Raw genomic sequence first — 57671 nt, 5'->3', positions numbered from 1 at the left:
CATCTAGACCAATAAAAATCGATCCTGGAATATGGCCTTGTGCAAAATCAGTGGCCGATCTTACATCTAAAATTAGCGCATCTGAATCGGCGGCTAATGTTTCAAATTCACTAGGAGATAAGGCTTGATTCTTACTAATAATATTTTCAACATTATCATAGCCTTCTTTGTTTAATTTTACGTTCAAAGGAAAATAGGCTGGGGGCGGTAAAAGTCCATCGGTTACTTCTTTTACAAATTCCGCTTCCGTCATATCTGCGCGTAAGGCGTAGTTGTTTTGTTTTTGATCACCTAAGGTACCTACTGTTTCTTTACTTAAATTTTTTCCACAAGCCGATCCTGCTCCGTGTGCCGGATAAACAATTACGTCATCTGCTAATGGCATAATTTTATCGCGCAAACTGTGATATAAAGTTGCCGCTAATTGTTCTTGAGTTAGGCTAGCTGCTTTTTGAGCTAAATCGGGACGACCCACATCACCCAAAAACAAAGTATCTCCAGTAAAAATAGCGTAATCTTTGCCGTTTTCATCTTTTAATAAATACGTTGTGCTTTCCATGGTATGCCCAGGTGTATGAAGGGCTGTAATCGTAATATTTCCCAAGTGAAATACCTCTCCATCTTGCGCAATATGTGCTGGAAAAGAAGGATTCGCATTAGGTCCAAATACGATTGGAGCACCTGATTTCTCAGCTAAAGTAACGTGTCCACTTACAAAGTCCGCATGAAAATGCGTTTCAAAAATATATTTTACTGTCGCTTGATCTTTGACCGTTTTGTCAACGTATTGTTGTACTTCTCTCAATGGATCAATGATGGCAACTTCTCCATTGCTCTCTATATAATAGGCACCTTGCGCTAGACATCCTGTGTAAATTTGTTCTATCTTCATGCGTGTTGTTTATTTTTAATTGATATAGTAAAAGTAAGAAGATGTTTTGAATTGAACGGTAACCTTGGTTACAAACTCAAAAAAACGTCTCTTTTGATTCCTTATAAAGGATATACGCGTTGTCTTTTTGCACCTATTTTTTAGCTAAAATAGACGAAGGGCTTGCGAGAATAATTGATAGCAACTAATATAATAGTAGGACAATAGCAGGAGGATATTTGGAGAATAAGAGGACATTCCTTCGACAAAACATGTCTTTTTCCAAGTATTCTCCACGTATTCTTGAAGTATTGTCGAAGAATCCCTTAACTAAGCCGGTCTATGTAATACATGAATTCCCAAGTAAAGTAGTTGATTTGAAAACAGGTGCATGTACTATTTTGCAGCCGTTTTTTCTTTCAAATAAGGGCGAAAGGACCTTTAGAATGACGCTGTCGCGATCAACTAGAAGTAGTGAAATACCTTTTCAAATAGCTAAATTACAACCGATAAATAAGGGTTGCGTTTGAGGTTTAGGGTTTTTGGAGTAATTCAATGTGTTTTCTATTTAGGCGAATGATTCCTTGGTTCTCTAGGTTTTTTAAAATCCTAGATATAACAACTCTTGATGTATTCAGCTCATCGGCTAATTCTTGGTGCGTATTGCGGATGAAGGTACTGTTGTACATTTTAGCTTTGTCTTGTAGTAGTTTACACAGGCGTTCTTCCATATTCAGGAATGCCAAACTATCAATAGCGGAAAGCATTTCATTCATTCGGTTGTTGTAGCTAGTTAAGACAAAATTTCGCCAGCTTTTATAGCGAACCAACCAATCATCCATTTTACTTACGGGAACTAAAACCACAGATCCATTGGTTTCAGCGATGGAGCGTATCTGACTTTTTGTTTCCCCCATACAACAAGTTAAGGTCATCGCACAGGTATCCCCTGCTTCTATATAGTAGAGTACCAGTTCTCCTTCTTTTTGATCTTCGCGAATAATCTTAATAACACCAGACAATACAAGAGGGATTTTGTTGATGTATGCGCCGATTTCCATTAAACGATCCCCTTCTTCAAACTCTTTAATAGTCGCTATTTCAATGATCTCATCTATTAGTTTTTCTTCAAAAAGATTGCGATATTTCTCTCTAATTAAGTGTCCCATACGAATCATTAGGTTGTTGGATTTAAAGATACGACAATTGGTTTACTGTATAAAAAATAGAAAAAAGCAACCTCTATTTTTCTAATGAGGCAACCATTTTCTAATCATGCCATAAAACCAGGTACCTGATAAAGCGCCTATAATAACAAATAGAATAGGATAAAAACCAGCACCTAATAAGGTAAACATAGGGCCAGGACAAGCACCGCCTAGTGCCCAACCCAATCCAAAGCATATTCCTCCAATTAAATAACGCGGAATGCTTTTTGCTTTGGGCGTAAAAACAATAGGATTCCCTGAAAAATCTTTGATGTTTTTTTGTTTTATAATAAGTGTTGCGATTACAGCAAGTGTAAGTGCAGTTCCCATAATTCCATACATGTGAAAACTGTCAAATTGGAACATTTCGTAAATTCTAAACCAAGAAGAGGCTCCTGATTTGAACATACCAATGCCAAAAAGTATACCGACAAATAAATAAGCTAATTTTTTCATTTTAGTTGGTTTAAAATAAGAATGGGAAAATAAGATGTACCATAAGTAGTCCACCAATAAAGAAACCAAGTACAGCAAGGAGGGAGGGAAGTTGGAAATTACTCAAGCCGGTTATGGCATGACCAGAAGTACAACCACCTGCATATCGCGATCCAAATCCAACAAAGAATCCTGCTACAACCAAGATTCCGATAGTTTTTTGGGAAGAAAAAGCTTCTGTACCGAAAAGTTCCGTAGGAGCATACGTCTTGCCAGCGCTTTGGAATCCTAAATGGGTTAGTTTTTCGATAGTTGCTTCACTAATTGGAACTGCAGCGGCGTCTACACTTAAAAAATGATACGCAATAAATCCACCGAGAATCGTTCCTACTAAGAATAAGAGATTCCACGTTTGGGACTTCCAATTGAAACAGAAAAAATCACACGTTTTTCCTGCTCCTAAGATTGAACATAAGGTTCTTAAATTAGAAGAAAACCCAAATGTTTTTCCCAGGAGTAGAAGTGAAACTAAGGTGAAAGCGATAAAAATTCCACCGATATACCAAGGCCAAGGTTCGTAAATCCAATGCATAAAAGAAATAGTATTTAAGTTATTCTGGTACAAAGTTCTGTATTATTTTATGGAAGGACAGTAACTTTTGATACATTCAATAGTAAAGAGTGAATAAAAAAAATAAAACAGAGAAAAACAATAGAAAATATCGGTTAATGAAAAAGGATTTAGTAGCTTTATAATGAATCAAGTCAAACACAAAAATAAAACGATACTATTATGAATACGGAAAAAAAGCACAGAGTTGTTTTTCAAATGAATACAGAAAATATTAACGAACAAAATGCCTTAATGACGTATGTAACCAATGTGATGAACCATTGGAAAAACAACGTAGAAATTCATGTAGTTGTTCATGGACCAGCCATTGGTATGGTTAGAAAAACAAAAACCATGGTTGGCGACGGATTACAACAAGCAATCCAAAAAGGCGTTCAATTTTTTGCCTGTGAGAATACGATGCGCGTTCGTCAAATTGATAAATCTGATATTTTTGAAAGTGTCGCTTATGTACCCTCGGGTTTGATTTCAATTATTGAAAAACAAGAAGAAGGCTGGGCGTATATAAAATGTAATTTATAGATTCAAAAAGATAGACTCTGACTTACCTTTGTACCTAAATAAATAAAGACGAATTAATGAATATTGTTACTGCAAATTTCTGTGCGTATCTAAATGCAGAAGTAGTTGGGAATCAAATAGAAGAATACTTTGAAATTAATCGGGTTTCGGTTGATAGTAGGTCGGTATTGAATGACGAAACAACTTTGTTTTTCGCTTTGGTGGGACACAATCACAATGGCCATGTCTATATTCAAGAATTAATTCAATTGGGGGTAAAGTATTTCGTTGTATCTCAGGTTGATAAAATGGTACAACAAGAAGGCGTATTCTATTTTGTTGTTCAAGATACATTAAAAGCACTACAGCAGGCGGCAACTTGGCATCGACAAAAATTCGATATTCCCGTTTTTGGGATAACAGGAAGTAGAGGGAAAACAGTAGTTAAAGAGTGGTTGAACTATTTGTTAAGTGCGGAATTTTCAATTAGTAAAAGTCCAAAGAGCTATAACTCACAGACAGGGGTTCCTTTGTCTGTTTTTGGGATGGCCGAACAACATACGATTGGCCTCTTTGAGGTTGGAATTTCAACGATTAATGAAATGAGAAACTTAGAGCCGATTGTTCGTCCAACGTTAGGTATACTTACCGCTATAACGGGAGAACATCAGGAGGGTTTTGAGAATGAAGCGCAAAAAATTCACGAAAAAATGCAACTCTTTGCGCATACACCTACCCTCATAGGAAAAAAAGAGAATAGGATTATAGCTGAATTACCTCCAGAGGCTGTGTATATCAATTGGAGTTTAACGGATCCAGACGCCAATTTATATGGACAGGTAAAAGACAACGTAGTAGTACTACACTATAATAAGGTAGAAATATTTGAGGTTGAACTTCCTTTTACCGATGAATTTGCTATTGAAAATATAATGACGTGTATTTTGACTATGTTGTACATGTCTTATGATACGCAAACAATACAAGCACGTATTCCAAAGTTATATGCTGTTGAACTTCGTTTAGAGGTAAAAAAAGGAATTAATAACTGCTCGATTATTGATGATGCATACAGTTCTGATTATCAATCCTTGAGTATTGCTTTAGATTTCTTAGAAAAACACCGAAGTAATACGAAAAAAACGGTAATTCTATCCGATGTTTTTCACAGTGGATTGCCATCTGAAGCTTTGTACCAACAAGTTAATAAACTGTTGAAGAGCTATGAAATAGGAAGAGTAATTTGTATTGGTGAAGAAATTAGTAAATACGCAAAGGATTCAGCCGTCATGCGTTTTTTTCAATCCACAGAGGAGTTTTTACAAAAGATGACAATGGATGATTTTGTAGATGAAACGATTTTGGTTAAAGGTGCACGTGGCTTTCGTTTTGATAAAATTGTCAGTCTACTAGAAGAAAAAACACATGAAACGGTTTTAGAAGTTAATCTTACCGCGATTCGACACAATTTGAATTTCTATCGTTCTAAGTTGAAACCAGAAACGAAAGTCATGGTTATGGTTAAAGCGTTTGGTTATGGACATGGGAGTGTTGAAATCGCTAAATTGTTAGAACATGAAAAAGTCAGTTATTTAGGTGTGGCTTTTGCGGATGAAGGAATTGCTTTGCGAAAAGCAGGAATCAAAACAAATATCATTGTGATGAATCCTGAAATAAGTGCGTTTTCTACGATGATAGCGTATGATTTAGAACCCGAGATTTATTCTATGCGGGAGCTTCATGCTTTTCTGCAAATTGTAAGAGGAAAAAACGGATATCAGTATCCTATACATATTAAGGTAGAAACAGGCATGCACCGCCATGGATTTTTAACCCAGGAGTTGGATGATTTAATTGAAGTTTTAAAGCATACGAATGTTGTTGAGGTAAAATCTATTTTTTCTCATCTTTCGTCAAGTGATATTTCTGCATATGATGCTTTCACTTTGAATCAAATTGCCCTATTCCAAAAAAACAGCCTATATATTAAGGAGCAATTGCAAATAGAACCTATTTTACACATTTTAAATACATCGGGTATTTATCAGTATGCGATGCATCAAATGGATATGGTGCGTTTGGGAATCGGTTTATATGGAATCGGTAATGACAAAGAGGAGATGAAAGAATTGCGCAATGTAGGAACACTCAAAACGCGGATCATGCAAGTAAAGGAAATTGAAGCAGAAGAAAGTGTGGGATATGGACGTCGATTTAGAGCTTTACGTCCAACAAAGATTGCGACCGTTCCCATTGGGTATGCCGATGGAATACACCGAGTATGGGGAAGCAGTGGGGGGTATGTATTAATCAAGGCTAAAAAAGCACCAATTACCGGGTCGATTTGTATGGATATGTTGATGGTAGATGTAACAGAGATTACTTGTAAAGAAGGGGATGAGGTGATTATTTTCGGAGAGGATCTTCCTACTACTGTAATAGCAGAGGCAATTCATACCATAGCTTATGAAATTATAACAAGTGTATCTCAAAGAGTTAAAAGAATTTTTTTTGAGGAATAAAAAAAGTTTTTATTTAGAATAAAATAACTATTTTTGTTAAAAGCAATCAGTAAAAATTTAACTATGGGATTTTTAAAAGAGTTTAGAGAATTTGCGGTAAAAGGCAATGTAATGGACCTAGCAGTAGGGGTTATCATTGGTGGTGCATTTGGGAAAATTGTAGCAAGTATTGTTAATGATGTTATTATGCCGTTAGTGTCTGCTATTATTGGTACCCCAGATTTTACCAATATGTATGTTGTGTTAAAAGGAGAGGCTGCTTCAGGATCACCTTTAGCTGCTGCCAGAGGTATCGATGGTAATGTTATTTTTGCTTATGGTAGTTTTATTACTGAAGTGATTAATTTTACCCTATTAGCATTCTGTGTTTTCCTTATGGTAAAAGGAATTAACCAGTTGAGAAAGAAAGAGGCTGCAGTAGCTGAGCCAGAGCCAGCAGGACCACCAGCACCAACACAAGAAGATTTATTAGCTGAAATTAGAGATTTATTAAAAAATCAATCCAAGTAATTTAGTTTAGCATACCTTATAGTAGATCGGCCATTGGCCGATCTTTTTTTTGCTCAAAAAATGGATTTTTTAAAAGAAATATAGCGTGGAGTTTCGAAGTTTATTTTTAAGTGTTAAAAAAACATTTAAGAAAAATTTCCAACTGAATTGTTTTTGGCTATTATTTTTAATTTAATTTCTATTAACGTTTGTTTTTTTTGATTTTTTTGGTTTTGTTAACTAGTTTTATTTGTGTATTGTGCAATCTTTTAAGAGTTTGTTTTTGCCTTTGATTAGCTGTACATTGCGTGCTATGATTGGGTTTTGAAGACTATTTGTATAATTGCTTGCAAAACAGTACAGTACGTTTTTTAACTTTTTCAGCTTGTAAAAAAATAACATAAAATTAGCATATGTCGATTTTTTGTTATTTGTTTGTTAAACAATTTAAAATTAATAAAAACATGAGGAAAATTGTACTTCATTTCTTCTTTGTAATAGCAGCCTTACTAATGGTAAATGAAGGGTTTGCGCAAAGTAGAAAGGTTACAGGACAAGTTACTGGTGAAGATGGGTTAGGTCTACCAGGAGCTAGTGTGTTAGTTAAAGGAACCCAAGAAGGTGTTGGTACCGACTTTGACGGTAAGTTCTCTATTAATGTAAAAGATGAGAATGCTGTTTTAGTATTCCAATTTGTAGGGACAGTTACGGTTGAGAAAAAAGTTGGGAAAGCAAGTGTTGTGAATGTTGTTTTAAAAGATGACAGTGCCATGATGCAAGAGGTAGTTATTAATACGGGGTATCAGACTTTATCTAAGCGTAAAGAAGCTGGTGCGGTTAGCCGTATTGAAGCTAAAGATTTAAAAGTGGATGGGGTTACGGACGTAAGTAGAATGATTGAAGGTAAAGCGGCTGGGGTAACGGTACAAAACGTTACAGGTACATTTGGAGCTGCTCCTAAAATTACGGTTCGTGGTGCTTCGTCAATTATGGGAGATACTAAACCACTTTGGGTAATCGATGGCGTTGTTCAAGAAGACATCGTAAATGTATCATTCCAAGATTTAGCATCGGGTAACTCAGAAACTTTATTAAGTTCTGCGATTTCTGGTTTAAATGCAGATGACGTATTGAGTATCGATATCTTAAAAGATGCTTCTGCTACGGCTATTTATGGTTCTCGTGCAATGAATGGTGTTGTGGTTATTACAACTAAATCAGGTAGAAGAGAAACGCCATTAGCAATTAGCTACTCTATGGAAAGTACAGTGCGTACAGTTCCTAACTATGGACAATATGATATCATGAACTCACAACAATCTATGGATGTGTTTAATGAGTTAGTAGATAAAGGACATGTTACTTATCCAAATTCATTGAATGGAAGATATGGAGGGGTATATAATATGTATTTCAGAGGAGTTAATAATTATGATACAGAAGAACAAAAATTTCAGTATATTAATGACGAAGTTGGAAAAAATACGTTCTTGAGAAAACACGAAATGGCTAATACAAACTGGTTTAAAACCTTGTTTAGACCTGCAATTTCTCAAAGTCACTCGTTGAGTTTTTCTGGAGGTGGAGCTAATAATGCCTATTTTGCATCTATTGGTTATTATGCAGATCCAGGATGGACAGTGGCGGATAAAGTACACCGTTTGACAATGAATTTGAAAAATACGTTCTTTGTTAATGATAAGTTGACAATTGCTTTGGCATTGAATGGATCGGTGCGTGATCAAAAAGCACCTGGTACATATGATGGAGAAGTTGATGTTGTAAATGGGGCTGTATCTCGTGATTTTGATATCAATCCATTTAGCTATGCATTAAATACAAGTAGAACTTTACGTCCATATACGGATAGTGGAGACTATGAGTACCACAGAAGTAACTGGGCGGATTTTAATATCTTAAACGAATTAGAATCAAACTATATGGACATCGATGTGAAAGATATTCGTTTCCAACTTGACTTAGATTATAAGATTTCTTCAAAAGTTACATATAATTTAAATGGTGCAGCGCGCTATGCAGATACAAAACGTGTACACAGTTTGACTGAAACATCAAACGTTGTTAAAGCGTTTAATGCATCAGGCAATACAGTAGAAAGAGATCAAAATATTTATTTGTATAAAGATCCAACAGATCCAAATATCCCAGGTGTTCCAGTTATGCCAAATGGAGGTATGCGTAGAAACTTTACCAATGATTTAACTTCATTCTATTTGAGAAACAGCGTGTCTTATAATGATGTATTCAATGATAAACATGAGTTAGATGTGTTTGCAGGAACTGAAATGAGAGTTGTAAATCGTAATAGAGATTACTTTTTATCTCATGGGGTTCAATACGACAAAGGATTGACATCATATCCTAATATGTTGGCCTTAGAAAAATTAATTGACAACGGTGGAGAGTATTTTACTTTTGCTGAAGAGAGAGAACGTACATTAGCTTTCTTTACTCGTATTGGATATACATTTGATAATAAATATACAATTGCTGCAACAGGTCGTTATGATGGTTCTAACAGACAAGGAGATTCTTCTTCTTCAAGATGGTTACCAACTTGGACTGTTTCAGGAAAATGGAATGCAAAACAAGAAAAATTCTTAATTGACAACGAAACAATTAGCAACTTAGCATTAAGAGCTTCTTATGGTTTAACAGCTACGTCTGGACCAGCAACAAACTCATTGGCAATTTACAGAAGTAAAATTCCTTTCCGTAGCCTTAAAGAAAATCGCGAAAATGCATTAGAAATTGAAGCTTTGCAAAATGCTGATTTAACTTGGGAAAAACAATATGAGTTAAACTTAGGTTTTGATTTGGGATTGTTCAATAATAGAGTTCAAGTTGCTTTTGATGCTTACCAAAGGAATGCATTCGATTTAATCGATATCGTACGTACAACGGGTGTTGGAGGTGAGTCACAAAAATATGGTAACAATGCAGATATGAAGTTAAAAGGTTTAGAGTTTGGTATTACAACTACTAACATTAAAACAAAAGATTTTAACTGGACATCGACAATCAATGCTTCTGTATTTAAACAAGAAATCACTAGTTTACAAAATAGAGCAAGAGTTATTGATTTAATCCAAGGTATTGGAGGAAACGTTATAGGACAACCACGTAATAGTTTATATTCATATCAGTTTACAGGATTAAACGGTGAAGGTTTACCAACGTTTATTATGGCTAATGGTGAAACAGATAACGTTACTGGAGCTAATTTCCAAGATTCACAAAATATTACAGATTACTTAAAATATGAAGGGTCAACTGAACCAAACAAAACGTTAGGTTTCTCTAATACATTTACATACCAAAACTGGAGTTTGAATTTATTCTTTGTTGCTTCAGGTGGAAACAAAGTTAGATTAAACCCAATGTTCTCTTCAACATATTCTGATTTAGATGTATTTTCTAGAGATATGAATGATCGTTGGATGATTGCTGGTGATGAAAATAGAACAGATATACCGGTTATTGCCGATTTAACTCAGCAAGGAAACTATGGTATTTCTCAATTAGGTCTTGCTTATAATGCTTATAATTATTCAACAGCTAGAGTAGCAAATGGTGATTTCGTTCGATTGAAGAATATTTCTTTATCTTATGAATTCCCTGAATATTTTAAAAAGAGAATTGGATTTAGTAATTTCTCTTTACGTGCAATGGCTACAAATCCTTGGTTGATTTATTCAGACAAGAAATTAAATGGACAAGATCCTGAGTTTTTCCAAAGTGGAGGTGTTGCTATGCCAGTTAGTAGCCAATATACTTTGACATTAAATGTTGGATTTTAAATTTGTTTAGGATATGAAAAAAATAAATATTGGAATAGGATTATTAATGGGTTTGTTTTTTGTGAATTGTAGTGGGTTTTTAGATGAAACTCCTGACAATCGTACAAAAATTGATTCTGTTGATAAGATAGGAGAGGTTGTGACATTAGCATATCCTCGTACGACACATTTTCAGTTTACCGATATCATGAGTGATAATGCTGTAGATAATGGTAATATAACGTTAGAGAATGTTACAAATACAGAAAGCTTCTTTTGGGAAGATATTCGTTCTGAATCACAAGATTCTCCAACTAATTATTGGTTTGCAGCGTATGCTGCAATCGCTCAAGCGAATACTGCGTACGATGCAGCGCTAAAATTAGAAGGAGAATTTACCGAAAAAGGAAGAACAAAAGAATTAAGAAGATTAAAAGAGTTTAAAGGGGAAGCTTTAATAGCTAGAGCCTATGCGCACTTTATGTTAGTAAATTTGTTTGGAAAAACATATAATCCTCTAACGGCTTCTTCGGATTTGGGAGTTCCCTATTCAAAAGAAGTTGAAACAGAACTTTTGCCTAAATATTCAAGAAATACAGTACAAGAAGTATATGATTTTATTGAAGCGGATTTAATCGAAGGTTTAGAAATGATAAAAACTTTAGATCGTTCTTCTGAAACAAAATGGTTCCATTTTTCATTGGCTTCAGCAAGAGCTTTTGCTGCAAAGTTTTATATTTTTAAAGGGGAATTCGAGAAATCATTAGAATATAGTAATGATCTTGCTTTAAATGGTAGTACTTTAAGAGATTTAGAATATTATTCTACATTAGGTGATAAAACGACAGTTGAATATCCAAGAGCTGGTGCTATACCAAATTTATTAGTTGGAAGTGTAATGTCTAATATTGCTTATAATTCAGGTAATCGTTATATGTACACAAGTACAGTAGCTAATGACTATTTGTATTCAAGAGATTCTAATCCTTTTGGAAAAGAATGGAATTATGGTGGATGGGGAGTACCTTCAACAAAACTTTATTTTGGAATAATTAAATTCCCTCGTACTTTTGAAGTGACTGACCCTACCAATCAAACAGGATTCCGTTATACAAATGTTGTTTTATTTTCAAATGATATGTTGTACTTAGATCGTATTGAGGCATTAATCTCTGCTAATTATTTATCAGATGCTTTAGCAATGATGAATACGTGGGTAGCTTCACGTACAAAAGCACCAAGTCCAGCGAATAAGTTGACTGAAACGATGATTTTAAATTATAGACCAACTGCAAAAGTAGATCCTTTCTATATGGATAAATTATCTACTAATCAAGTAGCCTATTTAGAGTATTTAGCAGACTTGCGTAGAAGAGATTCTTATTTAGAAGGACAACGTTGGTTTGATATTAAACGTTTTAATATTGAATTAACACACCGTAATATTGATGGAAGTGCTAGAGTAGAAGTATTGACTAAAAACGATTTCCGTAGAGAGATTCAATTACCTCAGATGGCAATCGCGAATGGATTACAAGCGAACCCAAGATAGTCTAATTTAAAAAAGTAAGAAATGAAATTATATAATTTTTTAAAGGCAGCTGGTTTGTTTTCCATGTTTGGAATGGCCTTGATTAGCTGTGATAACGATACTGATTTAGGACCAAGTATTTTCGAAATTGATGAAAATGTACAAAGAAATGAATTAGATCAGTGGATTTACGATAATTATACAAAACCGTATAATATTGCCGCTACTTATAAGTGGAATCAAGCATTTGGTTACTATGACAAGACCTTATTCCCTCCTAGAGTAGAAAATGTTGAACCTGCACTTAGAATGGTTAAAAAGATTTGGATTGATAGTTATACACAAGCTGCAGGTCCAAACTTGGTTAAGGAAATTGCTCCAAGACAGTTCCATTTAATAGGAAGTTATAACGTAAATGACAATAATACTATTACGTTAGGTGAAGCTGGAGGTGGTGCGCGTATCACTTTGTTTAATACAGATTATGTTAAACATGATGATTTAGAGAGTATTCGTCAATTTGTACACACTGTACAGCACGAGTATGTGCACATTTTAAATCAGACGAAAGATTTTGATCGTGTGTCTTGGGCTACAATCTCTCAAGCAGGATTGTATACTAGTTCATGGAACTCTTACGATGATGTAGAATCAAATGAAATTGGTTTTGTTACTAGCTATGCTAGATCAAATTACGATGAAGATTTTGCTGAAACGGCTTCATTCATTTTGATGAAAACGAAAGTAGAATGGACTGCGTTTTTAGCAGGTATAAAATCGGCTAATGCTAAAGCAGACATCTTGAAAAAAGTTGATTTAGTAGTTTCTTATTATAAAGAAAAATTAAAGATTGATTTTTGGGCGTTAAGAGATTTAGCTGAACAGAACACAAATGATGTGGTTGATGGCAATTTTTAACTTGAAAAATTAGAAAGATGATTAAAAGAATTTTTAGTATAGGAGTATTAACTTTTGCCCTTTCAGCATCAGTTGTTTCATGTAAAAGTGATGATAATGTGTTTGCTGAAAGCCCATTCGAAAGAGAAAAGGCTCAGAAAGAGGAACTGACAAAAGCGTTAAATAGTTCAGATAAAGGATGGAAATTTACTTATTTCACTGATGATACTGGGCTAGGAGCATTTACGTTTTTAATGGATTTCGATGAAAACGGAAAAGTTACTATGATATCCGATTTCGATGATGAAAGTTATACACCTGACGTAAGTGAATATGAAGTTCAATTGAGAGCTACTACAAGTTTAGTTTTTGCTACAGGTAGTTGGATACATAAATTATCAGATCCTACGAACTCAGCGCTTAGAGCTGCCCGTGGTTTTGAGGGAGAATTTCAGTTTAGATATTATGGTTCTGATGAAAATACCATTTTCTTTAGAGGAACGAAAGATTTTAAACAAGAATTGAAATTCGTTAAAGCTACGCAAGAGGATTGGGATAAATTCGCGGAGAGAAAAGCAACAATAGGGATTATTAGCAATGAAGATATTCCTGTATTTAGAAGTATTGAAGTTGAAAAAGGAGGTACTGTAGAAAAATTTGATGCTACATTTTCACCGATTTTAAGATTTTATAACTTTAATGAAGGGGTTGATCAAACGTTATTGCCAGGTCTTGAGGGCGTTGGTGTTGGATTTACTAACGAAGGGATTGTTCTTAGCCCAGCAATTAAAATTGACGGAGAGGCTTTCGAATCTTTTGTTTTAGAACCAGTAACTAATGAGTTTGTATCAGTAAATTCTGGTAATACTAAAGTGAGAATCAAAAATGTTGCACGTCCTGATAAGTGGTCTAATGTTTACAAGAATTATATGTTTAGTTCTGCTCAAACAGGGATTATATTTTTTAAGGAAGATTTACTGAATACACCTAGTATTTCTCAAAAAGCTAAAAATATATTATCTGCTGCTGATGTTCAAAGAATTGATATTATTTTTCAAAATGGAGTATTTATCGTAGTATATGATGATAATGATTCTCAAATCTATCAAGGAAACATAACTGATACTGGAAAAAGTGGTCAAGTTACTGGTGGGAATTGGAGAGCTCCGTCTTCTGTACCGCAAAATATTAAAGATTTGCATCAAGCCTTATTTGGATACGGTGATATTCTCCTTAAAGAGCAAGAGTATACAATTAAATATATAAATAAAATTGTTACTCTTTACTGTGGGGGTGTTGTATTCGACAATTATAAAGGATAGTAAATTATAACAGCATAAATAAAATAAAAGAGGGACTAAATCCCTCTTTTATTTTTTAAAAGTTTAAGGAAATGAAAAAAATATTAGGAATTCTTGCTGTTTTATTAATTTTTAGCTGTTCAAAAAGCGATGATAATGGTGATAAAACGTTGGATAATCAGTTTTATGGAAAATGGTATCTTGTGAAAGAAGATCATTTTGATAAAAATTCAAAGTTACTTGCTACCATCAGTTTGAAAGCTGGTGAACATTGTGACTATGATCAACTCGATTTCTTACCAACAAATCGCATTAATTATTTAGCCTATTATCTGACAGATGATACAAAAGAATGTTATTCTAGATATATTGAAAATGCATATCAATGGAAGATGATCGATCAGCGCAGACTTACTTTGTACAATGGTGAAGTTCGTCAAGAGTTTATTGTAACTAAAATAGACGATGCAGAAATGAACTTAGAAAGAATGCTTACTGCGATGGAAATAAATTCTGATAATTACGAAAAAGGTGTAGTTAGAATTAGGATTTACTATCAAAAAGTAAAATAATAAAAAGAGTCGCTAAAGCGACTCTTTTTTTATGTATAACTTATTGTATTTTTGTAAGACATATTTGTCAGTATGTAAATACGGACTTTTTTATTTATGGGACTAGTAAAGAAAATAGCATTAGATTCAGGGGAACTCTATATTTGGCATATCACCGAACCTTTTGAAGAATTGATTTCTTCTATTGAGCTGAGTGAATACAGTCAACAGCGTTTGGCTAAGATGAAGGCTGAAAATCATCAGAAAGCTTTTTTAGCCGTTCGACAAGTATTGAGGCAAGTGAATATTCAAGATATCGATTTGGTTTATGATGCAAATGGAAAACCGTTCTTAGCGAACGGGCAATTTATTTCGATCTCTCATTCCTTTGATTATGCAGTTGTAGTCATCAGCAATGAAAATATAGGGGTTGATATCGAATTAAAACGCGAGAAAATAATTCGGTTGAGTACTAAATTCTGCAATGATATAGAGTTGTCTGGTACACCTGAACAATTAGAAGAGCAATTGGATTACTTTACGGAGATTTGGTCTGCAAAAGAAGCGCTCTTTAAGATGTGTAATTCGCGTAGTCTTAGTTTTGCAAAGGACATGGCTGTTGATGTAATAGAAAAAAAAGCGCAAGTTAATCAAGGGGACTTTAAATGTTATTTCAATTACCAAACCTTTCGTTTGGATAATTACGTCCTAGTAGTCAGTTATTAAAAAATAAAGGATAATTGCGCAGTTTTTTGTAAATTGCTTAAAATTTTTAGATATGGAAGATAATCAATCAATTTATGCTGTTGCTCATGAGTCTGAGGCTATAAAAGCACAGTTTTATAAGAGAACCTATGGAAACCTTGCCTTAGGAGTATTTGCGTTTATTGTATTTGAAACAATCTTATTAAATACACCTTTTGTTGTCAATGGGATGTTTCAATTATTGGGAATGGGTAAATTCTCTTGGTTAATCATTTTAGGCGTATTCATGGGAGTGACTTGGTTTGCACAGAATTTAACCTATAAAACAGCAAATAAACCACAACAGTATGCAGGTTTTATGCTATATGTATTGGCTCAGGCCTTTTTGTTTGTTCCTATTTTAGTAGTGGCCTTAAGCATGACAGGTGATTCATCTCTTATTGTTCAGGCAGGTATACTTACGCTTGCTTTGTTTTTAGGACTTACTGGTGTTGTATTTGGATCAAATGCAAACTTTTCCTTCATGCGTTCAATCTTGACGATTGGCTTTTTCCTCGCTTTTGGAACAATCATTGCAGGTATGCTATTTGGCTTTGACTTAGGTCTTTGGTTCTCTTTAGCTATGGTTGCTTTGGCATCAGGGTCGATTTTATATTCAACGTGGCAAATTAAAAATGAATACGCAGCAGATCAATATGTACCTGCAGCGTTGAGTTTGTTCGCTTCGTTAATGTTATTATTCTGGTATATCCTTAGAATATTGATGAGCAGAAACAACTAGTAAAAAATAATATAGAATAAAAAGCCATACTACGCGTATGGCTTTTTTTATAGTATAAAGCGTATGATTGAGTTTTTCTTTGGCGCGTATAAAGAGACCAGTTGGTTAAATATTGGACTTGAAAGTATTGTTTTTGTGTTTGGGATACTAAGTGTTTGGTACGCCGGGAAAGAAAATATTCTCGTGTACCCAACGGGTTTGATAGCTACCATTATCACCGTTTATTTGCTTTATTTAGCGGGTTATTTGGGCGATATGATCCTCAATGGATATTATTCCTGTATGAGTCTGTACGGTTGGTATAATTGGTCTAGAATGAAGGGAAACGATCAAGCAGTTAAAATTAGCCGAACCAATCGCAAAGAAAGGGGAATAGGTGTTGGGGTCTTTATAATTACTATTGCTCTAGTCTATGGGGTTTATCGAATTACTAATACGCCAATTTATCCCGAAAATTATATTGATATCTTTACTTCAGGCATTTTCTTTTTGGGAATGTATTATATGGCTTTAAAGAAAATCGAAAATTGGACGATGTGGTTGATTGGAAATGTTATTTCTGTTCCTCTATATGCGTATCGTGGATTGGGAATTTTAGCCATTCAATTTATTATCTTTACGGGATTGGTACTTATGGCTTATATTGCTTGGTATAAGGTTTTAAAACTAGAAAAAAGAGAAAAGGATGATGTATAAAGTGGAATTGTATAAAGAGTTGTATTTTAAAGCGGTCCGCAGTGGAGGAGCAGGAGGTCAACATGTGAATAAAGTATCCTCTAAGGTCATGTTGTTTTGGAACCTCAACGATTCTAAACTATTTAGAGAAGAAGAAAAAACGCAACTGGAAAATAGATTGGGCAATAACCTATCGAAAGACGGCATATTGATTCTTGTTTGTGAGGAAACCAGAAGTCAGATTAAGAATAAAGAGATTGTTGTTCAAAAGTTTTTTAATCAAATTAAGCGGGCTTTGGTTCAACAGAAGATTCGCAAAGAAACCAAGGTTCCCAAAAGTGTGATTCGAAAGAATCAAGAAAGCAAGAAAAAATCCTCATTAAAGAAAGCCTTGCGCAAACGAATTATATGAGGGCTGTACTAGGAGTTAACGTGGAACAGATCAGTGTTACGTTTTAAGAAAAAAAAGTAAAGATTGAATACTTGGTTTGTTTTGATTCCGACTAATACTGTTTATATTTGCAGCTTAAATCTCAAAGGGGTGCCTTTTCGGCTGAGATCATACCCGTAGAACCTGGGCAGGTAATGCTGCCAAGGGAAACAGTGCAATACAACTACATTGCGTGGGAAAGTGTAATTATTAATCAAACAATAATTGCCCCTTTTATTTGTGAAAGTATTTTTTACGAATGAAAAAAGTAACTGTAAATTCATTATTTATCTTTGGTTTAGGCCTGAGTGCTTCTTTACCTAGTTGGAGTCAAAACAAGGTAGCCCAAGATTCTATTCAGAAAGTAGCCTTAAATGAAATTGTTTTATCTGCCGTTCGCGTAGATGAAAAATCGCCAATTGCCTATGAAAACTTGTCAAAAAAACAATTGGCAAAAAGAAATCTAGGACAAGATATCCCTCTTTTAATGTCGCACATGACTTCTATAGTCACTACCACAGATGCGGGAAATGGCATTGGGTATTCGAGTTTTAGAGTTCGTGGTTCGGATGCAACCCGTGTAAACGTAACCTTAAATGGAATTCCGTATAATGATGGGGAATCTCAAGGTTCTTTTTGGGTGAATATGCCAGATTTTGGCTCCTCGGTTCAAAACTTGCAATTGCAACGTGGCGTAGGAACTTCTACCAATGGTGCTGCCGCTTTTGGCGCAAGTTTAAACTTGAAAACGGATGATTATTCCCAAGTAGCCAATGGCGAAATTGCCAATTCTTTCGGAAGCTATAATACCCGAAAATCAACCGTTAAATTTAGTACTGGATTAATCAACGATACATTTGAAATCGCAGGTCGTTTATCGGATATTCATTCAGATGGCTATATTGATCGTGCTGCCTCAGATTTAAGATCCTACTTCTTACAAGGGGTATATGTAGGAAATACCTCTTTGATTAAAGCACTTGTTTTTGGTGGGAAACAAAAAACGTATCAAGCTTGGAATGGCGTAGAACAAGCCGATATTGATTTATATGGTAGACGCTATAATCCAGCCGGAAAGTACAAAGATGACGCTGGAAATACGCAGTATTACAACAATGAAACGGACAATTACAAACAAGATCACTATCAATTGCATTGGAGCGAAAGATGGTCGGAACACTGGAGTTCTAATGTTTCTTTACACTATACGAAAGGCTTTGGATATTACGAAAACTACAAGAAAAATCAGAAGGTTAAGGAGTATGGATTAAGCCCTGTTTTTGTTGAGGGACAAGAAATCAATAGAACCGATTTAATTCGACGAAAAGCCTTAGATAATCATTTCTATGGAATGGTATTCAATGCTAAGTATACCGAAGATGCACTTCAAATTCTTGTTGGTGGTGGGGCTAATAAATACGAAGGGGATCACTTTGGAACTATTTTATGGACGAAGCAACCCGTATCACATGCTTTTAAACAAGAATACTATAGAGATCATGCAGTCAAAACAGATCTAAATTTCTTTGCTAAAGCAACTTGGCAACTCACAGACCGATGGAGCTTATTTGGCGATATGCAATACAGACGTGTTACGTATGAAGCGAATGGCATTGAGACAGGCTTACTCAATGAGAAGTTTAATTTCTTTAACCCCAAAGCGGGGATAACTTTTCAACTAGATACCCAAAATCAATTGTATTTTTCATATGCAAGAGCCAATAAAGAACCAAATCGAAATGATTATAAAGAACGTCAATTAGATCAAATGCCAAAAGCAGAGAAATTAGATGATTTCGAATTAGGATGGCGATTTAATACGCAAAATACGGCAATCAATGTGAATGCGTATTATATGAAATACAAAGATCAATTAGTCTTAACAGGAGAATTGAATGACGTAGGAGCAGCTGTACGGGAGAATATAAAAGATAGTTATCGCTTTGGAATAGAAATTGACGCCAATGTCAAGATAGTCGAGAAAGTGTATTGGAATCCTAATATGACAATTAGCTCAAATAAAAATAAAAATTTAAGTTATTTATGGGCAGGTGAAATGCAGTATTTCGGAACTAAATCCATTGCTTTTTCTCCGGATTTTATAGCCTCTAATGTTTTGACCTATGTGCCAGTTGAAGGCATGAGCCTTTCTTTGTTAACTAAATTTGTTGGTGAACAGTATATGTCAAATATTGAAGCTACCAATTCAAAATTAGATTCTTACTTCGTGAATGATTTGAGTCTAAATTATGAATTTCCTGTCAAAAAATGGTTTAAGAGTATTGCCGTATCTGTTTTAGCTAATAATATTTTTGATGTAAAATATATTTCCAATGGTTATTACTGGTCCGATTTTGACGGAACAAATGCAATAGATGGGGCAGGCTATTATCCTCAAGCAACCTTCAATATTTTAGCAGGGCTAACGTTGAAGTTTTAATAAAAAGAGAGAGTCATTAACGCATGAGCTAACTCGGAAATGAGGCCTATAATGGAACAGAGCTATACGCTATTTTTACTTTTAAGGACCAGTACATTGGTTTTTAACATAAGGTGTATTTAAAATGTGTATTTTGTTAATAAGCTGAATTAAAGTGTTTTAATAGATATTTTTTGGTAAATTTCAAATACCAATTAAAAATAGTTTAACATGAAAAAATTAGTAGTAGCACTCGGCCTAGTAGTGGCGTTTTGTGCGCCATCATTTGCAAGCACAAATGATGCTGTAGAACAAAGTGTTTATCCAATACCAGGAGCAAAAACATATCCTTATCAATTGGAGGTATGGAGAATGATAAAGGGACAGAATGGAGCTCCTACTCAGATTCAAATTCTCCATAGAGAAGGAGGAACTGCGACTTCGGCTGTTATTAATTCAAGATTGGCTGCTTTAAAGCGTCTGTATCCTAGCCCTGCGTATATGGTAGTAAATACAGTGGCAATACCGTATGAGCCGGAGGCTCCTGTTGTCATAGCTCCTTGGAATCCTGGGGGTAGCATACCGTTTGATCCAAATGTACCTTTTGAAGAATATCAGCCATAATACGCGATCATAGCGTGATGGCTTTTACACCATAAAAAAAGGATGATCGAGCAGATCATCCTTTTTTTATGGTGTAAAAGCTAATAATTAATGCTCAAGGTATTCCCTCTCGCATTCACGGTATACGGTTTTAATTGATATTGTGCCCCAGGCGTCAAGGAAGTACCTGTCATCAAGCTGTATTGAAAGGGAGTTGCATGCTGCTCGCAGGAGCAAGTAAGGAAAATACTCCCCGATTTATCTTGCTTCATTCTAGAACAGTTGTAGTCAACAGCGTGATTCGGACAAGCGATATCATACGCGAGATAGTATGAGCCTGCATTGAATACAATTACACCTAAAACACCTTGATTTTCTATAATAACTGAGTTATTGGGGTATTTTAATTTATCATAAGCGGGTAAATTGAGATCTATAAAAATAGAAACAGGATTGTTGGGTAAGTATGGATTTGAATAGCGGACACTATCTTTGGAACAACCAAAACTAAATACTAGCACAAAGGTTAAGAATAAAATTTTTTTCATCACATAAATTATTTGTAAAACAAATTTAATTAATTAACTTTGACAAGTAGACTATAATGAAATAGATATTTATTTAAATAAATAATAGAATATTTTTATGCACCAGAAAATCCCGTTTCATGGGATTTTTTTCTATTTATATAAACCAGTTGATTATGAGTAAAATTTCGTATTACACTGCTGAGGGGCTGAAAAAGCTGAAGGATGAATTAGAGCAGTTAAAAAGTGTAGAGCGTCCAAAAGCATCACAAGCAATTGCTGATGCCAGAGACAAAGGGGATTTATCGGAGAATGCGGAGTATGATGCAGCAAAAGAAGCACAGGGATTACTGGAACTTAAAATTGCTAAAATGGAAGAAGTCGTATCTACCGCTAGAATTATTGATGAATCACAATTGGATGAGTCAAAAGCGTTGGTACTTTCAACCGTTAAAATTAAAAACCAATCTAATGGTATGATTTTGACCTATACGTTAGTAGCAGAAAGTGAAGCAGACTTGAAAACAGGAAAAATTTCTGTAACTTCTCCTATTGGAAAAGGATTATTAGGGAAATCTGTAGGTGATGTAGCTGAAATTAAAGTACCTAACGGGCAGATGAATTTTGAGGTTCTTGAAATTACTAGAGATTAATTTAAAAATATCGCGATTATGAGTTCTATTTTCACTAAAATTATCAAGGGTGAGCTTCCAGCTTATAAAATTGCTGAAAATGATACATTTTTAGCCTTTTTAGATAGTAATCCCAATGCGAAAGGCCATACACTTTGTATCCCTAAGCAAGAGATTAATAAAATTTTTGATATGGAAGAAGATCAGTATCTAGAATTGATGAAATTTTCTCGAAAGATAGCAAAGGCTTTAGAACAAGCTATTCCATGCCAAAGAATCGGAATGTCTGTGGTTGGATTAGAAGTTCCGCATGTGCATGTGCATTTAATTCCTTTACAAACCATGGATGATATTCGTTTTAGTAAAAAAGAAACATTGAGTCCAGCGGATTTTGAAGAAGTAGTAAAAAAAGTACAACAATACCTATAATCCATATTTATTTGGCAATAGGAATACAAATAAAAACAGCAATAAATTCATTTTATTGCTGTTTTTGTTTTGTATTTATTCGGTTTAAATTTTTTTATAGGTAATAACAAAGGTAGTGCCTTTGCCTAATTCAGAATGGTGGACTTTTATCTTCCCATTTTGATATTCTTCTACAATCCGACGTGAAAGAGATAAACCCAATCCCCAACCTCTTTTTTTAGAAGTATAACCCGGTTCAAATATTTTTTCAAATTTGTTTTTTGCAATACCACTTCCTGTGTCCGAAATAAAGAGATGAACAAATTGATCGGTTTCTGTAATCACAAGGGTAATTTTACCTTTTCCCTTAGTAGCATCAATGGCATTTTTAATCAAATTCTCAATGGTCCAGCTGTGCAGTTCCGGATTGAGTAAGACCTTAATTCCATAATCCGGAGCCAGAAAGTCGAAGATAATCTGTTTGGAAGATCGTTGTTGGAAATAAGTATATGTTTTTTGAGTTTCGGCAATTAAATCCACAGGAGCTAATTGAGGTTTAGATCCGATTTTTGAAAAACGATCTGCGATAGTTTGCAATCGTTTGACATCCTTTTCTATCTCTTCTACAATAGAAGGACTAACTTGTTCTAATCGCATGATTTCAATCCAACCCAATAAAGAAGATAAGGGCGTGCCAATTTGATGCGCGGTTTCTTTGGCCATGCCCGTCCAAAGCCGATTTTGAACAGCAATTTTATTACTGCGATAGAAAATAATAATCAAAACGGTAAAAAAGACAAAAATTAGAATTAAAGCTAAAGGATAATATTTTAGCTTGAGTAATAACGAGGAATTGCCATAATATAAATACTGTTTTTTCTTGCCTACTTCAACCTCAATCGGTGAATTTTGATTTTTGAGCTTGCGTAAAAAAACGTGAGCCTCAGCTTGGTTTTGTTGAACACTAAGCGGAACATTAACCATCGCTAAGATTGTATCTTTTTCATCTGTTTGAATAATGGGAATGGTTGTGTTATTGGTCAAAATTAATAAAGGAAGCTCTAAATCTGTATCATGGGGTTTCGCTTCATTTAAAGTATTGGAGGCAGTTGCCCATATCTCCATCTTGATGCGCTCTTCTTCTTTATACGTTTGAAAAAAAGAATACGTATTCCATAAAATAAGCAATAAAACCACGAATGCGGTTGCAATGAGTATCCAACGAATAATTTCTATTTTAATTTTCAAGATAATGGCCTATTTTTTGTGGTTTAAAGATAAATAAAATAAATGCGATTTGATCTATTCGAATTTTGCTTTTCCAATTGTTTATACAACGCAAAATAAGTTTTTTCTATATAAAGAAAGGTTAGTTTTTTAGTAAACAAGGAAATTAAAGGGTACAATACCGTTTAAATTATTTAAACCTTGTAAACTTTGATTGCGCAGTAACTATAAAAAGAGAGCGATTAAAAAGCGCGTTTGTTTCTTTTGTTTTTTTGTGGTTCAATCTGCTTTTACTACCTTTACTTTTCTACTGAAAAAGTATAAACAAAATGAAAACAATAAACCCAAAAGATATTTCAACTGTTGAATTGCAAGGATTTTTACAAGGATCCGTTGGTCCTAGACCTATAGCATTAGCTAGTACAGTTGATGCGGATGGAAAACCTAATTTATCGCCTTTTAGTTTTTTTAATCTATTTAGTGCGAATCCACCAATCTTAGTTTTTTCACCTTCAAGAAGGGTGCGTGATAATACGTGTAAGCATACCTTGTTTAATGTGCAAGCAACAATGCAAGTAGTGATTAATATTGTTACTTACGATATGGTACAACAGACGTCACTTTCAAGTACTGAATACAAGGATGGCGTGAATGAATTTGTAAAATCGGGATTTACCATGATTGAATCAGAAGAAGTTCGTCCATTCCGCGTGAAAGAAAGTCCGGTTCAGTTTGAATGTGTTGTGAATGAAATCATAGGTTTGGGAACAGAAGGAGGTGCAGGAAACTTAGTGATTTGTGAAGTCGTAAAAATGCATATTGATGAAGCAATTTTAAATGAAAAAGGAGGAATTGATCAACATAAAATTGACTTAGTTTCGCGTATGGGAGGTAATTGGTATAGCCGATCTAATAAAGGAATGTTTGAAGTTGAAAAACCATTGACAACCTTAGGATTAGGTGTAGATGTTATTCCACAGGAAGTAATTGATAGTTTGGTGTTTTCAGGCAATGATTTAGGTATATTAGGTAATGTAGAACACTTGCCAACAGCAGAAGAAATACAAGTATTTTTAACGCATAATTCAGAAGCTCAACAAATCGTAGCCTCCGGTGATGTAGAAAAGAAATTTAAGCAAGCTAAAAAGTATTTAGACGAAAATAATGTACCTTTGGCTTGGAATATGATACTAGCAAAGTAAACAATCAGGAAAAAAAAGATATAATGGAAGTAATAGGAAGAATTAAATTGATTGGGCAACCACAAGATATTAGCTCAAGTTTTAGAAAAAGAGAAGTTGTGGTTACTACAGAAGAACAATATCCACAAGATATTTTAATTGAGTTTACTCAAGATAGAGTTAATTTACTAGATACTTTCCAAGTAGGAGAGCCTGTAAAAGTTTCTATTAATTTGAGAGGTAGAGAATGGACATCTCCTCAAGGAGAGGTTAGATATTTCAATACCATTCAAGGTTGGAGAATTGAAAGAAATATACCAGTACAACAACCTACAGGACAACCTGCACAAAACCAATACATGCAGCAACCTACTATGGGGCAACCTGCACAACAAGCGGGTGGTTTTAATCAAGGTAATCAAGGTGCACCTAACCAATTTGCACAACAGGTACCGCAGACTCCACAAACCCCTCAATTTCCTCCAGCTCCATCTTATACGGAAGAGGATCACGACGATTTACCTTTTTAATTTATATAATCCCTAATCCATTGATTAGGGATTTTTTTCTTTTGTATGATAGCTATTTTAGATCCCAATACTTTAAATTTTCCTGCTGTAGAAACAGCGCATGAATCTGGAATATTAGCCTTAGGAGGAGCGCTCTCTACGGATTGGTTGCTTTTAGCCTATCAACGCGGTGTGTTTCCCTGGTTTGAAGATGGAGAACCTATTACTTGGTGGGCACCTAATCCACGAATGGTTGTTTTTCCTTCGGATTTTAAACCCACCAAAAGTATGCGTAATATTCTAAATAGAGACATGTTTCAAGTTACGTTTAATACCTGTTTCGAAGCCGTTATCCAGCACTGTCAGCGTGTTAAACGACAAGGGCAAAATGGAACTTGGATTACCAACGAAATGTTAGCCGCTTATTGTGACTTACATCAAAAGGGATGGGCTAAATCGGTAGAGGTATGGCAAGAGGGACAGTTAGTAGGAGGGCTATATGGCATAGATTTAGGAACTGTTTTTTGTGGAGAAAGCATGTTCTCTTTAGTATCTAATGCCAGTAAAGTGGCCTTTCATCACTTGATTCAAAAACTTGAAGTAGAAGACTACCAATTGTTAGATTGCCAAGTATATAATCCACACTTAGAATTATTAGGAGCTATCGAAATTCCAAGGGAGATCTATATGCAATATCTTCAGCAAAAAAAATAAGGGAAGGATCCAAGGGCTAAAAAGTTAACGCTTGGATCTTCCAGTTTAAGGTGTCAATTAATAAGAGTTGGTTGTGTAAAGGAGTCAAATCCAAAATGACTTTGAGGGTTTCTTGAGCCATCATTGAGCCAATAATACCTGGAAATGTACCGAGTACCCCATTTAAATTGCAATCTGGAATTTCTTTGGGATCTGGGTGCTCAGGAAATAGGGCACGTAAATTTTTAGACCCCTTGTGGTTGAATACGGCTATTTGCCCTTGAAATCCTAAAATAGTTCCATAAACTAGTGTTTTGTTTAATCGAACACAAGTATCATTGACCAAGTAGCGCGTCGTAAAATTATCCGTTCCATCCACGATATAGTCATACGTTTCAAACATCTCTTCAATGTTTAAAGCCGTTACTCGCGCTTGATGCGCTGTGAAAGAAATATGAGGATTTAATTGAACGATGCGCTGAGCAACAATAGCTACTTTATACTGTCCAATATCGTTTTCTGTGAATAAAATTTGGCGATGTAAATTGTGAATCTCAATACGATCAAAATCTACAATACCTAAGTGACCAATACCCGATGCAGCTAAATACAGAAGAATAGGGGAACCCAAGCCCCCCGCACCAATAACTAAAACGCGAGCCTCTTTTAGTTTGAGTTGACCTCCTGGCCCTACCTCAGTGAGATTCATAGGACGACTATACCGCAAAAAATCATGGACTTCTAACATAAGTGAGAAATTAAAAATTAGAAAAGCTAGCATTCCAATCGGTCCAAATAGGTTCATATCCTTTGGATTGGATGAGGTGATAAATGGCCTCGGTGGAACGGGTATCACAAATTTCAAATTGCGCAAGCGAATCTTGATCCACACTATATCCACCTGGATTTGTTTTAGATCCTGCACTCATAGAGGTAATGCCTAATCCGATACTGTGATCTCGAAAAAGCTCACTTTCTCGGGTTGAGAGCGAGAGCTCTAAATCTTCATTCCAAATGCGATAGGCAAATAGAAGTTGTAGTAAATCAATATCCTCCATTGTAAAATTGGGTTTTACATTGCCTTCCGCGGGACGAAGCCGAGGAAAAGAAACTGAATATTTCGTTTTCCAATACGTTTTTTGTAGATAATCGAGATGAAGCGCCGTAAAAAAACTATCAACACGCCAGTCTTCTAGTCCTAAAAGAACACCAAGACCAATTTTGTGCAGGCCTGCTTGACCTATGCGATCAGGGGTTTCTAAGCGATACCTGAAGTTGGATTTTTTCCCCTTCGGATGGTAGTGTTTATATACTTCTTCATGATAGGTCTCCTGATAAACCAAAACGGCATATACCCCTAATTGAGCCAAAAGGGCGTATTCTTCTTTTTCGAGAGGTTGAACCTCGATAGAAAGGGTCGAAAAATGAGGACGTATTTGTTTAATAGCTTGTTCAAAGTATCTGAGGTTTACTGTGTGGTTTGCTTCACCAGTTACTAGTAAAATATGGTCATACCCTTGTTGTTTAAGTAGGGTAATTTCTTGTTCGATTTCGAGTGAGGTAAGCGTTTTTCTGCGGATTTTATTATCCAAACTAAATCCACAGTAGGTACAAATGTTTTGACATTCATTACTTAAATACATAGGCGTATATAAATGAATGGTTTTACCAAAGCGTTGATGGGTTAGCTGCTGACTTAATTGAGCCATTTGTTCTAAGAAAGGACGGGCAGCAGGCGAAATTAAATGTATAAAATCAGCTAAACTCCGTTTAGATTTGGCTAAACTTGCAGCAACATCTTGGGCTGTTGTCGCATCGATCTGTTGACGAATACTGTCCCAAGAATAGGTTTTATATATATCGTAAAAAGTCATGACTATGAATAAAGAAAGGAGGTTAATGGACTTGAGGCCTGGGCGTGATTTTGAATATTACCGAGTCTGGCTTCATAGGCCATTCTACCTGCTACTACAGCTTTTTGGAAAGCTTTAGCCATTTGTATAGGATCTCCAGCTACAGCAATCGCCGTATTGACTAATACCGCATCTGCCCCAAGCTCCATAGCTTTAGCGGCGTCAGATGGAGCGCCAATTCCTGCATCTACAATAACGGGAACTCGACTATTTTCTATAATAATCTCCAAAAAATCAAGTGTTTTTAATCCTTTGTTCGTGCCAATCGGTGAACCTAGAGGCATAACGGCTGTTGTTCCAACTTCTTCCAATCGCCTGCATAAAATAGGATCTGCGTGAATATAAGGCAAAACAAAAAAACCTTGTTTTGCCAATTCTTCTGTAGCCAGTAAGGTTTCAATCGGATCGGGTAGTAAGTATTTAGGGTCTGGGTGAATTTCTACTTTTACCCAATTGGTATGTAAAGCTTCTCTTGCCAATTGTGCGGCCAAAATCGCTTCTTTGGCATTTCTCGCCCCAGACGTATTGGGTAAGAGGTTTAAATGAGGATGATTTAAATGGGCGAGTAGCTGATTGTTGTCTTGCTGTAGGTCCAAACGCTTTAAGGCAACGGTAATAAATTCCGTCTCACTAGCTAAAGTAGCAGCTTCCATGCTTGCATTAGAACCGTATTTTCCAGTGCCTAAAAATAAACGAGATCGAAAGGTTTTATCACCTAATTGAAGGGGTTTCATATAAAGTACGAATTTAGAAGTTGTATCATGTGTTGGGAATTTTGTTTTTGATGGAGTAAATTAGATACTGCAATACCCTGTAAGCCGAGCTGTTTTAAACGGGGAACATCTTCTAGGGTAATACCACCAATGGCAACAATAGGCGTATTTCTTTCCTCAGAAGTAAGCGAGGATAGAATTTGCCGATACCCTTCGAATCCAAGTAGAGGACTTAGCTTTTTTTTAGTAGAGGTATAGCGCAATGGACCTAATCCTATATAACTACAAGATTCTTGTATGCGTTGTTTAACCTCTTCTAAGGTATTTGCAGTACCCCCAATGATCTTGGTAGGTAAGAGGGCTTGAGCTTGCCGAATAGGGCTGTCTTGTAACCCTAAATGAACGCCATCTGCATCAATGGCTAAGGTTAAATCAATATCATCATTAATAACAAGCGTGGCTTGGTAGCGATCACAAAGTACTTTTACCTTTTCTGCCGTATGCCAACGAATCGAAGGTAAAGTGTCTTTAAAGCGAAATTGAATCCAAGTTTGCCCTGCATTTAAAATAGATTCAATGTGATACAATTGTTCTTGTGGGGTATCTCCCTGACTGATGTATTGAATAGCATTAAACATGATAGGCGAGTAAAATTGAATTAGAAGCCAGTATTTTTTCTAGGTATTGTTTGGCGTTTCGAATGGCTTGAGGAAGGGTGTTTCCTGCCGCTTTATAACTAGCTATAGCGGAAGATAAAATACAGCCTGTGCCGTGCTTGGTTGATGTATAGATGTGTTGAGGTTCAAAAACGACCTCTTCAGATAAGGCAAACAAATAATCTACTGCTTTTGTGGTAGGATGATGACCGCCTTTGAGTAATACAGCACAAGAATTACTTAGGAATTGGGCTTTCTCCACAGGTGTTAAAGGAAGATTTACTAATTGATCGATCTCCCAATAATTCGGTGTGATTAAGTCAATTTGCGTTAGAATAGATTGAAGTGTTTGTATAAAACTAGAAGGCGTGAAATCAAAAGCACTACTTGAACGCAATACAGGATCCCATACAATAAAAGCTTGAGGTGTATACTGCTTGATAACTTCAAGATAAGACAAAAGGTCTTCCCCTGATTCTACAACGCCAATTTTAATAGCCAAGGGCTGATATCTTTTTAGTATGACTTGAAGTTGTTGGATAATATAAGCGCGTTTTTCCCAGCGGATCTTCACAAAAGAATCTTCCGTTTGTATAGTATTCGCTGTCAGCACTCCCATTCCATACACTTGAAGGGATTCAAAAGTTTTAATATCCGCTAATAAACCTGCACCAGCACACGGATCAAATCCCGCTAAGGAAAGAGTAATTGGTCTTTTTTGTAACATAAATTAAAAATTTTAAGAGGGTCTTCTGCTTGCCAAAGTGTGCCTAGTAGGGCAAAATCGCGAAATCCCATTTCGCGTATTTGATCCAGACGATTGGGGGTTATGCCCCCCAATGCGACAGGTTGTATCCAAGGAAAGTTCCATTGTTGAATCTCCGCTTGCCAGTCCACAGTAGGATGATACCCTTTTTTGGATATACTCGAAAAAACGGGACTTAGAAAGGCGCGTTTATGCCTTGTTGATAACTTTGCATATTCGGTTGAGTTATGAACAGAAGTTGATAAATAGGGGAGTCTTTCAGTAAGGTTATTAACAAATGAACATTTTGTTGTTGATAAGTGTGCGTATTGGGCCTTGATGCTGTTGATAAGTTTCAGATATTGTTTTAAAACTTCTTCATAATTGTTAATAACTGAGGGTGGGATGTGAATAACTAGGCGATCTATATGTTGATAACTGATGCTTTCTACCCAATTTTGGAGCTGTTCTACTGAAAAATTAGGTTTTCTTACATGCAAAAAAGGTAAGCCTCTTTCCAACATTTCATTGACGAGGCTTATTTCTTTTGGATGTGTATATGCTGGAGTTAGAACAACCATGTTATACATAGATTTCTTTGCCAACCTTGATAAATTCTTTCGACATATTCTTCATGCCTTGTTCTGCAGAATCTCGAATTTCTTGAGAAATTTTCATCGAACAGAATTTAGGTCCACACATCGAACAGAAATGAGCAACCTTCGCCGCATCAGCAGGAAGTGTCTCATCATGAAATTCTCGGGCTGTATCTGGATCTAAGGCTAAATTGAATTGATCTTCCCAACGAAATTCAAACCGCGCTTTACTCAACGCATTATCCCGGTATTGAGCACCAGGGTGACCTTTGGCTAAATCGGCCGCATGAGCCGCAAGTTTGTAGGTAATCACGCCATCTTTGACGTCTTTTTTGTTTGGTAATCCCAAGTGCTCTTTAGGTGTTACGTAACACAACATAGCGGTGCCATACCACCCAATCATAGCAGCGCCAATAGCGGAGGTGATATGATCATAACCTGGGGCAATATCGGTAGTTAGCGGGCCTAAAGTATAAAAAGGAGCTTCTCCACAATCGCGCAGTTGTTTCTCCATATTTTCTTTAATCAGATGCATGGGTACGTGGCCAGGTCCTTCGATCATCACTTGGACGTCGTGCTTCCAAGCAAGCTTAGTTAATTCACCTAAAGTTTCTAATTCGGCAAATTGAGCGGCATCATTGGCATCTGCAATCGAACCAGGACGAAGCCCATCTCCCAGAGAAAAGGCAATATCATACTGTTTCATAATTTCGCATATCTCTTCAAAATGCGTGTAAAGAAAGTTTTCTTTGTGGTGAAACAAGCACCATTTGGCCATAATCGAGCCCCCACGAGAAACAATACCCGTTACACGATGTGCAGTTAAGTGAATATAACGCAACAAAACACCCGCGTGAATGGTAAAATAAGAAACTCCTTGTTCGGCTTGTTCAATTAACGTGTCTCTGAAAATTTCCCAAGTGAGATTTTCAGCAACACCCTTTACTTTTTCTAACGCTTGGTAGATGGGAACCGTGCCAATAGGAACGGGTGAATTGCGAATAATCCATTCCCTAGTTTCGTGTATGTTTTTGCCCGTAGATAGATCCATGATCGTATCAGCCCCCCAACGACAAGCCCAAACCGCTTTTTCAACTTCTTCTTCAATAGTTGAGGTAACGGCGCTATTGCCTATATTGGCATTGATCTTCACTAAAAAATTGCGCCCAATAAGCATCGGCTCACTTTCGGGATGGTTGATGTTATTGGGAATAATCGCCCTCCCTGCTGCAATTTCATCGCGTACGAATTCAGGGGTGATGTAGTTTTTAGGTGTATTTGCTCCAAAACTATTGCCTTGATGTTGCTGTTTTAAAGTAGAGGATACCGCATGGAGTTGTTCAATGCGTTGATTCTCCCGAAGGGCAACATATTCCATCTCGGCAGTTACAATTCCCTGTTTAGCATAGTGCAGCTGGGTTACATTTTTTCCTTGTTGCGCTACTTTGGGTTTATGTGTGAATTCAAATCGAAGGTGTTCTAAGTTTGGATCTTCAGCTCTTTGCTGACCATAAACCGAGGTAAGGGTATCCAAGACTTGAACATCCTGTCGATCTAAAATCCACTGCTCGCGGAGACGAGGTAGTCCTTTCTTGATGTTGATTTCGATTTGCTCGTCAGTATACGCTCCAGAAGTGTCGTAAACTGTTACAGGCGGATTCTCTTCAATTAATCCCTTACTGAGTTTCGTGTCACTTAAGGTGATTTCGCGCATAGCTACGCGAATCGGATAAAGTTTTCCGTCTACATAGATTTTTTTAGAACCAGGAAAAGGTGTCTGTGAAATTTTTTCGTGTTGTTCCATTTTTGCTTATTTTTTAATTAATTGAAATAAAAGTGAAATGGAATCAACCCCCTTGTGTAGCGGTAATGATTAAAATGTCATCTTCGGGTTTGAGTAAATAATTTCCCCAATTTGCTTTGGAAATAACAGTTGAATTTACGGCAACAGCAAGGCCTTTTTGCTTGTTGGGAGCTTGTAAATCAAGCATCGCTTGAATGCTGATCTCCGTCTGCTCAAAGTGAAATTTCTGATTGTTGATTTGTAGTTCCATTCCTTTATTGATTATAAAATATAACTTTAGGAATGGCTACACGATAGTACAGGATGTACCGAATGAAGTCATCTTACTTTTCCCTACGCTAGTATGAACTAGATCAGGTTCAAAGGGTAAAATCTCAGCCTACGCAATGTAGACACCCCTAAAGTTGAAAACAAATATAAGGATTATTTGAAAAGATGCAAGTTTGGTTTATTGAAATAAAAAATTGTATTTTACCCTTCAAATAGGGAAGTATGAAAAAATCTGAGGTAAGATTTGTAAAAAAGTGGAAAGAAAAGATGGCTATGGGGCGTTTAAAATATGGTTTTATTGAAGGTGGAATCTTTGGACTTGTCTTGGGAATAGTTACTACGTTATTGTCCTTGCTATTCGTGGAGGATTATATATTTAAAAATATTCAATTGGTCTATGATTTAATCATCTGGATTTTGGGTGGGATCTTAGGCTACTTAACGGTTATGTGGGAAATGAAAATGTACTACTACAAAACCTTTTTGAAGAAGTATGGCTTGGATGAATAAAAAAGAGTGTAATAAAGTAAACGGTTTATTGATAATCTATTAGAAATAGTTACGTTTGTTAAACGTTCTAATTCTAACTCAGCTGTTTATGCGATTGATCAGAGAATATGGAAGGTATAAAACTAGGGCGTTATAAAGAGCAGGCAGATGTGAGTACAAAGAAATACAGAAATAAAAAAGTCAGTGAGAGAAATCCCACTGACTTTTTTTATTTTTTACAACTAAAATTTAATCGGTATATCCGGTTGATTTTAAGACGCAGTAGTCGCTAGGTTTTTTGCGCTAATTTTATCTATAATCACTGCAATAGCGCCATCTCCCATTACATTACAAGCGGTTCCGAAACTATCCATGGCAACATATAAGGCAATCATTAAGGTTTGTTGTTCTTGATTGAAGCCTAATATAGACTGTAAAACGCCTAATGCAGCCATAATAGCACCACCTGGAACACCTGGAGCGGCAACCATTGTAACACCTAGCATAAAAATAAAACCAATCATTTGTAAAGGATCAATGGGCGCATTTTGAATGAGCATCAAAGCAATCGCACAGGCCACAATTTTTAAGGTACTTCCCGCAAGGTGAATGGTTGCACATAAGGGAATAACAAATCCAGCAATTTTTGGGTCTATATTGTTTTTTAAAGTTGATTCTAAGGTTACGGGTATCGTAGCTGCCGATGATTGTGTACCTAAAGCTGTAAAATACGCAGGTAGCATATTCTTCATTAAAGCAAAAGGATTTCGCTTGGCAATAGCTCCAGCCACGCTATATTGGAAAACTAAAAATAAAATATGTAGAATAAATATTACACCAATAATCTTCATGAAAGTTTCTAAAATAGTATACACTTGACCCGTATACGTCATATTTAAAAACACACCGAAAATAAACAGCGGTAAGAAAGGAATAATCACCTTCTCTATCGTAGTCATGATAACTTGCTGAAACTCGTTAAAAATACCCTTTAAATACGTAAAGGGGCCTCTTGAGATGCATATTCCGATTATAAATGCAAGTACTAGCGCACTCATGACATCTAACAAGGGAGGTATTTCGATAGAAAAGAAGGGCATTATGACTTGGTCTTCTGCAACGGAGAGGTTCAAAGTTTGCGCCCGAAGGAGTTTTGGAAAAATAGCTATGGACACGGCATACGTACTAAATCCAGATAGCAAGGTTGAGATATAAGCTAAGGCCGTAGTGATAAATAATAGTTTACCTGCTTCTTTTCCAATATTTCCAATCGCAGGAATAATCAACCCTACAATGATCAATGGGATAATGAAGTTTAAGAAGTTGCCGAATAGGGCATTGAATGTGACAAAAATGCGGTTGATATAACCCGGGATGTAATTCCCTAAAACACTTCCTACTACGATGGCTATTACAATTTGTAATAGTAGACTATTCTTGATAAATCTCATATTTTTTGTTTTAAAAATACGAAATAAAATGAAAAAACCTCAAACAAAATGCTTGAGGTTTGAATATTTAATTTAATTAGGAAAAATATTATCCTAATGAAGCTCTTTTGAATCCTGTGATTTCAATACCAAAAGAATTTACATAATCAGATACTTTTTTAGACTCATCTTTGATGAAGTTTTGATCTAATAATGCTTTTTCTTGGTCTAAAGTTGTATTGTCACTGATGAAACGAGCCACTTTTCCAGGTAAAATTCTATCCCAGATGTTTTCAGGTTTACCTTCAGCTTTTAATTCAGCTTTAGCATCTTCTTCCGCTTGTTTCAATACTTCTTCAGTAAGTTGGGCGTAAGAAATATATTGAGGTACATTTTTAAGTGTTTTACCTAAACGTACTAATTCTTCGTTTTCTTTAACGATAATAGCAATACGAGCTTCTGTTTCTTTAGCAATGAATTCTGGATCAAAATCTTTGTAAGATAAAGTATCCGCACCCATTGAAGCAACTTGCATAGAAACGTCTTTTGCAATTTCTTCTGCTTTCGCTACCGCTGCTGATAAAGCTGTGATAGCAGCAATTTTGTTACCGTGAACATAAGAACCGATGAAAGCACCTTCTAATACTTCGAAAGAACCAATTTCGATTTTCTCACCGATAACGCCTGTTTGCTCGATACATTTTTCAGCAATAGTCATTGTATCATTGTAAGCTGAAGCTAAGAATTCTTCTTTTGTATTGAAGTTGATTGCTTTTTCAGCTAATTCTTTAGCTAAAGCTTGGAAACCATCGTTTTTACCAACGAAGTCAGTTTCACAGTTTAATGTAATAACAACACCTCTAGTTTTGTCAGCATTAACAAAAGCTACAGCAGCACCTTCTGATGACTCACGGTCAGAACGGTTAGCAGCAACTTTTTGTCCTTTTTTACGTAAAACCTCGATTGCTTTATCGAAATCTCCTTCAGCTTCAACTAAAGCTTTTTTACAGTCCATCATTCCGGCACCTGTTTGTTGTCTTAGCTTATTTACGTCTGCAGCAGTAATATTTGCCATTGTAGTAATCTTTTTAGAGTTAATAAATTAAAAAAAGTCGTTATGGACAGTTGCATACAAAGGTAAACATCTATCAGCATAACGACTTTATGATATTGTTAAAAAATTATGCTTTAGCTTCAGCTTCAGTCTCAGTTTCTGCTTTTGCAACAACTGGAGCTTCTTCTTTTTCAGATTTTCTTTCTGCATTACCTTCGATAATAGCAGAAGTAACTAAAGATAATATTTTATCGATTGATTTAGAAGCATCATCGTTTGCTGGTATAACATAATCTACTTGACGTGGATCAGAGTTAGTATCTACCATAGCGAAGATCGGAATGTTTAATTTTTGTGCTTCTTTAATCGCAATGTGTTCAGCTTTAATATCTACAACAAATAGAGCTGCTGGTAGACGAGTCATATCAGCAATAGAACCTAAGTTTTTCTCTAATTTTGCACGAAGACGCTCAACTTGTAAACGCTCTTTCTTAGAAAGCGTCATAAATGTACCGTCTTTTTTCATTCTATCGATTGAAGCCATTTTTTTAACAGCTTTACGAATAGTAATAAAGTTTGTTAACATACCACCTGGCCATCTTTCAGTGATGTATGGCATGTTAGCTGCAGCTGCTTTTTCAGCTACGATATCTTTTGCTTGCTTTTTTGTAGCAACGAAAAGGATTTTTCTTCCTGATGCAGCAATTTTTTTCAAAGCTTCATTCGCTTCTTCAATTTTAGCTGCTGTTTTATATAGATTGATAATGTGAATACCATTACGCTCCATATAGATGTAAGGAGCCATGTTTGGGTCCCATTTTCTAGTCATGTGTCCAAAATGAACACCTGCCTCTAGTAATTCTTTAACTTCTACTTTGTTTGCCATTTTCTAATAGTTTACGTTCTGTTACTTTAGCAATGATTTAGTAGCGATTTCTCGGTCTTAACCATTTAGATGCTAAACTACTTCTTACAAAAAATGCAAGTGCGCAACAAAAACCTAGATTTTTTAATAATAAATAAATATTAACGTTTAGAGAATTGGAATCTCTTACGAGCTTTCTTCTGACCGAATTTTTTACGCTCAACCATACGTGGGTCACGCGTTAATAAACCTTCTGGTTTTAAGATTGCTCTGTTTTCAATATCAACTTCACACATCGCTCTTGCAATTGCCATACGCACTGCCTCAGCTTGTCCTGTTGTTCCTCCACCGTATACATTTACTTTTACGTCAAAGTTTTCAGCGTTCTCAGTAAGTGTAAGAGGCTGTAATACTTTGTACTGTAAAGTACCTGTAGGGAAATAAGTTGTAAAATCTTTTTTGTTAACTGTGATTTTTCCTGTTCCTTCTGAAACATAAACACGAGCAACAGCGGTTTTTCTTCTACCGATTTTGTGAATAACTCCCATTACTTAACTTCGTTTAAATTAACGGCTTTAGGTTGTTGAGCTCCATGTTTGTGCTCACTACCTACATTAACATTTAAATTACGGAATAGTTGTGATCCTAATTTGTTTTTAGGCAACATCCCTTTGATTGCTTTCTCTACTAATAATGCAGGATTTTTTTGTTGCATTACTCTTGCAGTTAAAGATCTTTGTCCTCCTGGGTAACCTGTATGACGGATATAAGTCTTGTCATCTAGTTTGTTCCCAGTTAGGTTGATTTTTTCTGCATTGATAACGATTACGTTGTCTCCACAGTCTACGTGCGGCGTGTAATTTGTTTTGTGTTTACCTCTTAAAAGTGTTGCCACTATAGAAGCAAGACGACCCAAATTTTGGCCTTCAGCATCTACAATTAACCATTCTTTTTGAACAGTCGCTTTGTTTGCTGATACAGTCTTGTAGCTTAAACTTTCCACAATAATTTTGTATTTAATTAAACATTCCATTCCCAATTACGGGAGTGCAAAATTACATATTTTCTTTTATTATACAAATTCACACAGCTGTTTTTTGCTTTTATTAGCTATTAAATGGCTGAGTTGTAATTTGTTTGAGTAAAAATAGCCCTTTTTTTTGACAGACTTAGCATTTAAAAAAATTAAATTAAGCAATCTGTTGCTATCTGTAATGAGGTATATTACGACTCGTCTTTGAAATAAACGAGTGCTAATTCTTTCAAAACGAGTGCTTCTCTTGGTAACCTTAGTTGTTGTTTGCGTTTTCCAATCAGGTTTGTTAAATGGATGTTGGGAAGTCTTTTTTCAGCAAAATTCACCGTTCTTTCCTTCGCACAATAATCCTCCTTAAAAAAGGAAATATCGTATATTTTAGTAGGAATTTGATTTTTCTAGTTTGAGAAAAGAAGCAAGGGTTTAGGTTTTGCACTTCTTCTTTGTTTATTCTCCTGTTTTCGTAAGTTCTCGTTTCGTTAATTCAATTCTTTCGTGCCTGAAATAACGTTTGATAGGAGGTGTTTCAGCGGTGTATTCATCTATCCTACTAAATAAAAGTTGGTGTCGTTGAGGTTCTCTAAATCTTCGGTTGGAAATTGACTGAGGAGGTATATAAGCTAGGTGCAAAAAAAACTACATCATTGCTGAAACAGCATGATGTAGTTGGATAAAACTTCACTTTTTAGGGTAGTAAAAAGTAAAAGGAAAAATTGAATTGAATCACTGAATTAATACTTAAATGTTGTTGTGAAATTAGTGCCATCCACCCCCTAAAGAGCGATATAGATCTACGCGAGCAGCCAATTGATCTCTTTTATTTTGAGCCAATTCCAATTCACTTTCTAATAAAAGAGTTTGGGAAACAATGACTTCTAAATAGGTAGCCAAGCCGCTGTCAAATAATAGGGTCGATTTTTGTATGGCTTTTTCTAAAATCTCAGTTCTATTTTGTAAAAAGGAGTGTTGACTTTGCAGTTTATCAAGACTTACTAATGCATTTGAAACTTCAGAAACAGCCAGTAAAACTGATTCACGGAAATGTATAACTGCTTTTTCACGTGAAATCAAAGCTATTTGGTACTGTGTTTTAATGCGTCGTCCTTGCAATAAAGGTTGAGTTAAACCACCGGCAATTGTTCCGAACAAAGAGGCAGGCAAGGTAAACCAATTGCTTGTTTCAAAGCTATTGATTCCTGCGGTAGCACTGATTCGCAGGGTAGGGTAAAAAGCTGCTTTAGCTATGCCTACACGCGCATTTTCAATATCTAACATCAGTTCTGCTTGTTTAACATCAGGCCGATTTGATACAAGTTCAGCAGGCAAACCAATTTGTAAATTCTCATCCTTAACCATACGCATAAAATCGAAACTTCTTTCAATTGACGTAGGAAAAGTGCCCGTTAAGGTACTCAAGACATTCTCTTGAATTAGGATCTGTTGTTCAAAAATAGGAATGAGTTTTTGCGCATTTAATTTTTGTGCCTCTGCTTGAGCCACCGCCAATGACGTTACTTGTCCTGCTTGATATTGCCATTCAAGTATTGATTGGGTATGCTCACTTAATGCGGCATTCTTTTTTGCAATAACTAGTTGATAATCTAGCATCAACAAATTGTAATACCCTTTGGCAACTTCTGCAACTAAGGCTGTTTGGACCGCTTTATGAGCCTCTTGTGTTTGTAAATACGTGCTAAAAGCTTCTTTTTTTTCATTTTTTATCTTTCCCCAAATATCAGCTTCCCAAGAAAGTCCCGCATGAAGTGAATAATCTTCAATGTGATTTTTTTGAAGGGATTGATTCAAGTTAAGTCCTAGGGTGCTATTCTCTGACGGACGATTTCTGCTGACCTGCGCATTTAACGCTAGTTCAGGTAGATTGGCCCATTTTGCTTGTTGCCATTGCTGTTGTGCAATTTCTAAATTCTTAACTGCAAGTTGCAATTGATTGTTTTTGAGCAATGCCTGGTCTATGAGATGAAGTAATTGTTCTTCACTAAAAAAAGCTTGCCAAGGCATTTGAGCTACTGTTATTTCTTTTGTTGCGCCTGATTCGATAGCAATGGAATCTGTTGCAACAGTTCTAAAATTTTCTGGCAGACTATCTTGTGGATATTGAATATCCTTTGAAACCCCACAAGCATTTAGAATGACCATTAGCACTAAAAGAGCAATTCTTTTAATTGGATATTTTTTCATCGATTGATGTGTATTAAAATGATAAATAATTAAATTTCAGTATCTTCTTTTAAATGAGCGATGCCTGATATTTTTTCATGCAATAACTGAAAAAGAATAAATAGTACGGGTATGATGAATATTCCAAGTACTACACCCGATACCATTCCTCCAGCAGCACCAATACTTATCGAATGATTTCCCATCGCTGAAGGTCCTTTTACACTCATCATTGGGATTAAACCTGCGATAAAGGCCACCGATGTCATGATGATGGGGCGCAAACGCAATTTCGAAGCTTCAAGTGCGGAAACAACCAAACTTTTTCCAGCGCGTCTTCGCTGTGATGCAAATTCCACAATTAAGATGGCATTCTTCGCGAGTAAACCAATTAGCATAATTAAGGCTACTTGTATATAAATGTTGTTTTCAATTCCTGTAAGTCCAATTGCTATAAAAACACCAATTATTCCCGTTGGGATAGATAAAATAACGGCTAAAGGCAAGATATAGCTTTCGTATTGTGCGGCCAATAGAAAAAAGATAAACAACAACGACAAGGTGAATATAATGACCGATTGCCCTCCAGAAGACAATTCTTCTTTTGTCATACCTGAAAATTGATACGTATATCCCGAAGGTAATTGCTGTGCAGCCACTTCTTCAACTGCTTTAATTGCATCTCCAGAACTGAATCCTGGATTTGGAATCGCATTAATACTAATTGAATTGAACAAATTGTAACGAGAAGCTGTTTCTGGACCATATACTCGTTTAAAGTTCACTAAGGTTTGGATGGGTACAGGGTCGTTAAATTTATTCTTCACATAAATGCCCTCCATAGCACTTAAGTTTGAGCGATCTTCTTTTTGTGCCTGTAACATTACGCGATAGTATTTGCCAAAACGATTAAAATCGGTGGCTTGTGAAGAGCCGAAATAACTTTGCATCGTTTGTAAAATATCTTTTACATTGACTTGGAGCTGTGCAGCTTTAACTTCATCTACTTCCATATCATATTGGGGGTAATCTGCTTTAAATGAAGTGAAAGCCACCGCAATCTCTGGACGTCCCATCAATGTACTTATAAACTGATTGCCAACTTCACTAAACTTCGTTAAACTACCACCCGTTTTATCTTGCAGTACCATATCCAATCCATCGACGTTGCTGAATCCAGGAACAGTAGGGAAGGTAAAAGCAAAAAAGTTAGCCCCTTGCACGCTGGCTAGTTTTTGGTTTACCTCATTCATGATCTGCTGAATATCGCTAATTTCACCCCTTTCTTTTGTTGGTTTTAATAACAAAAAGAGAACGCCTGTAGAAGGATTCATCGATTGAGTCAAGACACTGAAACCCGACATGGCATTTACCGTTTTTGCAGCGGGCATTTGCATTAATACTGCTTCTGCTTGATCCATAATTTGTTTGGTACGCGCTAAAGAAGTACCTCCAGGTAAGGTAACTGAAATAGCCATAAATCCTTGGTCTTCGGATGGAATAAAACCTGTTTTAGTTTGCTTGATTAGTAAGATTGTCGCTACAATAAGCAAGGCCAATCCTCCCAAACTGATCCATTTATGGCGAATAAGCAAGCGAATTCCACCAAGATAACGCTGAGTTAAATGATTAAAACCAGAGTTGAATCCTCGAAAGAAACGCACTTTAAAGGTGGCCTTCTCAGCAGGTGAATCCTCCAGACTATGCGAACTATTTTTAAGAAATAAAGCGGCTAAGGCAGGACTTAACGTTAAGGCATTTATAGCAGAGATAATAATGGCAATGGCTAATGTCAAAGCAAACTGTTTGTAGAATACTCCTGTTGAACCTTCCATAAAACCAACGGGTAAGAATACAGCTGACATAACTAATGTAATAGAAATAATAGCTCCTGTAATCTCACTCATGGCCGATTTTGTAGCTGCTTTAGGCGATAAATTGGTGTGTTCTAACTTCTCGTGTACCGCCTCAACCACTACAATGGCGTCATCGACCACAATACCGATGGCTAAGATTAAAGCAAATAGGGTGAGTAAATTAATAGAAAAACCAAATAGCATCATAAAGAAAAAGGTACCCAGTATAGCTACTGGTACGGCAATGGCGGGAATTAGGGTAGATCGTATATCTTGTAAAAACAGAAATACTACAATAAATACCAAGACAAAAGCTTCTAGCAATGTTGAAATAACTTGATTAATCGATTGATCTAAGGCATCTTTCGTGTTGTATAAGATTAAATACTTAACTCCTTCTGGGAAGTCTTTGGAAACTTTTTGCATCAATTCATCAATAGCAACTTGAATTTCATTTGCATTCGAACCTGCTAATTGCATCGTTCCAATATTGATTCCAGGTTTGCCATTTACTTTCGTAGAACTTCCATAGGTATAAGAACCCAGTTCTACGGTAGCAATATCTTTTAAACGCAGAATTGAACCATCTGCATTGGAACGGATAATGATGTTTTCGTAGTCAGAAGCTTTATTTAATTTTCCTTTGTATTTGATTACATATTCAAATGATTCATTGCTACTTTCTCCAAATTTACCAGGCGCGGCTTCTACGTTTTTGTCTTGAATAGCTGCAGTAACTTCATCTGGAGTTAAATTATAGGTCGCCAATTGCGAAGGATTTAACCAAATACGCATCGAATAATCTTTGTTACCCCCAAACACTGACGATTGACCAACGCCTGAAATTCTTTTTATTTCGGGAATGATATTTATTTGTGCATAATTTGCCAAAAAAGTCTCGTCAAATAGGGTTTCGTCTTCTGAATATAAAGAGACAACCATCAACAAACTATTTTGTTGTTTGTTCGTTGTAATTCCAGCGCGAACTACTTCCGTTGGCAATTGATTGGTTGCTTGAGCTACGCGATTTTGAACATTTACCGCTGCTTGATCGGGATCAGTCCCCAATTTAAAATACACCATAATAGCAAGTGAACCATCGTTACTTGCTGTTGAGGTCATGTATGACATGTTTTCTACTCCGTTGATTGATTCTTCCAAAGAAGGGGCAACGGCGCGTAAAACGGTTTCTGCATTGGCTCCTGGATAAAGAGCAGTAACCATTACTGAGGGGGGCGCAATATCAGGAAACTGTTGTAAAGGCAACTTGTAGAGGCCTAAGAGACCCAAGATGACCAATAAAATGGAAATCACCGTGGCTAGTACGGGTCTATTTATAAATTTTTGAAACATGAGCGTTTATTATTTTTTTGAAGGTGATAGTGTGTTGGCTGCTGCATTTGTTGCTGGAAGAATTTGCATGCCATCTTGTAGTTTTTCAAAACCTTTTAGAACGATGCGATCACCCGCTTTGAGTGCTGTCCCAATTAGATATTGATGTGCTGTACGGCCAATAATATCAATTGATTTTTTTACAACTTTATTCGTGGAGTCTAGATAAAATACAAATACTTTATCTTGAATTTCTACCGTTGATTCTTGAGGTACTAATAAAGCATTGGCGTGTGGAATGTTCAGTTGTATTTTTCCAGTATTGCCTGAGCGCAAAATTCTTTTTGGATTAGGGAAAGTAGCGCGAAGTATAATTGCACCCGTGTTTTTGTCAAACTGTCCGTCGATTACATCGATAACTCCTGTTTCTTCATAAATGCTTTTATCCGCTAGTTCTAAACGAACAGCAGGAAGGTTTTTTATTTTATCCTCTAAATCGATCCCAATGTTTTGGTTCTTAAAATGGATAAAATCTAATTCCCCTAATGAAAAATAAACATAGACCTTTTCTACATTTGACAAAGTGGTAAGTGCTTCTAAATCGGCGGGATTCAATAAGCTACCTTGGCGTTTTGGTAATCGACCAATATAGCCCGTAACAGGTGCCACAATTCGGGTATAGTTTAAATTTATTTTTGCATTTTCTACCAAGGCTTGAGCTTGTTCTAGATTGGATAAAGCAATTTTATGTGCAGTTTGAGCGGTTTTTAACTGGTAATCAGAAACAACTTTATTTGCTACTAGCGGCGTTAATTTATCAATCTCTAATTGGGTGTTTAATAGGGTAGCTCTTGCGGCACTTGCATTGGCTATTGTGCTGTTTAGTTGCTCTTTAAACGGTAGGTCATTAAGCTTAAAAAGCAATTGTCCTTTTGTTACATAAGCGCCTTCATCTATATGCACACTTTCTAATATACCGCCAACTTGCGGTCGAATTTCAATGTCTTGAATTCCTCGTATAGAGCCTGGATAAGCATTTGTCGTGAAGGCTTCACTAGTCTCAAGTGTAAGCACTGGTACTTGTGGAAGAGCGGTTTCTTGAGGCGTGTTTTTTTCTACACACCCTTGTAAAAACAAGGTTAAAAGGAAACCAAAAAGAAGTGTTTTTTTCATTGTATAAAGAATGATTTTTAAGTAATTAAACAAGGTTATATTATCTAACATTGTTAAGTTGAAGGTTGAATAACTCCCATAAAGAATGTACCGATTATACTATAATCGAAAATTAAAAAAAGGAGAGTTGTTAATAAAACGAAGCTATTTAATCAGATTAAATAATATAACATCGTTAAGTAAAAGGGAGAGAAAAACCCAACATAGAGGTTAATTTAAAGGTGTGATACATGGTATACGGAAGGATTTTAGTTTACTGTGTTAAAATACCTAACAGCGTTAATTTTTACGCGCAAATAGATAAAGATTTAGAGTTGAAATTTAAGGAGTTAATTTTCCAGTGTGCAATGAATTAATAATAGCATTTACCGCATCTTTAAAGATTTGCTCGTTTGTGTTATCTGCTAAGCCATTTCCAATTAGATTAATCGATATTAATCCATGGATAACCGAGAAGAAAGTATAATATTTTAGTTTGACTTCCATATCGGTAGGTTGCTCCTCTTTCATTACTGCTTTAATCGCGTTGTTTAGTAAGTTATACGGATTATCAGAGTTAGAAGCGAAAAATTCAGCACAACATTTCATTTCCACGCCATACATAACTTGATACAGCTCTTTATTTTCAAAAGCAAAATTCCAAAAAGCAATCCACATCGCCTCTAAACGTAGAGTAGGGTCAGTGTGGGACTGTTCAGCGTCTTTAAGCTTATGGGATAAGGTAAGAAATCCTTTGTTCGATAACTCTTGTAAAATAGCAAGTTTGTTGGAAAAGTGTTCGTAGATGATAGGAGCAGTATATTCAATGCGATCTGCAATCTTACGCATGTTTAAACCTTCCCATCCTTCTTCTTTCACAATCGCATACGCCGCATCGAGAATACTAGTTTTAGTCTCTTCTTTTTGTCTTAAAATACGATCTTTACTTGCCATAATTAAATTATCTAACAACGTTAGGCAAACGTACGTTTATTTTTTTATTTGATTTAATAAATTGTAATTTTTTTATTTTTTTTAACGCTTTTTGTTTGTAAAGTATTGTTTTATAGGAGTGTACTGTTATAGCAGTATACCATCAGAAGTTAATATAATTTGGGATTATAGTTCTCTGGATACTTTGCCATTTTGGGAGAATAGTAGGGTGCAATTTCATCTAATACTTGCTCAAAGGACTTGTCGTCGACTTTAATTAATTTTAGAATTCCACACTGTTTTTTCTGATAATCGGCATAACACAAGGCAATCGGAATATTCGCTTGTTTCGCAATGTGATAAAAACCTTGTTTCCATTTATCAGAATAGGAACGGGTGCCTTCTGGTGTATTGATTAAAGCAATTTCATCCGTTTCTTGAATGATCTGTACTGCATATTCAACTAAATTTTGACTTTTAGTTCGGTCTACACCAATACAACCAATTGCTTTGAAGAAAAAACCAAACCACGATTTGGTGTAATAATCTTTGATGAACATTTTAAAAGGCATCCCCAAAATCCAAAAACAAGCGAGACTATAGTAGAAATCCCAATTGGTAGTATGGGGTACACAAATCAAAATACTTTTTTTTTCGTGTCTAAAAGATTCATCGTGAACGACTAATTTCCATCCTGTAATAGCTAACATGAATTTACCAAGTGCTTTCTTCATTGCATTGAATTAAAATGAAATACAAAAGTAAATTATTTTTTATTACCAAATAAAAGGAAAGTGGATTCTCCTTTTACAGAATATAGAATGCAAAAAGGCTATCCATTTGGATAACCTTTTGTGTTTTATATCTTGACTAAACGATTAAGCTTTTGGATCTGGTCTATACGCCTTATCTTCTTCTTCTCCTTCTGTAGCTACCAATACCATGCATTCTTCTTATCGCTACTGCAAGCGAAGGAAGAAGCACAGCTAAGCTATAAATAGTTCCAAGTATGATTAAATGGATTAATGTGCTTTTAGCCAATTTTCTCCAATGCCAAGATCAACAACTAAAGGAACGTCTAATATAAACGCATTTTCCATCTCTGTTTTGACCATAAGCTGAAGTTGTTCTAGCTCGTCTTTATGAGCATCAAACACAAGCTCATCATGTACTTGTAGTAACATCTTAGATTTCCAATTCTCATTGGTTAGTCGTTTGTGAATGTTTATCATGGCAATTTTAATGATATCCGCGGCACTCCCTTGGATAGGTGCATTTACAGCATTTCGTTCTGCGGCACTGCGCACGACTGCATTTTGAGAGTGAATATCTTTCAAATACCTTCTTCTACCCAAAATAGTTTGCACATAGCCATGCTCTCTCGCAAACTCGATTTGTTGAGCAATGTAATCTTTTAGTTTAGGGTAGGTTTCGTAATAGGTGTCAATTAATTCTTTACTCTCGGCACGCGATAAATTAGTTTGGTTACTCAATCCAAAAGCAGAAACCCCATAAATGATTCCAAAATTAACCGTTTTAGCATGACTTCTTTGCTCTTTGGTTACCTCTTCTAAAGGAACATTGAACACATTAGCAGCAGTAGAACGGTGAATATCTTCTCCTTTTTTAAAGGATTCAATCATATTGGGCTCTTGACTTAATGCCGCAATAATGCGTAATTCAATTTGAGAATAATCGGCTGCTAACAATAGATAATCTTCATTGCGTGCTACAAATGCTTTGCGAACTAATCGCCCTCTTTCTGTGCGAATTGGAATGTTTTGTAAGTTTGGGTTGTTTGAACTTAAACGTCCTGTAGCCGCCACAGCTTGCATATATTCAGTATGAATGCGATTGGTTGTTGGATTAATTTGCTTCGGTAGCGCATCTACATATGTATTTTGTAGCTTTATCAATTGACGCCAATTTAAAATATCTGCTACAATTGGGTGTTTCGGAGCCAATTCACTTAGAATTTCTTCGCCCGTAGCATATTGCCCCGTTTTTGTTTTCTTTGGTTTTGTACCTCCAATTTTTAATTTTTCGAAAAGAATCTCTCCTAGTTGTTTGGGTGATGCTAAATTGAATTCTTCTTCTGCACTGTGATAGATCGCTTGTTCCAGTGATTTAATATCATTGTCTAAAGTTGACGATAACGATTGAAGAAAATCAACATCTAATCGAATACCTTCAGTCTCCATATCTGCTAATACGGATACCAATGGAATTTCAAGGTCTCTAAATAATTTAATAGTGTGTGTAGCCTCTAGTTGAGGTAAGAATACTTGCTTTAACTGAAAGGTTACATCCGCATCTTCACCTGCATATTCTTTCGTCAATTCAACATCAACCTCGCGCATTGATTTTTGGTTCTTTCCTTTTTTTCCAATTAAGGTTTCAATGGATTGGGGGCTGTATTTTAAATACGTTTCTGACAATACATCCATGTTATGACGCATATCAGGGTTAATCAAATAATGGGCGATCATCGTGTCAAACAGAGGATGATTGACCAGGATGCCATATTGTTTTAAAACTTTGATATCATATTTTAAGTTTTGACCAATTTTCTCAATGACTTCCGATTCGAAAAAAGGCTTGAAATGTTCTAGTGTAGCAAGGGTTTCAATTTTATTGTCTGTCAGAGGAACATAATAAGCCGTTCCTTTTTCATAAGAAAAGGAAATACCAACTAGCTCTGCAGTTAGAGGGTCTAAGCCTGTTGTTTCTGTATCAAAACACACACTTTGTTGTTGCATCAACTGTTGCATCAATAGGCGGATAGCCATTGGTGTTTGAACCAACTGATACACGTGTTGCGTGGTTTCTAAGGTTTGATAAGGCGATTGAAAGGTCGATCCTTCAGCACTATCAAATAAAGAAAACTGCTCGTCTTGTGCTTGTGTTGCAGCTGTTGGTATAGCAGTCGCTGTTGATGAAGGTTTGGAAGAGAAAATTTTGTCAAATTGCTCTTTCATTCTTCTAAATTCCAATTCAATGAATAAGGCATCTGTTTTTTCAACATCGGGTTGTTCTAAAATATAACTGTCAGCGTGAAACGTTACTGGACAATCCAATATAATCGTAGCTAGTTTTTTAGAAAGTAATCCTTTCTCTTTATTGGCTTCAATGTTTTCTTTCATTTTTCCTTTTAACTCATGGGTATGAGCTAAAAGATTTTCCATAGAACCGTATTCTTTGATGAATTTTTTAGCTGTTTTTTCACCAACGCCTGGAAGCCCTGGAATATTGTCTACTGCATCTCCCATCATCCCTAAAAAGTCGATGACTTGTATCGGATGATCAACTTCAAACTTTTCTTTTACTCTTTCGACATCCCATATTTCAATGCCATTGCCCATTCGTGCAGGTCTATACATCACAATATTTTCTGAAACAAGTTGTGCATAATCCTTATCAGGAGTAACCATGAACACTTTAAAATCCTCCTTCTCCGCTTGTTTAGAAATAGTTCCAATTAAATCATCTGCCTCAAAACCTGAAACTTCAATAATTGGGATATGCATCGCTTTTAAAATCTCTTTGATGTACGGAACTGCAATCTTAATTGCTTCAGGTGTTACGTCTCTATTGGCTTTATACTCTGGAAAAATAGCTAAGCGATCTCGACTTCCTCCATTGTCAAAAGCAACTGCTAAATGATCGGGATTTTCTCTTTTAATAACATCTAAAAGTGAATTCATAAACCCTAAAATAGCAGAAGTATCTAATCCTTGTGAATTGATTCTTGGATTTTTAATCAGTGCATAGTACCCTCTAAAAATTAAAGCATACGCATCTAATAAAAAAAGACGTTTTTGTTGAGCCATTGAATGATGGTTTTATTTAATATTGAATGAAGTTCAAAGATAGTGAATTTGTTTTTCCTAGGGTATGGATTCCTTAAAGTTGACCTTGAAAAGCAATGAGAAAGAAAAATACTTTACTAGACTTATTAATGTTTGTTAAAGATTTTTTTATACTTTACACAAAAAACTAACTTTGTTGTTTATAGCTTATTAGAATGTGGAATTTAATACCCTTAGTATTTGTTTTAGCCCTTGCGGAGTTTTATACTTTTCAGGCGGTCAAACAAATTACTCGTCAACGTTTTTTTAGAATACTTTACCTACTTTGTTCAGCGTTAGTTGTTGCTTATATTGTATATGGTTTTTCGCGTTTTGATCGGTCATCGGGACAAAATCATCAATCCATGTTAGCTGCTGCTCTGATTATTCTATTTTATCTGCCGAAAGTACTAATTACCCTTTTGCTTATTTTAGAAGATGTAATTCGAATCATTCGTGGAATTGTTCAATATAGTAAACGAGAAAAAACCGTTGATAAATCCTCTTTTTTACCAGAGCGAAGAAAATTTATTACCCAATTGGCGTTTGGTATTGCAGCGATTCCTTTTGCCTCTGTCTTATATGGTATTACAATAGGTCGTTATAAATTCCAAGTACATAAGCATGTTTTAACTTTTGAAGATTTACCCGATGCTTTTGATGGATTTACCATTACACAATTATCCGATATTCATTCTGGAAGTTTCGATAACCAAGAAAAATTGGAATATGCAGTTGATCTTATTAATCAGCAGCAATCCGATATTCTTTTGTTTACGGGAGATTTGGTAAATAGTTTAGCAGGAGAAATGATTCCGTGGTTAGAGGTTTTTAAAAAAATAGAACAACATCCATTTGGAAACTATTCTATTTTGGGAAATCACGATTATGGAGAATACATCGAATGGAAAACAGAAGAAGAAAAACAACGCAATTTTGAAGCTATTTGCAAGTTGAGTCCCGCACTAGGGTTTAAGTTACTGCGCAATGAAAACGTACGACTGCAAAAGGGAACGGATAGTCTAGTAATCGTTGGTGTAGAGAATTGGGGCGAACGCGCTCATTTTATGAAATATGGGGATTTAGATCAAGCAACAAATGGGGTTGATGCTGAGGATTTTAAAGTTTTATTGAGTCACGATCCTTCACATTGGGACGCTAAAATATTAGAACATCCTAAAAACTTCCAATTAACGCTATCCGGACATACACATGGTAGCCAATTTGGTATTGAAATCCCTGGCTTTATCAAATGGAGTCCTATTCAATATGTGTATAAACAATGGGCAGGATTGTATGAAAAATTAGGAAAAATGATTTATGTGAATCGCGGATTTGGGTATCATGCTTATCAAGGAAGAACAGGGATATGGCCTGAAATTACGGTGCTTGAATTGCGCAAGAAAAAATAGTTTATTTTGATAAAATATAATATTTTTGTAAGAATAGGTTGTTAAAGAAGAAGTAAAATCACTAACTGAAAGTTTTATGTCAAAATTCGGAGATTTAGTAACAGCAGACGTACCTGTATTGGTCTATTTTTATGCACAATGGAATGATGCTTGTACCGCAATGGACGCTGTAATTTATGAAGTTGCATCCGCTCGAGCAGAGCAATTGCGTATTGTAAAGATTGATGTAGCAAAAAATAGTGAGTTAATAGATGCCTTGCGAATCAAGAAAGTACCCACTATGTTGTTGTATAAAAAAGGAGCAATGGTTTGGAGACAAAGTGGGGTAATGGAAGTAGATGCTTTAATTAGTGTTACAAATACCTTATAAAACGGAAAAGGTATATCCTTCTTTCTTCAAGTATTCGATGAGCAAAGGAAGGGTGTACTTCAAATTTTTTTCTGCTTTTACACTATCGTGAAAAACAAGTATACTTCCTGGTTTTATTTGTTTAATCGTCCGTTTTAAACAGTTTTGTGGACTAAGGGTTGCCTCGTAATCTTTGGTGATGATGCTCCACATGATAATTTCAAATCCCTCTTTTACTAAATAATCCCCTTGTTGCTTTTTTATTTTCCCATACGGAGGGCGAAATAAAAGGGTAGGCTGTTTGGTGTGTTTTAAAACCTCCTGTTGGCACAAGTCAACATTAAGCACATATTCCTCCAATGTACTTTTCCACCCATTCAAATGGTTGTAGGTGTGATTGCCTATTTGATGTTGTTCCGCAAGAATACGTTGAAATAGCTGAGGGTGTTTTCTAATATTATCACCAATACAAAAAAAGGTAGCTTTAATCTGTTGCTGCTGTAAGAGATGCAATACCCAGGCGGTAACTTCAGGAATAGGACCATCGTCAAAAGTTAAGTAAACAACTTTGTCTTTGTGGTTTTTGTGCCACGTGTATTGGGGAAAGAGAAGGGGTAATAGACGCATATATCAAAGATAAAAAAAAGAGTGATTCAAAACAAATTGAACCACTCTTTCACTATGGATGTGTTGATGTGTTACTCTATTCCACCACCTAAGGAACGATACAACTGAACTAAAGTAGTAAGTTGTGTTAATTCCGTGTTGATGTAGCTTAATTCAGCATTAAGTGCACTTTCTCTAGCAGTTAATACATCTAGATAAGTAGCCATCCCTTGAACTAATAATTCTTCCGAATACTGCGTAGCTAATTGATACGCTTCGTATTCTTTTTGCTTTAAATCTAATTTCTCAGTAGCACTATCATAAGTGTATAATGCATCAGAAACCTCTTTAGAAGCCGTTAAGATTGCTTTTTTATACTCCAAGTACGCTTGTTCTTTTTTAGTTTGAGCTACTTGATGTTGCGTTCTTATTTGTCTACCGTTTAATAAAGGTTGAGTTAAACCGCCAATGAAATTAGCAAATAAAGAACTTGTATTGAATAGATCATCAATATGAGCACTTTGAAGCCCACCATTTGCAGTTAAACGCAAAGAAGGATAAAAGTTAGCTCTCGCAACATTTGTCATCTCAAAAGCATTCACTAAACCATATTCAGCAGCTCTTACATCTGGGCGGTTACCCAATAATTGCATTGGAATTCCAACAGATAGATTGGCATTGACTTTTTGATCGCTCAATTTAGCTCTGTGAATCTCACCTGGTGTTTGACCCATTAAAATACTAAATGTGTTTTCAGTTAATTTAATGCTGTTGTTTAGATCAACTAGTAACGCTTGTGCATTATATAACTGCGCTTGGGTTTGTTTTACTGCAATTGCATCAACTTGTCCTGCCTCTTTTAATGCATTAATCGTCTCTAAACTGTTTTTTCTATTTGCAATCGTAAGTTCTGTAATTTCTTTTTGCTTATCTAAAGCAACCAATTGGAAATAAGTCGTAGCAATAGTAGAGATTAGTTGTGTTTTTATTGCTTGTTGAGCAGAAACAGTTTGCAAGTAACTCGCAGCAAAAGCTCTTTTGTTACTTCTCAATTTCCCCCATACATCTAATTCCCAGGCAAACTGACCCGTAATATCTACTTGATCTGTTTTTGTTCTATCTCCACCGCCCATAAGTTGACCCATTGGCGTGTTTTTAGACATAATTCCATGCGTGTAATTGGCACCTAAACTTAAGGTTGGAGCATAACCCCATTTTCCTTGTTGCATATAAGCATGAGCTGCATTGATATTCTCAATGGCAATACGCATATCTAGGTTATTTTCTAAACCAGTTTCAATATATTGAATTAAAGTTTGGTCAGAGAATAACTCCTTCCATGACAAAGTTGCCATGGAAAGGGAGTCAGGTGTATTGTTACCTCTATATTGTTCCTCTTGAATTACATCAGGTCTATCGTATTTTTTTGCAACTATACAAGATTGCATAGTAAGGCCTAATACTACAACAGGAATCGCTCTGTATATATATTGTTTTTTCATTTTATTCAGACTTAATTTCTTCAAATTTGATTGGTTTGATTTTCTCTTGAAGATATTGGAATATCGCATACAATACTGGAATTACGAAAACCCCAATTATAGTACCAATCAATAAGCCAAATGCTGCACCTGTACCGATTGAACGGTTTCCCATATAACCAACACCACCTGCAAAAACCAAAGGCATTAAACCTAAGATGAAAGCAAAAGAGGTCATTAGAATAGGACGTAAACGCGCTTTAGCTCCATTAATTGCTGATTCTATTATCGACTCACCGTGTCTTCTACGTTGAACTGCAAACTCTACAATAAGAATTGCATTTTTCGCGAGTAGTCCAACAAGCATGACCAGGGCAATCTGGAAGTAAATGTTGTTTTCTAATCCTGCAATTTTTTGTGCAAGGAACGCTCCCATAATACCCGTTGGTAAAGATAAAATTACCGCAAAAGGCAACATATAACTTTCATACTGTGCAGATAATAAGAAATAAACGAAGATTACACACAATAAGAAAATTACAATAGTTTGTGAACCCGCACTAATTTCTTCACGAGATAATCCTGTAAAGTCAATACCATAACTTGCAGACAAGTTTTCTTGGGCAACCTCTTGCACCGCTTTAATCGCATCTCCAGAACTGTAACCTGGTTTTGGAGCACCTGTAATATTAGATGAGGTAAATAAGTTGTAACGGTTAATAGACTGTGGACCATACACTTTGTTTAAATTAACAAACTGCGTAATTGGAGCCATTGCGCCAGAATTTGTTCTAACGTAAATTTCACTTAAGCTATTTACGTCTGAACGGTATTCAGGTAAAGATTGAACCATTACACGGAATTGCTTACCAAAACGGGTAAAGTCTGCCGCATAGATTCCTCCAATATAGCCTTGTAGAGCAGAGAAAATATCACTTACTAAAACACCAGATTCTTTTGCACGTGCTACATTCAATTCTAATTCATACTGGGCATAGTTTGTATTAAATGAAGATTGCGCATACATAATTTCTGGACGTTGCATCAAAGCACCTAAATACTCTTTTGATTTTTGATCAAAATCAGCTAATGAACCTCCTGTTTTATCTAATAATTTTAATTCAAAACCAGAAGACATACCAAAACCTGGGATACTTGGGGGTTGGAAGAAAATCATTCTTGCATCTTGGAATTGTGTAGCTGCTAGACCGAATAATTTTCCAATTACAACGTCAGTAGCTAACTCGGGTGTTTTTCTTTCTTTGAAATCTTTCAATTTAATCATGGCCATACCATAGTTTGACCCTTGACCGTTAATGAAAGAGAATCCAGATATTACCGTTACTCCCTCAACTCCAGGGATTTGTTCTACTATTTTTGAGAATTCTCTCTGAATGGCTACCACACGGTCTTGAGATGCACCAGCAGGTAATTCAATGTTACCCATGATAAAACCACGGTCTTCATTCGGTACGAATCCGGTTGGCATTGTTTTACCAGCAAAATAAGTTACGCCTAAACAAGCGATTAAAATAATGAAAGTTACCCATTTGTGTTTCAATAAGAATTTAAATGAGTTTCCATATTTTTCTGTGATGCTATTAAAAGCAATATTAAAAGCTCTAAAGAAACGTTGTAATAGGTTTTTTCTCTTTCCATGGTCTACTACGTCATGGTGTCTTAAGAATAAAGCACATAAAGCAGGACTCAAGGTAAGGGCGTTTACGGCAGAAATTAAAATGGCAATAATTAACGTAATACCAAATTGTTTATAGAATACCCCTGTTGGTCCACTAATAAAGGTTACAGGAATAAATACCGCAGCCATTACTAAAGTAATCGAAATAATTGCTCCTGATATTTCGTCCATTGTACTCTTACTTGCTTCTAAGGCATCTTCTCCTGTGGCTTCCATTTTGGCGTGGACGGCCTCCACCACAACGATGGCATCATCCACCACAATACCAATGGCGAGCACTAAAGCGAATAGCGTTAATAAGTTTAAGGAAAACCCAAATACATTCAAGAAGAAGAAGGTACCAACAATCGATACAGGTACTGCAATTAATGGAATTAACGTCGATCTAAAATCTTGTAAGAAAATATATACAACGAAGAATACCAAGATAAAGGCTTCAATTAAGGTTGTAACAACTTTGCTAATGGATGCATCTAAGAATTCGTTCGTATCCATTAACACAGTATAGTGTAATCCTTTAGGGAAGTTTTTAGATAAATCCTTTAATTGCGAATGTAGATTTTTGGTAATTTCTTGGGCGTTTGATCCTGGCGTTTGATAAATTGCCATGGCAACAGCAGGATGTCCGTTTAATTCCGAATTTCCTACGTATGACATTGCCCCAAGTTCAATTTTTGCTACATCTTTAAGCAAAAGGACTTGTCCGTTTGCTAGGGACTTAATTACAATATTTTCATATTGTTCTTGCGTTTTATACTTACCGCTGTATTTGATTACATATTGGAAGGCTTCTGCATTGTTTTCACCCAATTGTCCCGCAGCAGCCTCTAAACTTTGTTCGTTTAATACACCAACAACATCAGCAGGTACAAGACCATAAGCTTTCATTTTTGAAGGCTCAATCCAAATACGCATCGAATAGTTACGTGAACCAAAAGCGGATGCATCTCCAACACCACTTACACGTTTTAACTCAGGAATAACGTTGATATTCATATAGTTTTGGATGTAAATCGCATCGTAGTTTGGGTTGTCAGAATAGAAAGAAAGGAACATCAAAGCACTCGTTTGTTGCTTTTGAGTTGTTACTCCAGAACGCGTTACCTCTGCAGGTAAAAGCGGTGTAGCACGAGCTACACGGTTCTGAACGTTTACTGCCGCAATATCAGGGTCTACCCCTTGTTTAAAGATTACTTGAATACTCGCACTACCATCATTACTGGCAGTAGAAGTAATGTAATCCATGTTTTCCACCCCGTTAACTTGTTCTTCAATCGGGATGATAACACTTTGCATTACAGTTTCAGCATTCGCTCCAGGATAACTGGCGTTAATCTGTACTGTTGCAGGTGCAATATCAGGGTATTGCGTTACAGGAAGTGCGGTTAAACCCAGCACCCCTAAGATTACTATTAGGATAGAAATAACTGTTGATAAAACAGGTCTTTCAATAAAAGTCTTTAACATAGTTTAGAATGTTGGTTTGATGCTTTCGTTGATCGATTCAAATGAAGTTGGTGTTGGTGTAATAGCGGATCCACTGCGTAAAGTACCTAATCCAGTACCAACGATGGTTGTTCCTTTTTCAACTCCAGATTTTACAATTGCCAATTTGTTTACGCGATCGATTACTTCAATTGGCGTTGCTTTTGCCGTGTCATTTTCTACTTTATAAACATAGATTTGACCTTGTTGCTCAAAAGTAGAAGATTCTGGTACAACTAAAGCATCTTTATAGGTTTGTGGAATTAATAAGGTACCACTGTTACCATTACTTAAAATGCGCTCTTTGTTTGGAAATGCAGCACGTACTTGTACCGTTCCCGTTGTTGGATTAATTTGACCGCTGATGGTTTCAATTTTTCCAGGAGATTGATACGTCATACCATTAGCCAAAGTTAATTTTACCTCAGGTAAGTGAGCTAATTTCTCTTTCAATGTATTGCCTTCAATTTTTTCTAAGAAATTGAAATATTCTTTTTCATTCATTGAAAAATAAGCAAATACTTCGCTATCATCAGAAACAACGGTTAAAGGTGTTTGATCGTTAGGAGAAATTAAAGTTCCCTCACGGAAAGCAATCGCTCCAACGATACCATCAATAGGACTTCTTACAATAGAGAAATCGATATTAGCCGTGATGCTGTTATAGTCTGCTTTGGCTGCGGCTAATTGACTTTTTGCACTAGCTAAATTGGCTTTAGCTGTTTCTAATTGGATATTACTAATAATTCCTTTTTGTACAAGAGGAACTAATTTGTCAACATTTACTTGGGCTACATTTACTTGTGCTTCAGCATTTCTAATAGCAGCTTTTCCTGCATCAGCATTTTGGGTTAAAACATTGGTTTCAAGACGGAATAAAGGTTGCCCTTTTTTTACGATAGCGCCTTCATCAACATATACTTCTTGTATGTATCCTGTTATCTTGGCGCGAACGCTACTAGTAACTTTACCTTGTAGGGTAGTTGGATAAGAAGTATAACCAACTACATCTTGTGTTGGAACTTGAACAACTTTGTAAGGCATTGCGCCTTGACCTCCTTGTGCTTGATCTTTATTACCGCAAGAAATTACGGCAAATGATAGAGATCCAAGAACGATAGTATGCAAATAACGTTTCATATAAATTACTGGTTTGTACTTTTTAATTTTTCTATGGTGTTTGTTAACTGAATTTTACTGTTTTCTAAATGGTCAATATAGAGTTTCATTTTCGCTTGACAATTATTGGAATTGATTAACCCCTCTTCAGCATAAGTCTTGAGTTTTAAAGTTAATACTTGTTCTCGGTCTAACATTGTTTTGATTAACTCTAAACGGGTCGTAATGAAATTAGCGTTTAAACGAAAAAAACGCTTTCTCTCATCGATTTTATTAAAATGCTCTATTTGATTGTTACTGATTAATAAATTTAAACTTGTAGATACAGAGCTTTTGCTTGCACTTAATCGCTCTATAAGTTCTTCAAAAGTTACCCCCTCTCTGTTGTTGTTGAACATGATGTAGGTGTAAATCTGCGCCGTTAATGGTGAGAAATGATAAACCACTTCATGATGTGCACAGAAGTCTTGAAATAAATCGACTAGTTTTTGATCATATTGCATGATATACTAAATTCTTATAATAATTAATCCTCTGCAAAGATATGGTTAGTTTTGTTCTTTCCGAACCAATCAGACTTAAAGTTCTCTTAAATTATTTAGATGGCGTCTACATAATATGGCAATCCAGTGTTAAAATAGATTGAAGAATAGGGAGATTTTTTTATTTTAGGTTATTTATGGTATAATTCTTAAAATAGAATTCATTTTTTTTGGAAATTAAATGGTACGGGCTGATTTTGTTGTTTATTTTTAAATCCAAGAGAAGGGATTTAAGTAGTTAAAACTCTTATTTCAGGATATTTAAAAACCGTTTATCATGCGATGATTCTTGTTTGAACAGGTATGTGGAAGGGGAATAGTAAGTAATATTTGGTTGTACTGACAAGTGCAATTATCGGAGAAGAACAAGGTAGAAGAGGGGTATTTTAGGTTGTAAACGTAGAGATATCTCCTTGATATTGTGCTAGAAGAAAAATAAATGGATTAAATGCAAAAAAATATCTTTTTATTTCTTGCATAAAATTTGAAAAATACCTTATATTTGCATCCACAATTGCGGAAGTAGCTCAGTTGGTAGAGCTCCAGCCTTCCAAGCTGGTTGTCGCGAGTTCGAGCCT

52 protein-coding genes and 2 riboswitches (1 of these 54 running past the window's edge) are annotated in these 57671 nt (G+C 35.8%); of the genes, 22 read left to right on the top strand and 30 right to left on the bottom strand.

Annotated elements, in window-relative coordinates; genetic code table 11:
* The 4 genes from ACMHJ2_RS13525 to ACMHJ2_RS13510 all read right to left on the bottom strand — a co-directional run.
* On the bottom strand, positions 1-892 hold the 5' portion of the coding sequence (locus tag ACMHJ2_RS13525; RefSeq protein WP_413513393.1) for an MBL fold metallo-hydrolase. The gene continues 536 nt to the left of window position 1, outside the view; the window shows 892 of its 1428 coding nt (coding positions 1-892); it begins with the start codon at positions 890-892; the stop codon falls past the left edge of the window.
* A 512-nt stretch (positions 893-1404) separates the two neighbouring features.
* Entirely contained in the window at positions 1405-2040 is a 636-nt protein-coding gene (locus ACMHJ2_RS13520; protein WP_413513392.1) for a Crp/Fnr family transcriptional regulator, read from the bottom strand.
* 81 nt (positions 2041-2121) lie between these two features.
* Positions 2122-2535, bottom strand: coding sequence for a DUF6691 family protein (locus ACMHJ2_RS13515; protein ID WP_413513391.1), 414 nt, complete (start codon positions 2533-2535; stop codon positions 2122-2124).
* 10 nt (positions 2536-2545) lie between these two features.
* Positions 2546-3106, bottom strand: coding sequence for a YeeE/YedE family protein (locus ACMHJ2_RS13510; protein ID WP_413513390.1), 561 nt, complete (start codon positions 3104-3106; stop codon positions 2546-2548).
* A 201-nt stretch (positions 3107-3307) separates the two neighbouring features.
* On the opposite strand from ACMHJ2_RS13510, the gene ACMHJ2_RS13505 reads away from it, so the two are divergent.
* The 14 genes from ACMHJ2_RS13505 to ACMHJ2_RS13440 all read left to right on the top strand — a co-directional run bounded on the left by ACMHJ2_RS13505 (position 3308) and on the right by ACMHJ2_RS13440 (position 20374).
* Positions 3308-3670 carry a DsrE family protein gene (locus ACMHJ2_RS13505; protein WP_413513389.1) on the top strand — a complete coding sequence of 121 codons (363 nt, stop codon included), beginning with the start codon at positions 3308-3310 and terminating at the stop codon, positions 3668-3670.
* 56 nt (positions 3671-3726) lie between these two features.
* The gene (locus ACMHJ2_RS13500) at positions 3727-6171 is read left to right on the top strand and encodes a bifunctional UDP-N-acetylmuramoyl-tripeptide:D-alanyl-D-alanine ligase/alanine racemase (RefSeq protein WP_413513388.1); all 2445 of its coding nucleotides are present in this window, start codon (positions 3727-3729) and stop codon (positions 6169-6171) included.
* Between the two features lie 63 nt (positions 6172-6234).
* A complete protein-coding gene (gene mscL, locus ACMHJ2_RS13495) occupies positions 6235-6681 on the top strand; it encodes a large conductance mechanosensitive channel protein MscL (RefSeq protein WP_413513387.1) in 447 nt (148 codons plus the stop codon).
* 443 nt (positions 6682-7124) lie between these two features.
* The gene (locus ACMHJ2_RS13490; protein ID WP_413513386.1) at positions 7125-10481 is read left to right on the top strand and encodes a SusC/RagA family TonB-linked outer membrane protein; all 3357 of its coding nucleotides are present in this window, start codon (positions 7125-7127) and stop codon (positions 10479-10481) included.
* A 13-nt stretch (positions 10482-10494) separates the two neighbouring features.
* Positions 10495-12012 (top strand): RagB/SusD family nutrient uptake outer membrane protein, encoded by a 1518-nt coding sequence (locus tag ACMHJ2_RS13485; protein WP_413513385.1) that lies wholly within the window; start codon positions 10495-10497, stop codon positions 12010-12012.
* A gap of 21 nt (positions 12013-12033) precedes the next feature.
* A complete protein-coding gene (locus ACMHJ2_RS13480; protein ID WP_413513384.1) occupies positions 12034-12909 on the top strand; it encodes a substrate import-associated zinc metallohydrolase lipoprotein in 876 nt (291 codons plus the stop codon).
* 17 nt (positions 12910-12926) lie between these two features.
* The gene (locus ACMHJ2_RS13475) at positions 12927-14210 is read left to right on the top strand and encodes a DUF4302 domain-containing protein (protein ID WP_413513383.1); all 1284 of its coding nucleotides are present in this window, start codon (positions 12927-12929) and stop codon (positions 14208-14210) included.
* 71 nt (positions 14211-14281) lie between these two features.
* The gene (locus tag ACMHJ2_RS13470; RefSeq protein WP_413513382.1) at positions 14282-14761 is read left to right on the top strand and encodes a hypothetical protein; all 480 of its coding nucleotides are present in this window, start codon (positions 14282-14284) and stop codon (positions 14759-14761) included.
* Positions 14762-14857: 96 nt separating this feature from the next.
* Positions 14858-15466 (top strand): 4'-phosphopantetheinyl transferase family protein, encoded by a 609-nt coding sequence (locus tag ACMHJ2_RS13465; protein ID WP_413513381.1) that lies wholly within the window; start codon positions 14858-14860, stop codon positions 15464-15466.
* A gap of 52 nt (positions 15467-15518) precedes the next feature.
* Positions 15519-16226 (top strand): Bax inhibitor-1 family protein, encoded by a 708-nt coding sequence (locus tag ACMHJ2_RS13460; protein WP_413513380.1) that lies wholly within the window; start codon positions 15519-15521, stop codon positions 16224-16226.
* 63 nt (positions 16227-16289) lie between these two features.
* On the top strand, positions 16290-16922 hold the full coding sequence (gene pnuC / locus ACMHJ2_RS13455; RefSeq protein ID WP_413513379.1) for a nicotinamide riboside transporter PnuC: 633 nt from the start codon (positions 16290-16292) through the stop codon (positions 16920-16922).
* Positions 16915-17313 (top strand): peptide chain release factor-like protein, encoded by a 399-nt coding sequence (locus ACMHJ2_RS13450; RefSeq protein ID WP_413513430.1) that lies wholly within the window; start codon positions 16915-16917, stop codon positions 17311-17313. Before pnuC ends, ACMHJ2_RS13450 begins: the two co-directional genes overlap by 8 nt.
* Positions 17314-17428: 115 nt before the next feature.
* Positions 17429-17517: riboswitch (TPP riboswitch) on the top strand.
* A gap of 73 nt (positions 17518-17590) precedes the next feature.
* Positions 17591-19771: a TonB-dependent receptor gene (locus ACMHJ2_RS13445; RefSeq protein ID WP_413513378.1), complete on the top strand. Its 2181-nt coding sequence runs from the start codon at positions 17591-17593 to the stop codon at positions 19769-19771.
* Between the two features lie 243 nt (positions 19772-20014).
* Positions 20015-20374, top strand: a complete 360-nt coding sequence (locus ACMHJ2_RS13440; RefSeq protein ID WP_413513377.1) for a hypothetical protein — start codon at positions 20015-20017, stop codon at positions 20372-20374.
* Between the two features lie 80 nt (positions 20375-20454).
* On the opposite strand, the gene ACMHJ2_RS13435 is transcribed toward ACMHJ2_RS13440, so the two are convergent.
* Positions 20455-20901: a hypothetical protein gene (locus ACMHJ2_RS13435; RefSeq protein ID WP_413513376.1), complete on the bottom strand. Its 447-nt coding sequence runs from the start codon at positions 20899-20901 to the stop codon at positions 20455-20457.
* Positions 20902-21056: 155 nt separating this feature from the next.
* Between ACMHJ2_RS13435 and greA the strand changes: the two genes are divergently transcribed.
* Both greA and ACMHJ2_RS13425 read left to right on the top strand, forming a co-directional pair.
* Positions 21057-21533 carry a transcription elongation factor GreA gene (gene greA, locus ACMHJ2_RS13430; protein WP_413513375.1) on the top strand — a complete coding sequence of 159 codons (477 nt, stop codon included), beginning with the start codon at positions 21057-21059 and terminating at the stop codon, positions 21531-21533.
* 18 nt (positions 21534-21551) lie between these two features.
* Positions 21552-21941, top strand: coding sequence for an HIT family protein (locus tag ACMHJ2_RS13425; protein WP_413513374.1), 390 nt, complete (start codon positions 21552-21554; stop codon positions 21939-21941).
* 84 nt (positions 21942-22025) lie between these two features.
* On the opposite strand, the gene ACMHJ2_RS13420 is transcribed toward ACMHJ2_RS13425, so the two are convergent.
* Positions 22026-23168 (bottom strand): sensor histidine kinase, encoded by a 1143-nt coding sequence (locus ACMHJ2_RS13420; protein WP_413513373.1) that lies wholly within the window; start codon positions 23166-23168, stop codon positions 22026-22028.
* Between the two features lie 308 nt (positions 23169-23476).
* Here ACMHJ2_RS13420 and ACMHJ2_RS13415 point away from each other — a divergent pair, with 308 nt between their 5' ends.
* Genes ACMHJ2_RS13415 through aat form a run of 3 tightly spaced genes read left to right on the top strand, consistent with a single transcriptional unit; the run spans position 23477 to position 25551 of the window.
* The gene (locus ACMHJ2_RS13415) at positions 23477-24349 is read left to right on the top strand and encodes a flavin reductase family protein (RefSeq protein ID WP_413513372.1); all 873 of its coding nucleotides are present in this window, start codon (positions 23477-23479) and stop codon (positions 24347-24349) included.
* 23 nt (positions 24350-24372) lie between these two features.
* Entirely contained in the window at positions 24373-24858 is a 486-nt protein-coding gene (locus ACMHJ2_RS13410) for a DUF3127 domain-containing protein (RefSeq protein ID WP_413513371.1), read from the top strand.
* A gap of 45 nt (positions 24859-24903) precedes the next feature.
* A complete protein-coding gene (gene aat, locus ACMHJ2_RS13405) occupies positions 24904-25551 on the top strand; it encodes a leucyl/phenylalanyl-tRNA--protein transferase (RefSeq protein WP_413513370.1) in 648 nt (215 codons plus the stop codon).
* A gap of 16 nt (positions 25552-25567) precedes the next feature.
* Here the strand turns inward: aat and ACMHJ2_RS13400 are convergent, their stop codons facing one another.
* Genes ACMHJ2_RS13400 through thiS form a run of 8 tightly spaced genes read right to left on the bottom strand, consistent with a single transcriptional unit; the run spans position 25568 to position 32207 of the window.
* Positions 25568-26278 carry a HesA/MoeB/ThiF family protein gene (locus tag ACMHJ2_RS13400; RefSeq protein WP_413513369.1) on the bottom strand — a complete coding sequence of 237 codons (711 nt, stop codon included), beginning with the start codon at positions 26276-26278 and terminating at the stop codon, positions 25568-25570.
* A gap of 10 nt (positions 26279-26288) precedes the next feature.
* Positions 26289-27404, bottom strand: a complete 1116-nt coding sequence (thiH, locus tag ACMHJ2_RS13395) for a 2-iminoacetate synthase ThiH (RefSeq protein WP_413513368.1) — start codon at positions 27402-27404, stop codon at positions 26289-26291.
* Between the two features lie 2 nt (positions 27405-27406).
* Positions 27407-28177, bottom strand: coding sequence for a thiazole synthase (locus ACMHJ2_RS13390; protein ID WP_413513367.1), 771 nt, complete (start codon positions 28175-28177; stop codon positions 27407-27409).
* Entirely contained in the window at positions 28174-28794 is a 621-nt protein-coding gene (gene thiE / locus ACMHJ2_RS13385; protein ID WP_413513366.1) for a thiamine phosphate synthase, read from the bottom strand. Before thiE ends, ACMHJ2_RS13390 begins: the two co-directional genes overlap by 4 nt.
* A complete protein-coding gene (locus ACMHJ2_RS13380) occupies positions 28787-29539 on the bottom strand; it encodes a hydroxymethylpyrimidine/phosphomethylpyrimidine kinase (RefSeq protein WP_413513365.1) in 753 nt (250 codons plus the stop codon). Before ACMHJ2_RS13380 ends, thiE begins: the two co-directional genes overlap by 8 nt.
* Positions 29506-30162, bottom strand: a complete 657-nt coding sequence (locus ACMHJ2_RS13375) for a thiamine phosphate synthase (RefSeq protein WP_413513364.1) — start codon at positions 30160-30162, stop codon at positions 29506-29508. The genes ACMHJ2_RS13380 and ACMHJ2_RS13375 overlap by 34 nt, the downstream gene beginning before the upstream one ends.
* Positions 30140-31957: a phosphomethylpyrimidine synthase ThiC gene (gene thiC, locus ACMHJ2_RS13370; protein WP_413513363.1), complete on the bottom strand. Its 1818-nt coding sequence runs from the start codon at positions 31955-31957 to the stop codon at positions 30140-30142. The genes ACMHJ2_RS13375 and thiC overlap by 23 nt, the downstream gene beginning before the upstream one ends.
* Positions 31958-32000: 43 nt before the next feature.
* Positions 32001-32207 (bottom strand): sulfur carrier protein ThiS, encoded by a 207-nt coding sequence (thiS, locus tag ACMHJ2_RS13365; protein WP_413513362.1) that lies wholly within the window; start codon positions 32205-32207, stop codon positions 32001-32003.
* A gap of 63 nt (positions 32208-32270) precedes the next feature.
* Positions 32271-32367: riboswitch (TPP riboswitch) on the bottom strand.
* 82 nt (positions 32368-32449) lie between these two features.
* Between thiS and ACMHJ2_RS13360 the strand changes: the two genes are divergently transcribed.
* Positions 32450-32737 (top strand): hypothetical protein, encoded by a 288-nt coding sequence (locus ACMHJ2_RS13360; protein ID WP_413513361.1) that lies wholly within the window; start codon positions 32450-32452, stop codon positions 32735-32737.
* Positions 32738-32988: 251 nt separating this feature from the next.
* Here the strand turns inward: ACMHJ2_RS13360 and ACMHJ2_RS13355 are convergent, their stop codons facing one another.
* From ACMHJ2_RS13355 to polA, 11 genes are all read right to left on the bottom strand, one after another.
* Positions 32989-34167: a dicarboxylate/amino acid:cation symporter gene (locus ACMHJ2_RS13355; protein WP_413513360.1), complete on the bottom strand. Its 1179-nt coding sequence runs from the start codon at positions 34165-34167 to the stop codon at positions 32989-32991.
* A gap of 88 nt (positions 34168-34255) precedes the next feature.
* Positions 34256-35221 (bottom strand): translation elongation factor Ts, encoded by a 966-nt coding sequence (tsf, locus tag ACMHJ2_RS13350; protein WP_413513359.1) that lies wholly within the window; start codon positions 35219-35221, stop codon positions 34256-34258.
* Between the two features lie 106 nt (positions 35222-35327).
* Positions 35328-36086 carry a 30S ribosomal protein S2 gene (gene rpsB / locus ACMHJ2_RS13345; RefSeq protein WP_413513358.1) on the bottom strand — a complete coding sequence of 253 codons (759 nt, stop codon included), beginning with the start codon at positions 36084-36086 and terminating at the stop codon, positions 35328-35330.
* Between the two features lie 140 nt (positions 36087-36226).
* Complete coding sequence (gene rpsI, locus ACMHJ2_RS13340) at positions 36227-36613, bottom strand: 30S ribosomal protein S9 (protein WP_413513357.1); 387 nt, start codon at positions 36611-36613, stop codon at positions 36227-36229.
* A complete protein-coding gene (gene rplM / locus ACMHJ2_RS13335; RefSeq protein ID WP_413513356.1) occupies positions 36613-37068 on the bottom strand; it encodes a 50S ribosomal protein L13 in 456 nt (151 codons plus the stop codon). The genes rpsI and rplM overlap by 1 nt, the downstream gene beginning before the upstream one ends.
* Positions 37069-37857: 789 nt before the next feature.
* Positions 37858-39300 carry an efflux transporter outer membrane subunit gene (locus ACMHJ2_RS13330; protein ID WP_413513355.1) on the bottom strand — a complete coding sequence of 481 codons (1443 nt, stop codon included), beginning with the start codon at positions 39298-39300 and terminating at the stop codon, positions 37858-37860.
* Between the two features lie 29 nt (positions 39301-39329).
* Positions 39330-42488 carry an efflux RND transporter permease subunit gene (locus tag ACMHJ2_RS13325; RefSeq protein ID WP_413513354.1) on the bottom strand — a complete coding sequence of 1053 codons (3159 nt, stop codon included), beginning with the start codon at positions 42486-42488 and terminating at the stop codon, positions 39330-39332.
* Between the two features lie 9 nt (positions 42489-42497).
* Positions 42498-43640 carry an efflux RND transporter periplasmic adaptor subunit gene (locus ACMHJ2_RS13320; protein WP_413513353.1) on the bottom strand — a complete coding sequence of 381 codons (1143 nt, stop codon included), beginning with the start codon at positions 43638-43640 and terminating at the stop codon, positions 42498-42500.
* Positions 43641-43961: 321 nt separating this feature from the next.
* Positions 43962-44573: a TetR/AcrR family transcriptional regulator gene (locus ACMHJ2_RS13315; RefSeq protein ID WP_413513352.1), complete on the bottom strand. Its 612-nt coding sequence runs from the start codon at positions 44571-44573 to the stop codon at positions 43962-43964.
* Between the two features lie 149 nt (positions 44574-44722).
* Positions 44723-45286, bottom strand: coding sequence for a 1-acyl-sn-glycerol-3-phosphate acyltransferase (locus ACMHJ2_RS13310; RefSeq protein WP_413513351.1), 564 nt, complete (start codon positions 45284-45286; stop codon positions 44723-44725).
* Between the two features lie 288 nt (positions 45287-45574).
* A complete protein-coding gene (polA, locus tag ACMHJ2_RS13305) occupies positions 45575-48382 on the bottom strand; it encodes a DNA polymerase I (protein WP_413513350.1) in 2808 nt (935 codons plus the stop codon).
* A gap of 194 nt (positions 48383-48576) precedes the next feature.
* Here polA and ACMHJ2_RS13300 point away from each other — a divergent pair, with 194 nt between their 5' ends.
* Both ACMHJ2_RS13300 and ACMHJ2_RS13295 read left to right on the top strand, forming a co-directional pair.
* Positions 48577-49812: a metallophosphoesterase gene (locus ACMHJ2_RS13300; protein ID WP_413513349.1), complete on the top strand. Its 1236-nt coding sequence runs from the start codon at positions 48577-48579 to the stop codon at positions 49810-49812.
* A gap of 76 nt (positions 49813-49888) precedes the next feature.
* Positions 49889-50182, top strand: coding sequence for a thioredoxin family protein (locus ACMHJ2_RS13295; protein ID WP_413513348.1), 294 nt, complete (start codon positions 49889-49891; stop codon positions 50180-50182).
* On the opposite strand, the gene ACMHJ2_RS13290 is transcribed toward ACMHJ2_RS13295, so the two are convergent.
* From ACMHJ2_RS13290 to ACMHJ2_RS13270, 5 genes are all read right to left on the bottom strand, one after another.
* A complete protein-coding gene (locus tag ACMHJ2_RS13290; RefSeq protein ID WP_413513347.1) occupies positions 50177-50788 on the bottom strand; it encodes a polysaccharide deacetylase family protein in 612 nt (203 codons plus the stop codon). The genes ACMHJ2_RS13295 and ACMHJ2_RS13290 overlap by 6 nt on opposite strands.
* A gap of 71 nt (positions 50789-50859) precedes the next feature.
* Complete coding sequence (locus ACMHJ2_RS13285) at positions 50860-52269, bottom strand: efflux transporter outer membrane subunit (RefSeq protein WP_413513346.1); 1410 nt, start codon at positions 52267-52269, stop codon at positions 50860-50862.
* Position 52270: 1 nt separating this feature from the next.
* Positions 52271-55414 carry an efflux RND transporter permease subunit gene (locus tag ACMHJ2_RS13280; protein WP_413513345.1) on the bottom strand — a complete coding sequence of 1048 codons (3144 nt, stop codon included), beginning with the start codon at positions 55412-55414 and terminating at the stop codon, positions 52271-52273.
* Positions 55415-55417: 3 nt separating this feature from the next.
* Positions 55418-56572, bottom strand: coding sequence for an efflux RND transporter periplasmic adaptor subunit (locus tag ACMHJ2_RS13275; RefSeq protein WP_413513344.1), 1155 nt, complete (start codon positions 56570-56572; stop codon positions 55418-55420).
* 5 nt (positions 56573-56577) lie between these two features.
* On the bottom strand, positions 56578-57054 hold the full coding sequence (locus ACMHJ2_RS13270) for a transcriptional regulator (RefSeq protein WP_413513343.1): 477 nt from the start codon (positions 57052-57054) through the stop codon (positions 56578-56580).
* Positions 57055-57671: the final 617 nt, after the last annotated feature.

Origin of the sequence: Myroides odoratus (assembly GCF_965118575.1) — a bacterium.
In the GTDB taxonomy this organism is placed as follows: domain Bacteria; phylum Bacteroidota; class Bacteroidia; order Flavobacteriales; family Flavobacteriaceae; genus Flavobacterium; species Flavobacterium odoratum_B.
This window is presented reverse-complemented; position numbering and strand designations above follow the sequence as displayed.

Coding starts and splice junctions, on each gene's coding strand:
- ACMHJ2_RS13520 (WP_413513392.1), bottom strand. CDS start 2,040: ATGGGACACTTAATTAGAGAGAAATATCGCAATCTTTTTGAAGAAAAA.
- ACMHJ2_RS13515 (WP_413513391.1), bottom strand. CDS start 2,535: ATGAAAAAATTAGCTTATTTATTTGTCGGTATACTTTTTGGCATTGGT.
- ACMHJ2_RS13510 (WP_413513390.1), bottom strand. CDS start 3,106: ATGCATTGGATTTACGAACCTTGGCCTTGGTATATCGGTGGAATTTTT.
- ACMHJ2_RS13505 (WP_413513389.1), top strand. CDS start 3,308: ATGAATACGGAAAAAAAGCACAGAGTTGTTTTTCAAATGAATACAGAA.
- ACMHJ2_RS13500 (WP_413513388.1), top strand. CDS start 3,727: ATGAATATTGTTACTGCAAATTTCTGTGCGTATCTAAATGCAGAAGTA.
- mscL (WP_413513387.1), top strand. CDS start 6,235: ATGGGATTTTTAAAAGAGTTTAGAGAATTTGCGGTAAAAGGCAATGTA.
- ACMHJ2_RS13490 (WP_413513386.1), top strand. CDS start 7,125: ATGAGGAAAATTGTACTTCATTTCTTCTTTGTAATAGCAGCCTTACTA.
- ACMHJ2_RS13485 (WP_413513385.1), top strand. CDS start 10,495: ATGAAAAAAATAAATATTGGAATAGGATTATTAATGGGTTTGTTTTTT.
- ACMHJ2_RS13480 (WP_413513384.1), top strand. CDS start 12,034: ATGAAATTATATAATTTTTTAAAGGCAGCTGGTTTGTTTTCCATGTTT.
- ACMHJ2_RS13475 (WP_413513383.1), top strand. CDS start 12,927: ATGATTAAAAGAATTTTTAGTATAGGAGTATTAACTTTTGCCCTTTCA.
- ACMHJ2_RS13470 (WP_413513382.1), top strand. CDS start 14,282: ATGAAAAAAATATTAGGAATTCTTGCTGTTTTATTAATTTTTAGCTGT.
- ACMHJ2_RS13465 (WP_413513381.1), top strand. CDS start 14,858: ATGGGACTAGTAAAGAAAATAGCATTAGATTCAGGGGAACTCTATATT.
- ACMHJ2_RS13460 (WP_413513380.1), top strand. CDS start 15,519: ATGGAAGATAATCAATCAATTTATGCTGTTGCTCATGAGTCTGAGGCT.
- pnuC (WP_413513379.1), top strand. CDS start 16,290: ATGATTGAGTTTTTCTTTGGCGCGTATAAAGAGACCAGTTGGTTAAAT.
- ACMHJ2_RS13450 (WP_413513430.1), top strand. CDS start 16,915: ATGTATAAAGTGGAATTGTATAAAGAGTTGTATTTTAAAGCGGTCCGC.
- ACMHJ2_RS13445 (WP_413513378.1), top strand. CDS start 17,591: ATGAAAAAAGTAACTGTAAATTCATTATTTATCTTTGGTTTAGGCCTG.
- ACMHJ2_RS13435 (WP_413513376.1), bottom strand. CDS start 20,901: ATGAAAAAAATTTTATTCTTAACCTTTGTGCTAGTATTTAGTTTTGGT.
- greA (WP_413513375.1), top strand. CDS start 21,057: ATGAGTAAAATTTCGTATTACACTGCTGAGGGGCTGAAAAAGCTGAAG.
- ACMHJ2_RS13425 (WP_413513374.1), top strand. CDS start 21,552: ATGAGTTCTATTTTCACTAAAATTATCAAGGGTGAGCTTCCAGCTTAT.
- ACMHJ2_RS13415 (WP_413513372.1), top strand. CDS start 23,477: ATGAAAACAATAAACCCAAAAGATATTTCAACTGTTGAATTGCAAGGA.
- ACMHJ2_RS13410 (WP_413513371.1), top strand. CDS start 24,373: ATGGAAGTAATAGGAAGAATTAAATTGATTGGGCAACCACAAGATATT.
- aat (WP_413513370.1), top strand. CDS start 24,904: ATGATAGCTATTTTAGATCCCAATACTTTAAATTTTCCTGCTGTAGAA.
- ACMHJ2_RS13400 (WP_413513369.1), bottom strand. CDS start 26,278: ATGTTAGAAGTCCATGATTTTTTGCGGTATAGTCGTCCTATGAATCTC.
- thiH (WP_413513368.1), bottom strand. CDS start 27,404: ATGACTTTTTACGATATATATAAAACCTATTCTTGGGACAGTATTCGT.
- ACMHJ2_RS13390 (WP_413513367.1), bottom strand. CDS start 28,177: ATGAAACCCCTTCAATTAGGTGATAAAACCTTTCGATCTCGTTTATTT.
- thiE (WP_413513366.1), bottom strand. CDS start 28,794: ATGTTTAATGCTATTCAATACATCAGTCAGGGAGATACCCCACAAGAA.
- ACMHJ2_RS13380 (WP_413513365.1), bottom strand. CDS start 29,539: ATGTTACAAAAAAGACCAATTACTCTTTCCTTAGCGGGATTTGATCCG.
- thiC (WP_413513363.1), bottom strand. CDS start 31,957: ATGGAACAACACGAAAAAATTTCACAGACACCTTTTCCTGGTTCTAAA.
- thiS (WP_413513362.1), bottom strand. CDS start 32,207: ATGGAACTACAAATCAACAATCAGAAATTTCACTTTGAGCAGACGGAG.
- ACMHJ2_RS13360 (WP_413513361.1), top strand. CDS start 32,450: ATGAAAAAATCTGAGGTAAGATTTGTAAAAAAGTGGAAAGAAAAGATG.
- ACMHJ2_RS13355 (WP_413513360.1), bottom strand. CDS start 34,167: ATGAGATTTATCAAGAATAGTCTACTATTACAAATTGTAATAGCCATC.
- tsf (WP_413513359.1), bottom strand. CDS start 35,221: ATGGCAAATATTACTGCTGCAGACGTAAATAAGCTAAGACAACAAACA.
- rpsB (WP_413513358.1), bottom strand. CDS start 36,086: ATGGCAAACAAAGTAGAAGTTAAAGAATTACTAGAGGCAGGTGTTCAT.
- rpsI (WP_413513357.1), bottom strand. CDS start 36,613: ATGGGAGTTATTCACAAAATCGGTAGAAGAAAAACCGCTGTTGCTCGT.
- ACMHJ2_RS13330 (WP_413513355.1), bottom strand. CDS start 39,300: ATGAAAAAATATCCAATTAAAAGAATTGCTCTTTTAGTGCTAATGGTC.
- ACMHJ2_RS13325 (WP_413513354.1), bottom strand. CDS start 42,488: ATGTTTCAAAAATTTATAAATAGACCCGTACTAGCCACGGTGATTTCC.
- ACMHJ2_RS13320 (WP_413513353.1), bottom strand. CDS start 43,640: ATGAAAAAAACACTTCTTTTTGGTTTCCTTTTAACCTTGTTTTTACAA.
- ACMHJ2_RS13315 (WP_413513352.1), bottom strand. CDS start 44,573: ATGGCAAGTAAAGATCGTATTTTAAGACAAAAAGAAGAGACTAAAACT.
- ACMHJ2_RS13310 (WP_413513351.1), bottom strand. CDS start 45,286: ATGAAGAAAGCACTTGGTAAATTCATGTTAGCTATTACAGGATGGAAA.
- polA (WP_413513350.1), bottom strand. CDS start 48,382: ATGGCTCAACAAAAACGTCTTTTTTTATTAGATGCGTATGCTTTAATT.
- ACMHJ2_RS13300 (WP_413513349.1), top strand. CDS start 48,577: ATGTGGAATTTAATACCCTTAGTATTTGTTTTAGCCCTTGCGGAGTTT.
- ACMHJ2_RS13295 (WP_413513348.1), top strand. CDS start 49,889: ATGTCAAAATTCGGAGATTTAGTAACAGCAGACGTACCTGTATTGGTC.
- ACMHJ2_RS13290 (WP_413513347.1), bottom strand. CDS start 50,788: ATGCGTCTATTACCCCTTCTCTTTCCCCAATACACGTGGCACAAAAAC.
- ACMHJ2_RS13285 (WP_413513346.1), bottom strand. CDS start 52,269: ATGAAAAAACAATATATATACAGAGCGATTCCTGTTGTAGTATTAGGC.
- ACMHJ2_RS13280 (WP_413513345.1), bottom strand. CDS start 55,414: ATGTTAAAGACTTTTATTGAAAGACCTGTTTTATCAACAGTTATTTCT.
- ACMHJ2_RS13275 (WP_413513344.1), bottom strand. CDS start 56,572: ATGAAACGTTATTTGCATACTATCGTTCTTGGATCTCTATCATTTGCC.
- ACMHJ2_RS13270 (WP_413513343.1), bottom strand. CDS start 57,054: ATGCAATATGATCAAAAACTAGTCGATTTATTTCAAGACTTCTGTGCA.